We start from the raw sequence: 57,671 nt of genomic DNA on the forward strand, positions 1-57,671 counted from the left end.
TGAGGCCAATGATTGCCAGATCGTGCTGAATAACCTTCCGTTTCAAAGCCAACGGCATCCGTTCCGGCGATACCTGGGACAGGGACGGACGGTCCTCCAGACGTTTCCATCCCGCAGGCAGCGCTTGATTCACCTTACCGCAAGTGAAGCTATGGAGCATCACATCCTTGTCGCCCAGCTTGAATCCTACACGGACACGCTCAAATTTCAGCCCGCCGATCGGACATACGCCAATGCCGAATTCGGCTTGGCGCTCCATTAACAACTGACCCATGTATCCCGCTTCCAGTAGAGCATAATACAGGCTTTCTCCCTTGAAGACCGGCTCCAGATCGCCCAGCCGGCCGATCATAAACAAATTGAACGCCGAGGATTGGAAATGCTTGCGGTTGAACGGTGTGTGAATCTGCTTGACGAATCCTTCGGTCGCTGAAGACATTCTTATCAGCGAGTGCGCAGCGGCGTCGTAACGGTAAATGCCTTCCTCCAGATTCTCGATACCGCCTTCCTTGGCGTAGAGATATATGCTTACCGCGCGGATTCCGGCGGCATCTGCAGACAAATACCTGTCCGTTCCTTCCGCCGTCTGCGGTCTGAACAGCGTCAGCAGCTTTCCAAGCCGCTCCAGCGGCACCGGACCGATCTGATAGTTCCGTTGGCAAGCACGCATCTCATAACGTCCATTGGCCGATGGCATACGCTCCAAGGGTACTGTCGCTTCCCCCGCGATTTCCCGGAGATGCAGCCGTTTCGCCATAAATCTAAAGTGTTCCTTCGGGCTCATGATTTGCAGTTGATCCCACTGCGAAATCGACTCAATATCGAGGCATTCGGCGTACGCGCCTTCGTTGGCGGCATCTGTAAAATGCGTCGTAGAAGTTTCACCCGTTCCCCGCAAGTATTCAGCCAGCGTCTGCATCTGTCCGCTGTCTGCAGCAGGGTCCGGCACACCACCCAATATACAATGCAGGAAACGGTGGCCCTGATTGAGATGCATACCTTCACGTATTGCGCCGAAATCGAGGCCTGTCACCGGATAAACGCCCAGTCCGCAATCTTGCTGTCTGCTTACCAGCAGTTGGGCCATGTACCCCGCCTCCACCGTTGCGAGCACCTGACTGCCCATCTGGTAAATCGGCACAATGGCATCCATCTGCGCAATAAAAAACAATGCAAATCCGGCCGTATCGACCACGGTCCGATCGCGGGGCATAAATGCCGCCCGTTCCAGCTCAAAACGGCCATTAATCAGAGCCAGCACATGTCGCTCGGAATGAAAGTAGTAGAGACCGCCCTGCAGGCCTTCCACTGCTTGTTCTTTAACGAAAATATAGGTCTGAATGGCATTCAGACCTCCCGCAGACGGATAATGGTATTTATACTTGCCGCCGTCCGCTTCTTCACACGCTCCCAACCAGGATATCATTCTGCTGAAAGACCGGAACGGAATCTTGCTGCTGGCAAACCGCCGCGCCGTTTCCCCCTGGCTGTATGCCGATGGGTTAAAGGACGCGAGGGAGAGTTCCGTGATTGCACCGTTATCTGTAGTGTCCGTCGCATTTAGTGTTTGCGTTTCCTGAATCTCAACTTCGGCCGCATGTATCCGCGGCAGTTCCCCCTCCCCATGTCCGGGAGCAATCCGCTGCGCGACATAAGCCGATACCGCTGCAAGGTTAGGTTCATCCAAAAAGAGATCGACAGGAACCGCAACGCCATACCTCCCCTGGATGTTCTCCACGATTTGCACCATTGTCAACGAAGTTGCGCCTTGATCGAACAAGTCATCCCTGGGAAGGATTTCTTTCAAATACAGCGCATCGGCTAAATAAGCCGTCAATTCGCGCAGCACTTTACTCTCGGAAGTTTCGGCAGGCGCACGCCCCACCGATGGACCCAGACATAAGGACGGCGCAGCTATGCTGCCTGTAGCTCCGTCAATTTCCCCACGGTTAAGCGCCTGCGGCGATTTGTTTGGGAAGTTGCCGGTTCGGGAAATGTATCCCGCTATGGCCGCCACAGTGGGTTCATCAAGAAAGATTTCGATCGGTACAGCTATTCCATACTGCCGGTTTAGATTTTCTCCTACCTGAACCATCGTCAGCGAAGTAGCCCCATTGTCGAACAAATCATCGTCTGCCCTCAATTGATCCGTTTTCAGCAGCTGCTTCATCTCTTCCAGCAGTCCGGCCGTAATGTCTGCCAGCCAGGCTGCGCCATCAACAGCGGCTTCAGCATGCCGTGCAGAAGATTCGGCGGGAAAATCAGAAGTATCGACAGGCCAAGGCAACGCTTTGCGATCCAATTTCCCGTGGGCCGTTACTGGCAACGCCTTCATATATACGATACGGTTTGGCACCATATAACCAGGCAGCTTGCTTTTGGCAAATAACCGGATCTCTTTGACATCGGGCCATACCCCGCAGGGCTCAACATAAGCGATCAGTTTGGGATCACCGCTTTCTTCGTCCCTGACCATGGCGGCGGCATCCGCGACCGCATCATGCTGCCGCAGTACCGCTTCGATCTCGCCCAGCTCTACCCGGTTGCCGCGAAGTTTAACCTGAAAGTCGATCCGGCCCAAATATTCCACCATGCCGTCAGCCAGATAACGCACGCGGTCTCCGGTCTTATAAATTCTGGCCCCCTCTACTCCGCTGAAAGGATCGGGGATAAAGGAAGCTGCTGTCAATTCCCGCTGGTTCAAGTAGCCCTTGGCCAACCCGATCCCGCCGATATACAGTTCGCCTTCCGCCGCCGGCCTAAGGGCATGATCCAGAATATGCAGCTCAATATTGTCGATCGGGCGGCCGATCGGAACTTTGCGGTCCTCCCGCTCCTCACACTCCCAATACGTAACATCGATAGCCGCTTCAGTCGGGCCGTACAAATTATGCAATCGTGCACAGAGCTTTTGCTTGAAAGCAGCTACCAACTCAAAAGGAAGCGCTTCCCCGCTTGTGAATACATGCCGCAGTGTGCGGCAATGCAGCACGCTAGAATTTTGTAAGAAAAAGCGCAGCATGGATGGAACGAAATGGCATACCGTTAACTGTTCCTGCTGAATCAGCCGTACCAGATAATCGCTGTCTTTGTGACCATCCGGTTTGGCCAGCACAAGACAGGCTCCAGAAAGCAGCGGCCAGAAAAATTCCCACACCGATACATCAAACGTGAATGGAGTTTTTTGCAGCACCCGATCTCCGTCGTTTAGCCTGTACTGCCGCTGCATCCACAGCAGTCGGTTACAGACTGCCCGGTGCGGTAGCATACATCCCTTCGGCTTGCCGGTGGAACCGGATGTGTAAATGACATAAGCCAGATTGCCGGGAGCCGCCAAGCCGTCCGGATTATCCCCACGTTCATCTTCCATGCTCTTCCATTCACTGTCCAGGCAGACCACTGTGCCGTCAAACCCGCTCAGCTTATGCGCGTGTTTATCTTGGGTGAAGACAACGCTTACCCCGGCGTCCTCCAGCATAAATGCCAGCCGTTCTCCCGGAGATTCGCAATCTAGAGGAAGATAAGCCCCTCCCGCTTTCAAAATTCCGAGCAGCGCAACTACCATCTCCAGAGAACGCTCCATGAAGACGCCTACGATGCTGTCGGGACCAACGCCGATGCCCCGCAGATACCAAGCGGTACGGTTCGCCCGTTCATTTAGTTCGGCGAAGGAGAGTGTCTGCCCATTGAAAAGAAGCGCCGTGGCACAGGGAGTTCGTTGCACCTGCTCCTCGACCAGTTCATGCAAGCACCGCTTCTCCGACTGTTCATCTGCTTGCAGCATGTTCATCGTATCACATACCTTTCGTCGTTATGGCCTTGGCCGCGAACAACATAATCCATAGATTTTTCCTGGACCAGCTCGTTCCAGCCGAATTCATGCCATGAATATCCGTTTGAGGAGGCAAGCGCCTTTAGGGTGGACACATATCTGGAAAACATCTCCTTGATCATCTGCTCAGGATACACGCCTCTCAGCACATCCCACTGAAAGTAAAGCTTGCCGCCGCGCTCTTCGGCGATATGGTCCAGATAAACCTGCGGTGTTTTGGTGATGGTATTCAATTTCTTGAATTTCTCCGGCCAAACGAGTCCGCCTTGCGGCAGCAGATTGGTGAAGACAACCGGAAACAGCGGTCCTCTTTCCCCTCCTCTGCGCATGGCAGCCTTGCGCAACCCTTTCAGCCCGCTCACTGCCATATGCGATAAGTCCGCTTGAACAGTTTCTCCGCAGCGTCTAACATTATCTGCGAAGCTTCTGGAGTCGGTGCCGAAGGACACCCAGCTCATGGCGGTAAAATCACCGACCGTCTCATACATATGTGGATGGAGCGGGAGACGGTCCCAGCATGGTATGGCGATTGTAAAGGGCTCATGCTTCAACTGGGCTGCAAGGGTTCCGGCAAAGGCGGTCAGCAGTACCATTCCCGGTTCCATTCCGCGCTTGCCTGCGCGCTCTTTCAACGTATGCCAGGAGGAAAGGACGCCATGATACTGTACATAATCTAGTTGACCACCTGCTGTGCTTCCCGCTGTCGAGGACAGATTAGGTCCGGGGGGCAATGCAGCAAACTTGCTTTCCCAATATCTCATGCTTTGGGCATAGCTTTCGGTTTTTTTTATAAATTTGCAATGACATGACATAATCGCGAAACAGCCCAGCGGTCGGCGAAGGCTCTGTGCCGGATTGCTCGTACCCGTTAAGCCATTGGGCAAGGAGCAGTTGAATACTGTAGCCGTCCGCAATCAACATGTCGATGCTGAAGTGAATCCGGTAACGCCCCCCGGGCAGCACCGACACCCGGAGCTCAAAGTAAGGCCAAACATTCAGATCAAACACCCTGTCGAGCATTATCTGCTTCGTCAATTGAAGTGCTTTTTCCGCTTCCGCCTCGCTTTGATCCGACAGGTCGCTCCATTCGATCCGATATTCGGGCGGATGCTCCAGCAATTGCTGGACCCCATCCGGGCGGATCACGGTCGCAAGCATCGGATGAAGCCGCACCAAACAGTTCCAGGCCTCTTCCAGTTTGCCCCGGTCGAGTTGCTCCGCTTCAATCTCCTGAAAGAACTGGCAGCTGCTGTTGCCGCCGGCCATATATGCGCTGCGTCCGAATACGTAAGCCTGCTGCTGATCCGTTAGCGGAAACGGCTTGTAACGGTCCTGGGGATTGCTTTCGAATGTTAGGCCCTCCGGGATTTCGAATACCCGGCGGGGGCTGTCATCCGGTATTGCCGGCGTTCCTGTTACTGTGTTAGACGCTAGAGGCAAGTGCTCCCGCCGTTTCCCTTCCGCTGCATACTCCGTAAGGATGGATTCTTGCCATACATCCTCTGCAGAGGCAAGCTTGCCCAACAGAGCGCAATATTCTTCGAACATCGTCTGCATAGTGCCTTCCTGGAACATTCCCTCAGCCACATCCCAATTCAGCACCAGATCTCCAGCCCTTTCCAGAACCTGATGATCCAGGTACACTTGCGGCGTTTGAGTGACCATATAGCTGACCTGGTCAAAAAAACTGCTCTCGCCGGCTGCAGTCCCGCTGTTGATAAGCGATGTAAACACTACGGGCAAGGATGACGTTCCGGACATCCGGTTGCTAACCTTCAGCTCTCGGAGCGCGCGGACACCGCTGACGCAGCTATGGTCGAGAGCCGCCCACAATTGCGCCTGATGGCTGAGCAGACGGTCGATAAACGCCTCTCCTCCGTCCTCCTCAATGATGAACAGGCTTGAAGAAAGAAACGGACCCAGCACTTGATCAAGCTGTGGATGAATCGGAACACGGTTCATCAGCGTAAGGATCAGCGAAAAAGTGCTCTGTTTGCTCCAAGCGCGGAGAATCTCGGTAAATGCTCCAAGGAGCACGATGGTTGGAGACACTCCGCCGCTGTCCGCTTTGCGCTTGAGCCGCTCCCATTGCTCTCCGGGCAGAATGGAAGTAAGTCTGGCTCTCTGGTATCGATCCATTCTGCTTAATTCAAGATCGCTACGCGTGGGCAAAAGTGGACCATAAGGCATGCCGTGCAGCTTATTCTCCCAGAAATCCAAATCTTGGCGGTGGCGCGGCGAGCCTTCAAACGCTTTAATCGCTGCAATGTAATCGCGAAAGCTAATCTCCAGCCCCGGTAAAACGCCAGCGCCCCGTTCATAAAGATGCTTCCACTGCTGCAAGAGCATAATTAAGCCACTTGCGTCGATGATAAATTCATCAATACTGAAGTGAACGAGATAACGCTGGTCCGGGCACAGGCTGATCCGGATATCGAACAACGGCCACTGGCCGGTCTCATATACCTTGTGAGACATAGCGTTCCGCGTCTTCGCAAGAGCTTCTTCCCGGGCCGGTGCACTTTTTCTCCGTAAATCTGCGGCTTTTATAGTATAGGAGGGCACCACCTCAAGCACTTGCTGCCTTCCCTCCGGCAGAATTACACAACGTAGCATATCGTGATGGGCCACCAGTGCTTCCCATGCCTTTCCCATCCAGTAAATATCCAGATCCGCCGCTTCCCACTCCAAATAAATATGGCAACCAGCGGGATCGCCGCCGATTTTCAGCTTGCGTCCCGTCAGGAATGATTCCTGCATGTCGGTAAGCGGAAACGGTTCATACCTTTTCTCGGGATCTGGGACCAGCACAGGGAGAAGCGCCCTTTCATCGGCAGACTCGCTCCGTTCGGCACCTGCATGCGCGGTATCTATACCCGGTAAAAGCTTTTCGGCATCCACGCTGACAAGCCAGTGACGAACGCTCTCTTCGAGCTGCTCCACGGTCTGCCGTTCATTTAATAAAGCCAGCGGCACCTCCAAACGGTAGGCCTCTGCAATCCTGAAGCGCAGGGTGACCGCCTGTATCGAGCTGTAACCCGCTGATGACAGCGGCTTACGAACCGAAAGTTCTGCCGGCGGGATGCCTAGCACTTCACCGATGAGTCCCCGAATATCAGGCAATCCTTGTATTTCCGGAGCAGCTTGGCTTGATGAAGTGACAGGAACAAAAGCGTTTGTCCGCTCCGCACGCTCTGCGGCATCCGACCCAATCCAGAAGCGGCCCTGCTCAAACGGATAGGCTGGGAGCGATATTTTATAGACAGACCGTCCTCCATGCAGCCGATTCCATGGCAAACTGCCCCCTTTGGCCCAATAAAGCGCCAGCTTCTCATATTGGCGGTCTCCGAGCAGGGTGTTCAGAATAGTGTCTCCGATTCTTCCGGACAGCAGACTGCGCAATTCGGGGTCCCCTTCCGACAACTCGCCGGTATACAGTCGAACAGTATTGTCCTGCTCTTCCCCGCCTGCTCCGGCCAATAACTGATAGTTCCGCAGTCCTGCCAAAAGTTCATCTCTGCTTTGAACCACCAATGCGAGCCGGCTGTCCATTTCTTTCCGGCCCACCTGCAGAGTATACGCCAGGTCGGCAAGCACAAGCGGTTCCCGCGCTTCCACATACTCTAGGAGCTTGGCTGCGGAAGCCTGCAGCTGGTTGCGGGTCATCGCCGACAGCACGACCAGTTGCGGCTCTGACTCCGGGGAAGCGGCTGCCGGAACCGGAATGTACTCCTCCAATACGGTATGGGCGTTGACTCCGCTGAACCCGTAACTGCTGATGCTCGCCCGGCGCGGCCGGCGAATTCCGGCCTCATCGGACGTAGGCAGCCACTGCCGGTTCTCGGACGCGATCCGGAGTCGGCTGCCTTTCAGTGAGATATTCCCATTCAGCTCCGTAAATTGGGCGATGCCGGGTATCACCCCATGCTGCATCGCCATCAACACCTTGAACAATTCCGATATGCCCGAAGCCACCTCGCCGTGACCAATGTTAGGCTTCAAGCTGCTGATATAGCAGAACCGCTCGGCGTCCCCCTCCGGTGCCGGAGCGCCGAATTCGCCGGCCAGCTCCTGATAACCCGATTTCAATGCACTGATCTCAATTCCGTCCCCCAGCGGAGAACCAATGCCGTGGGCTTCGATATAGGACACCGTGGCCGGATCAATTCCGGCAGCCCGGTAGGCTTGAAGCATCGCAGACTTCATTCCGGTCGCACTTGGTGCGGTTAGCGACATACTGCGTCCTCCGTGCGCGACCCCGGTGCCCTTGACTACAGCATAAATATGATCATGGTCCGACAGTGCCAGGCTCAGCGGTTTGACCACCATGGCACCAACGGCTTCACTGCGCACATAGCCGTCAGCCCCTTCTTGAAACGACATGGATCTGCCTGCGGGGCTCAGGTATCCCATTGCTTCGAATCCGATGAAGCTGTCCGGAGCAATCAGTAAATTGACCGCTCCCACTACCGCCTGGTCACATTCACCCCGGCGAATACTTTCCACTGCACGATGAAGGGCGACAAATGTTGATGAACACGCCGTTTCTATAATTTCGCTGGGGCCCCGCAGATCGAAGGCGAATGAAATCCGGTTGGCAATCATCGACGGAACAACAGTCGTCATGGCGAGCGATTCATGATAAGGAATATTTTGATACTCGGTTGGCCCTGCAGCTACGAACACGCCGGTTGAACGCTGAGACAGCGCATCCGCCGACATTCCCGCATCCTCCAAGGCATGCCACACTTCCATCAGCAGCAGTCTTTGCTGTGGATCCATAAGCTCCGCTTCGCGGGGGGAGATGCCGAAGAAGAATGGGTCGAAGCGGTCAACCCCATCAATAAAGCCGCCCCAGCGCTTGCCCCCCGCCTGCTTAGCCGCACTATCGCCAATACGCCATTTCCGGCGGTCTTCCGGCACCTCGGTTACGCATATTTTGCTTTGCAGCAAATTGTTCCAAAACGCCTCCAGGTTGTCCGCCATTGGAAATTTGCCGCTGATGCCGACAATCGCTATTCCTTCCGCCTGAGCAGGCTTCCGTGCAACTATAGCGGGGTCTATACCGGAGTGATCGGGCAATCGGCAGGACTCAACTTGATTCGTAACCGGCACCTGTACTACATAGCTTTCAGGCGTTCCGGTTGCCCGCCCAGTGTCCTCCTTACCGGGCAACAATGCTGTAAATGCCGAAGGATAATCGCGGACTAGAAATTCGGCCAGTGCACGGATGGTTGTATATTCAAAAAAGATCGTCGGCGTCAAATCCAGTTTGTACGCCTTGTTCAACTTATTCGCCATTTCCGTAAATGTAATGGAATCAAATCCGTATTTGGTAAATTCGCTGTCCTCACGTATTTGCTCCGGACGGATCTTCAACTGCCGGGATACGGCTGAAGCCAGTTCCTTTTCCACAAGCTCATGGATCTGCGCGTCTGGCGAGGCAACCGCAGAACCGGTATCCATCACGCCAACAGGTATTGGCGCAAGCAGCCTCTCCTGAATCCGCGTAGCATCTCCCCCATGGCCATGATCTGGGGCTTACCCGAGCCGTAGCACCGGTAAAACGTACGGATCCCTGTCTCCGTCTGTATGGGAACCATCCCCCAGCGGAGCAGCAATTGATCCTCGGCCGCTTCATTTACCCGCATGCCGCCTTCCTTCCATAACGGCCAATTGACCGCCAAAGTCCGGCCGTTACGGCGGTCTTCGGCTGCAAGCGCATCGCGGTAAAGCGCATAGGCATCCATAAATGCATTTGCCACAGCATAATCGGCTTGTCCTATATTCCCCAAACTTCCGGCCACCGAAGAAGCTATATAAAAGAAGTCAAGCGGCAACCGGCTGCTGGCCTGATCAAGATGAACGAGACCGGCAACTTTCGGCGCCATCACCTCGCGCATTTGCTGCTCCGTCTTGTTGATGATCAGACCGTCATGGAGTACGCCAGCGCCGTGAAAAATGCCGTGAAGCCCGCCGAATTCTCCCACAATGTCTGCAATCAGTCCGTCGACGGCCATACAGTCAGCTACATCAACTGTCCGGTATACCGCCTGTGCGCCCAGCTTCCGCAGTTCCTCCAGCATGGCCTGCTTGCCGGCATCCATCGGTGATCTTCCGATCAATATCAGGCAGGGGCTGTTCACTTGATGCGCAATTTCTGCAGCGAATATCCGGCCCAATCCTCCGGCGCCGCCTGTAATCAAATAAATCCCGTGGTGACGCCAAGGCATACGTTCGGGAACCTCATGCGCCGTCTGCTCCCAGCCGGCCACATGCCTCACTCCGCTTTGGTAACAGATGTGGAAGTCGCCGGGATGACAGCTATCCGTATTCAGCTTATCGGCTATACTTGTGGCTGATTCACCGTGATCAACCTCAATCAGTTGGCAGAGGAGATTCGGGTGCTCCACCTGGACCGTACGAAGCAGACCAGCCAGTCCTGCAAACACTCTCCCTTCCCCACGGTTAACCGTAACGAGCTGCAACAGCAATTTTCCGTTCCGTTTCTCTGCCATAACGCCTTTCACCTGCTCCAGCAGGTCTATCGCATATCTCATGTACCGCTCCGCCACATTGCCAACATCTTCTCGCAAAACACAGCAATCGACATCGGAGAGCAGCGATGCAAGCGTCTCGTGTTCCACTCCGTTGGGCTCACAAAAGAAGGCCATCCGCCGGGCATAGGAAATAGTCTGATTTGCCGCCTCCGCCCGTCGTTCCCGCCAGACGGGATGCAGCAGCAGCGGCTGGCTGCCAGAAGAGTGTTCCTGTAACGACACCTCGCCTTCCAATACACGCGTAGAAAATCCTTTCATCCGCACACACAGCAACCCCGATTCATCAAACAGATCGATATCAAGCTTCTCCACCTTGTCACCGGCGTTGCTTCCCTCGCTGTATCGAATAGCTGCCCACATTGCGGCAGAGCATGGGGAATAAATTACCAGCTCTTGCAAGGCAAAGGGCAGGGCCAGCTTCATTGTGGCTGCGTTTAGGCGCAGGCCCACCGATGCTTGAAGCGCTGCGTCCATCATGCTTGGATGCAGGACATATGCATTCTCGGTACCGGCAAGCGCCTGCGGCAGAGCAAGCTTGGCCAGCACATGCCCGTCTCCTAGATAAATCGCCTCCACGCCCCGGTGGCCCGGGCCGTAATCAATACCCATCGCTGCATACAGCGCATAGCACTGTTCCGCGTCAAGCAGGTCGCGGTTGCATTCACCGCGCAGCACATGCAGGTTTACCGATGCAGGAGCAGGCGCAGTGGTAAATGCCACTTTTCCTTGTGCGTGCACAACCGGATCCGCCCCATGTTCTTCGGCCTGACTGTATACATGGAATAAAATCTCGCCGGTGTTCTCCATCGATAGCCCGATATTCACTTGAAGAGGCGCCCCCGCTGAAACAATCGCCCGCGGCCACACCGTTTGCCTGATTACAATATTCTTCTGGTCTGTTCCTGAATCCCCGGCGGACAATTCGGCGGCCGCACGCACCATTTCAAGACATGCTACACCAGGCATAACCCGCTTTCCTTTCACGACGTGATCCGCCAGGAAAAACTCATCGCCCGTGAATATCGAGCGGTACCGTTGTTCTTTGATGGTTGACACATTTTCCTGCAATAGAGGATGAAGCGCGCTTGAGGAAAGCTGCCGGGCCACTGTGGACTCCGCCTTCCCGTGAATCGGAAACCAATAACGTTCTTTGCTGAACGGGTACGGCGGCAGCGGAATGCGGCGGCAGCCTGCCGTTCGATAGAGACTTTCCCAATCCGGGTCATATCCCTGCACATACAAGCGGCCCAATTCTTTAAGATTGTTCATAAAAGAGTCCGGAGATCGATTGCACGAAACGAGCTCATCCAGGATCCGGGCGCCTCTGACGATGAGAGCAGATTCGTCGGTCACTCCGCCCTGATCTTGAGGCTCGGTCCCGCAGGATATCACCGTTTCCAGCGCTTTAAGAAGCTCTTCCCGGCTGCAGGCGGCCAGAGCACAGCGAAACGGATAATGGCTGCGGCCCGCGGACAGCGTGTAGGCAATATCCGCCAATACGGCGCCGCCCCCGTCATGCTCAAGCCAGTACTTCAACCCGGACAGCCTACGACTTAATGCCTCTTCGGTCTTCGCCGAGAGCGGAAACAGGTAACCCGGAGTGTACGCTTGGTCCGCCGGCCGGTGCCTTAACGGGGGCTCTTCCAGAATCATGTGGCAGTTGGTTCCACTGAATCCGAATGAGCTGACTCCTGCCCGTAGTGGTACGCCAGCGTCAGACCGCCAGTCCGTCAGCGTTGTATTTAGATAGAACGGGCTGTCCTCCAAACGGATATGTTCGTTGACCTGTTCCACATGAATAGTAGGAGGGATTTGCCGATGCTTCATGGCCATTATAATTTTGAAGATTCCACCCATGCCTGCCGCCATAATCGTATGCCCGACATTCGGTTTATGTGAACCTATCGCACAATACCGTTTACGGTCGGTAAACGTCCGAAAGGCTTCTGTCAATGCCTTAATCTCAATGGGATCCCCCAGCTTTGTGCCGGTTCCATGGGCTTCGATATAGCTGATCGTTTCCGGCGATATATCGGCATTGCTGTATGCCTCCTCAAGCAGCGCCTTTTGCGACAGCATGCTTGGCGCTGTAATCCCCTTCGTTCTGCCGTCCTGATTTATCGCCGATCCTCTAATGACACCGTATATAAAGTCCCCCTCGGCCAAGGCGTCTGCCAATGATTTAAGTACTACCGCGCCTACACCCTCACCGGCAACAATTCCATCGGCCGAATTGTCGAAGGTTTTGCATTTGCCGTCCGGCGAAAGCATATTCGTCTTGGAGGCCATAATATAAAATTCGGGAGAGCTTAATGCGAAGACGCCTCCCGCCAAAGCCATCTTCGACTCCCCTTTACGGATACTTTCACATGCCAGATGAATGGCAACCAGTGAAGAGGAACAGGCTGTATCAATGGACAGGCTTGGGCCTTTCAGGTTCAAAAAATAAGAAACCCGTGCCGCGAGAATTGCCATATCATTGCCGAGAAAAGTTTGCGAACGGATTTCTTCCGCTTCCAGTGTCCGGTCTTTGTAGTCCGACGCTCGCCCGCCGACGAACACGCCGATTTTTTGGCCAGAGAGCCGTTCCGCCGGGAATCCGCCATCTTCAAACGCCTTGAAGGCCTCCTGAAGAAACAGCCGTTGCTGCGGATCCATAAGCTCCGCTTCCAACGGCGAAATATTGAAGAACAACGGATCAAATGCCTCAATGTCGGCAAGCAAACCGCCCCATCTGCTAACCGATTTATTCCGCTTTGCAGGATCGCTGTCGTAGTAATCATCAGTTCTCCAGCCATCACGGCTAATTTCCCGGATGCAATCGTCCCCGGCCTGCAAATGCTGCCAAAATTCCGCCACGGATTCCGCGCCGGCGAACCGGCCCGATATACCGACAATGGCAATGTCATCCGGTTTGCCCGATGCAGCGGGAAAGGCTGGGGCAACTTCGACGCTTCCCTCTTCTTCGGAGGTGGAAGCGGCCTGTTGAATCTGCGACAGCTCCTCCTCTCCGGCAAGCTGCCTATGGATAAATGGAACCAAATCCTTAATTTCCTGGTAATCAAAAATAACCTCCACTCCTAGTTGAAGCCCAAACTCAGCATTCAGCCCCTCCACCAGTTCAACTGCCAGGAGCGAATTGATCCCCATCTCAACAAAGCTTGCATTGGGGTTAGCCTCCGACCGCTCTTCTCGCAACAACCTGGCAAGGACCATCCTCAACTGGTCTTCAACGGCGGCCAGGCCCGTCTTCTGCCTCTCCTGGCCCAAGTCCCGAACCTGATTACGCTGCCGGGCATCCCCTTCAGTCGGCTTATGTTCACTGATATGGGCCGCCAACTCAAAGACATTCTGGTAATCGAATATAACCTCAATCCCCAGGTTCAGCGCCAGTCGCTCATTGATGGTTTCCACCAGTTCGACCGCCAGAAGCGAATTGATTCCGAGTTCGACAAAGTTTGCCTCCGCATTCACAGACTCCGGTGCCTGTATTAAGCCGTCTAACACTGCCAGTAACTCCGCAGCGATTGCTTCCTGCTGCCATGCGCGATCACTCTTCAACATACAAGCCTCCTATCTTTTCTCTATTTCCGGCCGGCGGCCAAATACAGTTGGCGCAGAATGGAGTTCTGCTCGTGCCGAATCATATTCCTCCAGGCATAGGCGATTTGGGCAAGAGTTTTGCTGGGCAAGAATCCGTCCTTCACCAGCTTTGTCGGAATACCGATCCCTTCGGATTTCAGGAACATCTCATCCCCGAGCAGATCGCTGTGAGCGCAGATGACCTCGAAGTCGATTTCTGCAAAACCGCCTTGCCGCAGGACGGACGGAAGTTGCCGCCCCAACCGTGGGCTGCCCCCCTCCGCAATCCGCGATTCGCAATAAGCCTCATATAACAACCGCAGTTCAGGGATGGACGGGTAAGTCATGATGTGCATCTCAAAGTCATTATCCACGAAAACCGCCGTCCCGCCTGGCTTCAATATCCGCTTTACTTCGCGAACGGCGCTCACCGGATCGGGCAAATGCTCCAGCACGAGCCGGGTGACTGCAAAATCAAAGGTATCATCTGGCAATCCGGTTGCCATAATTGAACCATCCAAAATCTCGCATCGATCGCCGAACGACGAGAGCGTATGCTCCCGGGCATAATCGGCAAGCAGCGGATCAATCTCCACCGCGACTGCCCTTGTATGGGGAAATTGCCGCAGAATATTTTCCGTAACATAGCCGGGTCCAGCTCCCAGTTCAACTACCGAGTGACCGTCCCGCAAGCCAAATTCCACATAATGCTTTACTTCCTTTTCCCAAAATAATGCGACCTGCCCTTGCAGTCGCTGTATCTCATGTTGGACGCTGCTAGCAACGGTCGATATCTGATAAGATCCTTCTGCGCTCATGCTCATGCTCCCCTTCCGCAGCGTTTCAATGGCTCCAAAAATTCCAGCATACGCTCTGCGACGCTGTTCCATTGCGGGGACAGCATCATATCGTGGCACAGATGCCGGAACATCACCGCTTTCGTGCCGTAGGTTCTCGCCACATTTTTGGTGGTTCGTACCGAAAAAAACCAATCCTTTCGGCCCCCCAGCACAAGCAGCGGAATATCCATTCCGAACGCCTCTGGCACAATCGGTTTGGCCAACTCGTTGCGCGCCTTTTTCGATTCCGGTTGTATTTTCCCGATCCATGCTGCGAGCCGCCCGGGTTCCGTCCGTTTAGAAAAGAAAATTTGCGGCGGGACGGCCACATCCGCATCTTCGTTAAACAATGTCATGTCCTTGACCGCCTTGGAATGAAACAGCGCCACCCGCTTCAGATCTTTCAGCATCCCGCTGGGTGGAACTGTTGCCATTAATACGGCTGCAACGGCAGCGGCAGGCTGTTCATGCAGCACCTTCTGCACCACAGCGCCGCCCATCGAATGTCCGATCAGAACCGGCTTCTCTTTGAACCTTTGCAGCGCCCCCAACACGTCTTCCTTGTAGTCATCCAGCTTAAAACTGTGCAGACGATCCAGGCCCTCGCTCCCGGCATGTCCGCGCAAACTGATGGCATAGGACGGGTATCCTTTGGCACAAAAATAAGGCAAGAAATGCTCTTCCCAGCACCAGGCCCCATGATGAGCGCCATGGATAAACAACAGCGGCGGCCGTCCATAATCCGTCTCCGGCACATATTCCAGCCATTCTAATTGCATTGCCTAAACCTCCATTTGCCTGCTTGAATTGGTAAATCGCAAAAACTGTCGGTTTAACATCTCGGCTGTTTGCTCCATAAGCAGTTTACCCAATGCATCCACATGACGGTTCCGCCAATTTTCAAGTTTGGTTCCTTTTACCCACTGATTGAACGCACCCATCGCCGGGCCGCAGTGAATCTGATAATCAACTACTTGATCGGGATTGCCGCCCAGTGCCGCCTTGGTAGAGTTGGCAAAATACCATTTGAACACCAGCGCCATTTGCTGCTTCGGGTTGATCTCAGCCTTTGCGGCTTCCCCGGGCAGCCATTGCGTTCGGATTTCCTCAAGCACTTCCCCAAACGTCCGATTAAAGTAGACATCCTGAATCATCCGTTTATTTTTCTCGTCGATCTCATCTAACGAGGCATGCTTGCGATACAGCTCGTACAGCTTGTTGGCCCGTGCCGGAAAAAAAAGGCCTTTGCGAAGCACCTGCACTTTGACGCCCAGTTCGAACATATCTCCGGCAGGGGCATATTCGGTGTCCTGAACATTGGCTTGCTGAAGCAGATCCTTTACGGCATCGCTTGTACCGGCCTCTGTCGTGCATTGATTGATTGAACCGGTAACAACATAATCCGCTCCCATCAATAATGCAGCTGCGGCTGCCTCAGGTGTGCCAATGCCCCCGGCTGCCCCGACCCGGACCCGTTTGCCATAACCGTAACGCTGTAGCAGTTCATCGCGGAGCCGCAGAATCGTTGGCAACAGTGTATACGCCACGCCCTGGTCGGTGTGGCCCCCCGAATCGGCCTCCACCGTAATGTCATCTGCCATCGGTATGGACCGGAGGGCATCGGCCTCTGCCGGAGTAATGCGGTTCTCATGAAGCAACCGGAGAACGATCCGTTCGGGAGCCGGACTGAGAAAAGCCTCTGCCACCTCTGGCCGGGACACCTTGGCCATAATCCTGTTGCCAGCAGTAACGGAACCATCCTCATCCTGCACAAGCCCTTTGGCACGGTAGCGAACAAGCGGCGCATTGACCGCCATGTAAGCAGAGGCTTCAATGACCTTTACACCGCAGCGCAAATACAGATCTATAAGCTGTTCTTCCTTCTGGGGGTGCATCGGCTGATGCAGCATGTTCAGTCCATAGGCCTCCCCTTTATCCAACTCCCGCTGCATTGCCCGGATATCTGATTCAATTTGCTCTAGATCAAGGCCTCCGGCTCCGTAAAAACTGAGCAGGCCTGCTTTTGCCGCCTGGACGACCAACGTTCTCGAAGCAACTCCGCGATACATGGATCCGGTAACATAAGCATATTTCAGTCCATAATCCCGTTTGAACTCTTCGTCTCCCAGCGACTGCGCCGTAATTTGCGTTCCGGCGTCAGTTCTGTGCCTTCTAGCTTCGGGAGCAGCTTCCCTGCGGATCTCGGGCGCAGAAGCTAATTTGCTTTGAACGGAGGCCGCCATTTCGCCGGTCGACAGGATTGCACTGTTTTTCATCACAGTCGTAGTCTCTTCCACGGACACAATTGGGTTTGCGTCCCGGCTAATGTTCGCGGCGAGCTTGGACAATACATTTCCGGGCCCGATCTCTTCAAATCTCATATCTCCCCTTCCCATCAAATAACGGATACTGTCCGTCCAGTTAACATAACGGGTGATTTGCATCATTAAATTCCGTTTGATGTCCTTCTGGAGGTATGGCCTTGCATGCACATTGGAGATGACGGGAATGTTTAGCTCCGAAAACGTAAATAAATCAAGGTAGGCGGCAAATTCGCGTTCCGCTTCCGCCATATGCTTGGAATGAAACGCGCCGCTGACATTAAGCGGTATGTACAAGTGGGCACCGGCCGCTTCGAACACAGGCTGTGCAGCCTCAATATCCGCTTTCATTCCAGCAATCACAATTTGCTTGGGCGAATTATAGTTGGCGATGCTGAGATTAGGAAAATGCCGGTTCAGAACATCTTGAACCTGCTCTGCCGTAAAGCCGATTATGGCGGCCATACCGCCGCCGGTCGCCTTGCTCATCAGCTCCCCTCTTTTGTTCACAAGCTTTAGTCCGGTCTCGAAGTCAAAGGCGCCTGCTGCAAACAGCGCACTGTACTCGCCGAGACTGTGCCCGGCCACATAATCGGGCACTATGCCTGCTTCCTTCCGCTTCTTCATGTACGAAAGCGCATTAACGACATATAACGCCGGCTGGGTATACTGGGTATGTCCCAACTGCTGCCGCTCATCCTGCAAACACAATGCTTTAATGGAATATCCCAGTATCGCATCAGCTCGCTCCGTCCATTCCCGAAATTCATTGAACAGCTCACCGCCCATTCCTTTGTGCTGGGAGCCCTGTCCCGGAAACATATAGGTTATCATGTTTTGATCCACCTCTATCTTGGAAATCAAATTTTTTCCGCCGTACGTGCGTTTCACCCGTTCAAACTCATTCCAGTCGTTGCCGTATGGCGTCAAGATGTTGCAGCTCTCTGACAATGATTCCTTGCCGAGATTGCGCTTTACCAAATTGGCCAGCGTTCCCGCCGGCCCAAGATCCAAGTAAGCAAGCGCCTGCTCCGCTTCCAAAGTCCGGATCGCCTCCGGAAGCAGCATGGGCTCGCGGACCGCATCCCAAAGCCGGGTTGGCGGCCACACCCGTACCCTGCTTCCGGAAGTGCAGGAGATGAGCGGAATACGGGGAACCCTATAGGTATGCTTCAGTATCAGTCTGCAAAATAATGGTGCAGCTGAATCAATCCCCGAAGAGTGAAAGGCATGCGAAACCGGGAGACGCTCGCTGGCAATCTTCTTCTGCGACAGCATCCCGGCAATATGATCAAGCGCAACATTGGTTCCCGACACCACAAAGTGCCCGGCAAAGTTTACCGCAGCCAGTGTGCTGTTCCGGTGCAGCATGGGCTCCTGTCTGTACAGACTGGCGTTATCCAGTATAGCCATCATGCCTCCTGGCTCACAGCGCACCTCCAGCATCTCCGCCTGGGCGATGACAAGATTCAGTGCCTCATCAGGCGCAAGCACACCGGCCGCGGCAGCCGCCGCAAACTCTCCCAGGCTTGCTCCCAGCACATAATCCGGAACAACGCCTTCTTCGAGCAACGTCATGAACAGCGCATATTCCACCATAAATATGGCCGGATGCGTATACAAGGTCCGATTCTGCTTCTCTCCTTTACGGCCAGCATAAATCGCTTCAATTACTGAGCTTCCCAGTCTGGAGCAGGCCACTTGATCCAGTCTTACCATCCAGGAGCGGAAGACTTGATGGCGGGCCAGCAGTTCCTTTCCCATATGTGCATATTGAGAACCCTGGCCGGAAAACATAAACACTATTTTTCGCTTCATCGCATCCCCCTTGAATCAGTTCTTTTATGAAAACCGGAGTATATGCTGCTGATTTTTGCGCATCCGGAAATTTATAAAGACTTCTTTATCGTCGATCAGTAAATAAATATTGCTCTGCAAAAGATAACCCAGCGTATATCCAGGCGCTTTCCCGTAGGAATGCCCAGGATACACGCACACATGCGGAGGCACTATATGCTTGATCCGTTGAATACTGTTAAACATTTCATCCGCTGATCCTCCAGGTGTATTGCATATGCCGCAGCCTTCGGTAAACAGAGTGTCCCCCGAAAATAAGTGGTCTGCCAGCAAAAAGCATGCTCCGCCTGCCGTATGCCCCGGAGTGACCAAGCAAGTAATCAGTGTACAGCCAAGCCGGATTTCATCCATATCCTGAAATGGAACCAAGTTCTCTGTATCGAAGCTGTAATAATCGATCTCCGCCGCTGACATATATACTTTGGCATCGAAGTATTCCAGCAATGGCCGGACCAAATTGACATGATCGTCATGGGAATGTGTTAGCAGAATAGACGTCAGGTTTACGTTCAAGCGCCTTATCTGTCCCAGGATCAAATTTAAGTCCCAGGCCGGGTCTATAATTACCGCTTCATTACTGTATTTGTCCGTAATAATATAATTGTAATTGCGGAACCGCTCGGCCCCGACCTGCAATAAATGCACATCATATGACTGTTCCAAACTGGATCACCTACTTCATGTGTATCACAAAGTCTGACTATTTCCAGACATGTCAGCAGCAATAAGAAAAAGCTTATAAAACGGCGCCTTCCGCCGTCTATAAGCTTGATCTGCTACTTGCTTCCGCATGCGCTGATATTCAATTTCCGCTGGCTTTAGCTTCGGAAACGCTGGCCCGTGGTTTTGGTCTGCGGAAGATGAGTCCGATAAGCATCGACAACAGCACAAAGGGAAGGGCAATGGTATACAGCACGGAGAAGCTGGATCCCACTGTTTTTTTTGCGTAACTAGCAATGTCGCTTACATACGCCGTGATGCTATTCTGTGTATCGGACTGAGCAAATGCCTTTACCGTCGGTTCCGCTGCGGATTGATCCAATGCATCTTCTAGGTTCTCCTTCGACAATTTGCCGCCAAGCAGGATCGTTTGCTCCATTGTCTTGGAGATCTGCTCTTTTCCCTCAGGTGAAATATTAAGTTGGGCTGTATGTGCAGAGGCATATTGGACGACATCCAGCTTCTTGCTTTCAATAGTATGGTTCAATGCCGATACAAAAATGGCAACAGACAGCAGAATGCCGATTTGCCGGATCATCGAGAAGACACTTTGCGAAGACGTGAGCATCTCGCCGACAAAGGACGAGGCACTGGCCATCGTCGCTCCGGCAATCAGGAAACTGAAGCCAAGCCCAACCAATACGCATATGACAATCACTTGACCGGAGGAGCTTTGGATATTCAAATTCCGCATCATAAAGTAAGGGATGCTCAATAACAGAAAGCCGAATGAAATCGGTAGGGCATATCCGATCTTCTTAATAAGAAGGCCAGCGGCGTTGGAGAACACAAAAACCGTTGCCGAGATCGGCGTCACAAGCAGGGCTGCCTGAAACTCCGACTTGCCCTGATACAATGTCAGAAATTGCGGCATCAACACCATAATGGCGATAATAAAAAGGAACCCGACCAAAACGGTTATGATCGATCCGACAAATACCCGGTCTTTAAACAGCTTCAGTTGAATCATCGGCGATTTGTTCTTCCGTTCAAAGTGCAGGAACAGAACAAAAGCCAAGGCAAAGACCCCATAGCAGACGATGGCCCTCAGGCTCGCCCAGCCCCAGCCAAATCCTTTAATTAGCACCAGGTTTAATGAAAAAATCGCGATACCGCATAACAGAACGCCTATCCAGTCAATAGCCGCTTTCACCCTTGTCTCATGCTTCAGATCTAAGATGTAGAAAGAAGCTATCAATCCCACTAGACAAATGGGGACATTCACGTAAAATACCCAGTGCCAGCTCAAATTCTGCGTAATGATGCCCCCTATCGTCGGTCCGAGCGCTGTCGCCAGCCCTTGGGTAGCCCCGAGCAAGGTCAACGGCACAGCTCGTTTTTCCAACGGGACGGCACTGACGCCAATAACCATACTGCAAGGAATGAGGCAGGCCGCACCGATCCCCTGCACGAAACGGAAAACAATCAGATCTATTCCGCTGTCGGACAATCCGCACAAGGCGGAACCCAGACTAAATATCACAAGGCCGGCCATAAAAAACTTATGTTTACCGAAAAGGTCAGCAAACCGGGCCATCGGGATGGCGAGCACAGCGATTGCCATGGTATAGACGTTCAACATCCAGGAGCTCGTTTCAAGAGTGGTATGCAAGTCCTCTTGAATGGCGGGCAGCGTGATGTTCATAATTGTCGAATCCAGCATGCAAATAAAAATCCCTAAACACATGAGAACAACAACAGGCATTCCGTTTTGTTTTTTCATACATCCCTCTTCTTTCTTGGCCTCAGAGAATTTTTTCTTTCCAAAAAAAATGCTGAAACAGTAATCACTGTTTCAGCATGGTCGTCAGTGTTTTATTGTCAAGACGAATCGGTCACCGTAAAAATCTGCCGGCGGACACAGCTCCGCCAGGTCGTCTATATACAACATACACACTACACCGGTGTTGATATGGCCTCAAAGCTACCCCAACGCACCGCAGCAGCGATTGGCTTGACTTTGATTATTGTGGATTGCACAGGCAGAATGTGCTGTACGAACATAGAAGGTAATTTGTTTCACAAATCTATAGCAAACGAAACGCCATAGCTTTAAGAAATTGGATTAGTGTCAGGCGTTGACAGCATTTCAATTCCAATATCCAGCGGTTTGTCGAGTCCCATGAACCGCAGAACAATGCGCGCCCTTTTCTTGCGTCTATCAATCTTCTTAATCAGGCCTTCCCAGCCTTTCAGTGGACCATCGCATACGGTTACTTTGGCATTCTCCACATATAGGGTTGAGAATTCGATCACATCGTCATTGCCGATAAGCTGCAAAATCTGCTTCATTTCATTATCGTCAACTTTGGAGAATAAAAAAAACTCCGCAGGATCGCCGTTATCTCTGGTTCCATTGCAGATCCTTCCCTGATTCCTCGTATAATGATTGTGATATCGCTTCAAAAGCCGGTAGTACCTTGGAATTCCCTTTAGATCATAGTAAGTCTTCACGCTCATCTTTGTATTCACAAAAACATACCCAGGAAACATCGTTCTGCATACTTCCAAGGTCTTTCCTTGCTTACGCTCTTGAAGCCTCCGTTTCGGGACAACCGCTGAAATAACGGATTCGTCAAAACGCTTATGGATGAATCTTTGAACCAAGTTTTCCTTGCCCGTTTCGACTGACAACACATACCAATCCATACCTGTAGGAATCCTCCTTCAACGATGTCACAAACGCCATAAGAAGTGAATACTCCGGCACCGAAATTCGGTCCCACTTTTATTTCTATTAAAATATTTTTTACATTTACACTACTTGCTACATTTTATCACTAGTATTATTGCTATTCAACCAATAAATTACAACAAAATACGACATAAAAGCCCTAAATTCGTCTTTATTTACTATAATATTACATTAAGTGTGTATCAAGCGGTGTTCGTTCTCGTGTTGATGACGACAGATTGTACAACCCATGGTTTGTTTCAGGTTATTTTTCATATCTGAATCAGTTACTGTAACCGTCTTGATTTTATTGTTCCATTCCACTTTTAGATAGATTTGGTATAAGAGAAACTGCACGTGTAGAAACTAGTGTCACACTGTTTTATTTTAGGTTCTTGTAAATTAATAGATATTTCTGGTGCGAATGCCAAACTAGCATGATTTTCCCGAGTTATTCGCACCTCAGATTTTGTCGAAACCCGTTGAATGTATACAAAACGTGAAGTTTAATCAGAGAATTTAGTAAATTCTAGTTATCATACTTACTGTTGTGCGCTACAATGGAGATTAGAAGGCCATTGGATATGTAGTTTTTGCTGTCGCACTCTATATGAGTGTGAGGATTGAAATAACAAGAATACGACAAACTTGTTCTTGCTCATGGAGTCGCACTCTATATGAGTGTGAGGATTGAAATAAAATCGGAATGTGGCACCAAATAATCATCACAAGTCGCACTCTATGTAAGTGCATGGATTAAAATAATTGCTGTCATCAGGCCGTCGCTCCCTTTTTTGTTTTGTCGCAGCGTGAGCACATAGATTGGCGCATAGCTCACTGAGAGGAACACAGGAAATTCCTGGAGACCGAACTGTAGCCGTCTTGGTTTTATTGTCCCTTTCCATTTTTAGATTTGGCATCTGTACGTGTAGGAGCTAATGTCACACTGTTTTAGGATCTTGTAAAACTAATAGATATTTCTGGTGCGAATGTGAAGCTCACATAAAAACCTTGGGTCTTTCGCACCTCGAAATTTGTCGAGAAGTAACTAGATCAGTTACCTTCAGTAAAAGTCAATGGTTGATCCAAGCCTTTTTGGCATCAGTTTTTGCGATAATGTGAGGAATTGATATCATTAGGGTATGAATTACTGTATTTTCGCTGTCGACTCCATGTGAGTGCGTGGATTGAAATTTCATCCCGAGCTGCTTGCTCCTCATCTTCAGCGAGCGGTCGCACTCCATGTGAGTGCGTGGATTGAAATACATGCTTGCCGTTGTAGAGTGCCGGACGGTATTGTCGCACTCCATGTGAGTGCGTGGATTGAAATTTGGCCTCACCCTTCACTTGATACACGCCTGTACGCGTCGCACTCCATGTGAGTGCGTAGATTGAAATGGAAATTTGGCCTTTGTTTGATCGCTGGACTGCTCGTCGCACTCCATGTGAGTGCGTGGACCATGATGGAGCAGCCGTCACCTGGTCGTACGATTGGAGAGCGCCACTTTATCCGAATAAAAGATCCGATAAGTGGAGGAACGGATATTTTATTCGATTTGGAGGGTGGGCGACGATTTAGTACACTTCCGTGTGGGATTAGTTGATCTTGTAGCAAAAAGATGTTTTTTACTTCCATGGATGCCATAAAAACCTGCCGTTAGATAATATGAATGTTTTATTATGGTGCGAGTGTGAAGCTCACATAAAACCTCGGGTCCTTCGCACCTCGAAATTTGTCGAAAAGCAACTGAATCAGTTACCTTCATTAAAAATCAAGCGTTGATCCAGGCCTTTTTGGCATCAGTTTTTGCGACAATGTGAGAAATTGATATCATTAGGGTATGAATTACTACATTTTCGCTGTCGCACTCCATGTGGGTGCGTGGATTGAAATCTAGTACTTTGCAAGCTGCATAATCGCAGACCCTGTCGCACTCCATGTGGGTGCGTGGATTGAAATTATGAATAACCACCCTTCCAGCTTTTGAAATAGTATCGTCGCACTATGAGTGCGTGGATTGAAATACAATAAAGCCCATTATTGCAGCACCCAAAGGCTGTCGCACTCCATGGGAGTGCGTGGACCATGACCGTCACCTGGTCGTACGATTGGAGAGTGCCGCTTTATCCGAAATAAAGAGGTCCGATAAGTGAGGAACAGATATTCTATGCGATTTGGATGGTAAGCGACGGTTTAGTACACTTCCGTGTGGGATGAGCTGATCTTTCAGCAAAAAGATGATTTTCACTTTAATGGTTGCCATAAACACCCGCCGTTAGATAATGTGAATGTTCTATTGTGGTGCGAATGTGAAGCTCACATAAAAACCCCGGGTCCTTCGCACCTCGAAATTTGTCGAAAAGAAACTGAATCAGTTACCTTCAGTAAAAATCAAGCGTTGATTCAGGCCTTTTTGGCATCATTTTTTGCGACAGGTAAGAAATTGACATCATTAGGGGTATGAATTACTGCATTTTCGCTGTCGCACTCCATGTGGGTGCGTGGATTGAAATGAAACGTAAATGATATTGTTTGCAAAATTACCGGAAGGTCGCACTCCATGTGAGTACGTGGATTTAAATCGCTACTGTATAGTCGTCCTTTGGGATATACGCTACTTGTCGCACTCTATATGAGTGCGTGGATTGAAATAACTAGCTTAGAAATTTCTTTGTAGGACATTGCTTGCGTCGCACTCCATGTGAGTGCGTGGTTAGAAATTGGAGGCTGTAACCTACAAACTCCTGTCCAACGATATCGAACCAGTACTGGAAGAATTTTGAGGAGTATATGTCGACCATTTTGTCCTTACATTGATTAATAAAAAATTGATTCATAGTAAAGGATTTTACAAAAAAGAAAATGAGGCTGCCATGAATGACGATGACACGAGGAAAATCGTATTGAAGGTATGACTCAATGAAACAGGATAGGATTAATTATCCCTATAATAGAAAAGTAACTGAATAAGTTACCCTCAGTTAAAGTCAATGGCTGATCCAAGCCTTTTTGGCATCATTTTTTGCGACCATGTGAGGAATTGATATCATTAGGGGTATGAATTACTGCATTTTCGCTGTCGCGCTCCATGTGAGTGCGTGGATTGAAACATCTCTATACTATGATTATGCCATGTATTATAGTACCTGTCGCACTCTATGTGAGTACGTGGATTGAAATAACACAATTATGAGGGTAATTACACTTATGACAAACGTCGCACTCCATGTGAATGTGTGGTTTAAAATTCCTAATCTTGCTGCCCTTCGTTAAATTCTTGCGTCGCACTACATGTGGTGCGTGGATTGAAATAATTAATCTACCTTAATTATATAGGGGCGCATGACGTAAGCAAGAGATTTTAAAAATTTGTCGATATAATATCCTCCAGCAAAATCATCCTCACCACGAAACAGTTTTACTTCGCGTTTGGCGGTGTTAATTGACGTAACTACACCAGTCATAACCGTGTCGTCAAACGGGCTAAATACGGTCACGCTGATAGGCTGGCGCGAGTTGTAGGACTCTATTAGCGCCTACTCAATTAACTGTACCTCTTGGTCATCCAACTCCGCTCCAATCAACCTCTTGTTTGCAGGTGGGGTCCTCAAGATCATATCCAAGCTCCTTTGCATGCTCCATTACCTGCTGCAGATCTTGACCCTCAGAAAAGTCAAACCTCTTCTTATAGGTGATCTCCCATTGATCTTTATTTGGTTTGAGCCGGGCACGCAATATCCATTTTTCGCGGAAGAAATCCTGTTGTGGCGTATCCATGAAGCGGATATCCATCTGTTGCCCTTCCGATTGATCTAAATGCACAAGCTCTGTGCGCAACGTATGCTCATCCGTAAGCACCTGGTTGGCATCGAGCAGAAACTTAAGTTCATACTGCATGTCTACATTACTCAATGAAAAGCCTCCTCCTTACATATGCTGACAAAATCCTCATGGCGGTAAACTTGTTGCCTAAAATTCGTTTAACCGGGAGATCAGTGCCCTCAAATCCGGCAGATTGCCAATCCGTTGGCTGGCAGGTCTGCCCGGTGCGTCCTGCTGTGGACTGCCCGTTGTGCGCAGCAGTTCCCGCACAGTTGCATAGGACATCCGCCGCGGGTCAGATGTATGCTCTGCAAGCATGCCAGAGCTCCTGCAACAATCGGGGAAGCGCCGGATGTGCCGCTGAACTGGTCGGTATACGACGAATTCTCGCCGCTGCCCCGTGATAGAGCTTCAAGTTCTTAGTCAGTGGTAAATCCCGGGTTCCTCCTGCTGTTCATTAAAATATGGGTGAATCGGTTTGGCTGCATGATTTTCTCTGAACTTATGCTTGTACGCTTCAAAATCCCAAGTCTCCAGAAATTTTTCTGCTGCAGCATGGCCCGATGAAAGTAAGCTATGCTTATCCTCCTCCGTCAAATCGAACTTCGTCGTCGTTACTTTTCCGGTGGGAATAAAGACGGTTCGTTCTTCCGCATGCTCATCCACATGTCTTTGATCGTGGGCCTGCAGCATAGTTTTGAACATTCCTTTGAGTAAAGAAACCGGGCCGTTGATATCCACGGATTGGGCATACGTACGCTTTTCTGATAGCCGGAAGCCAATGGTTGGCCACCGTGGAATTCCATCCACATCAAATAGCCAGATTGGATAATTACTGAGCATTCCTCCATCCAGCATGTAATACGGTTTTTTCTGCAATGGTGTATGCCATATATAAGGCTTAAAAAAGAAAGGCAGTGTTGTGCTCATCCGTACAGCCGCAGCAATTGGAAATTCAGATGCCTTCAGCCCATAATGAGGCAAATCATTAGGGAAAACTACGATCTTTCCATTGCTTATGTTCGAGGCGATAATCGAGAGCTTTCCCTCAGGAAGATCTCCAAACGTTACAATGTTCTTTCGCTTCAGCCAATCCGTCATCACTTGCTCTAAGATGTGGTTGCTGTAAATGCCGGAGTTCAACATTAAAGGAAGGGCTTTATTTAAAAAAGGTAGGCTGTTCATTCCTGTCCGCCCGAGCAGCTTCATATAGTCTAGCGAGCTCATCAGCTTCCTAATTTCAGCACTGTTGTAACCGCAGGCCAATAAAGCTGCAACAATCGCTCCAGCGGATGTCCCCGCAAGTTTTTTCCAGGTATATCCTTTCGCCTCCATCACCTCAATAGCTCCAACAAAAGCAATTCCCTTGACGCCCCCACCTTCAAAGACTGCATCTGCCTCCACTTGCTCATCCTCCTATTACACATAAAATATCTATTTGTAATTATGTGTTTTGCACACTGAATTATGCACTTTAAGGAATTGTTGTTTTCTTCACAGTGAAGGCTGGTGAAATATGGATTCACAGGATTAGGCTAAATGTGCTGGCAGAGGGCCAGGATCCAAGATCAAACTATAGTACATGTTCTCAATTGAACAAGGTTTCGAAAGAGTGGGGTTTGATACCACCATCGTGAGAGTTCATCATTTGCATGAACCAAGTCTTGTGCTGTCTTTCAAGGAATGCAAATTATATCTTATGTCACAATATATACATATTAATATAGAATTGAATATTTTATATAAACTAAAAGAAATCCTAATTTTGTGAACATTTAAAATAAAAAAAGCCATAAAGTGGCTTAACATAGCTTGCCCCTACATAGGCAATACAACAATTCATAAAATTAGGTAATATCTTACAGGATTAATGTACGACAAAAGAAAAGTAATATCAAGTCCATGATATGAAGGTCAGAAACTGATAATTACTAGTCCATCTATATATAGTTTGTTTGAAGGTGAGTTAAACTTACCTTTACTGGATGATCAGAATGATTCTTCAAACAAAGTTTAACCTGCCCCCAGCCTTTAGGGACACTAAACGCTTCTCTTACTGTTGCGCTTCCGCCCGATCTTTGAGAAATAATATTGTTTCCGCTAGTTTTACTTGGTGAAGCTTAAGTTACACCTACTGTGGCAACTATAGCTAAAGAAATAATAGACAACAAAAATATTTTTTTCTTCATGGTTTTCCACTCCTATCTTGATATGGTCGACCCATTAGGGACTAGTGAATACAATCTGGTAGACCCTTTTCATATCTACTCTATATTCAACCGCCTAACTCTCTAGACAGAAACGTTAAGAATAATAAATGCGATTTTTGATGGTTAGAATACCACTTTTCCACTTTTTGAAACGCACAAATAGGTCACTCTGAGCCCAGGTGACCTATTTGTTAAACAGTTTTATACCAGTCGATCTTATATAATTATAGTCGTCTAAGCCAACAAATATACATACGTATCAATAGAAAATTATTTAGTCTACCTATGCTAAATAATGCTTTCCTAGTAATTTAACAACACTTACTGTCGGAATTATGAATTAGCAACAGTCAGCCTGTTTTACCCATTATTATTTCGCTTCCGCAGGTATTGTTGCAATAATGTCTTTCCCTTTATTAGGCAGAGCTTTTTCGCCTTCATAGATGATTTTGCCATTTTTATCGAATGTTCCAAATTTAACTTGCTCTGTTTTCCACAAGTCCTTAAAGAAATCTATTTTTCCTGTGAAGATTGGTCGATCTCCCCATTCCTTATTATTTACTTGGAGCACATTTGGAATCACACTCTTGTTGGGTTTACTCGTGCTTATTTGGCCCTCCCATTTGACCCAAGCAGCCCCATCTATAACCACAGCATATTGTGCTATTCCTCTATAGGCATAAATAAAGTTATTGCTCTGTTTGTTGGGGAAGTAATAAGTTCCTCCATCCCCTCCTTCTTCAGTGCTGGCGAGTTCCTCATGTATAGAAATCCTTGGTAATTGGATAGCTGCGTTTCTGGATTCTTCTAGTTTATTGCTAGCATAGTGTTGGAGTAGAGTCTGACTAGGCTTATAAATAACAACTGTTTTGGTATCAGAATTCCACAATACCTTTGCATTTAATGCTTCCCCTATAAAACGAAAAGGTACATATACAGCGCCTTCTTTAACAGTAGGATTTACCCCTACAGAAACCTTCTTATCGTTGACATACGCACTATTACTACCCACAGTTAATTTAAGTTTATTTTTCGTACCTGAATCGGTCACCATAACCGTCTTGCTTTTGTTGTCCCAGTCCACTTTTAGATTTGGTATAAGAGAAACTGTTCGTATTGGAACTAATGTTACATTGTCTATAACAATAGGATTCTGTCCATTGGTCATACTACCATTAATATTTAAAGAAAGTCCTTTCTGACTAGAATAAGTCCAATATGTGGTAGCAAAATCTACTTATGGAGGTCATAGGAATTGTCCAATCCAAATCTTACATTTCCTTAAATAGAGACAGACAGGTTGAAACTCGCCATTCTTACCTTAGACGACATTGAAGCCGTCTTTAAGCATTTTTCAGATGAGAATGTAACAAGATTTATGGATATAAGCCCATGCAGAGATAGAAACGAAGCTGAAGAAATCATAAGATTTCACATAGAAGATACGGGGTGTCGCTGGGGGATTTTTAGCAAGAGTGATGTTTATCGGAACTTGTGGCTTCCATTGCTGGTTTCAAGGTGAACAACCTAGAGCTGAAATTGGATTTGATTTAGCAAGAGGATATTGGGGAAACCGACACCCTCAGCGTGAGTTAAAGCCGCTTAAAGTGCTACTCATTGATTCTACCACGATTTCTGTAGGAAAAACTCGACTGTCCTGGTCCCACTATTGTCTTTTTCCCATTCCTCCGCAACTTTCCTCATAGAGAACGCACACTATGCACTTCCGCCACCTCGCTTGAGACTTTTACTCCTTAGTCGATGCGCTGTAAAGCGCACTAAGAACTGTCTGGAAAGTTTACCTTGACGGTTCTTAGTGTACAAAACCAGATCTTTAATCGTGAAGGTAATGGGTTAGAGGGGCTCAACCGTCATGGCATTGTTCTTTCTGAATTTAGTTTGAGGTCTTAAGAAGACTTCAAAAAACAGCCGTAATCTTTCTGGCTATCAGATTGTCGATTGGCTAAATTGGACGATTCCCGCAGACACTTCGCTGATGATATGCTGCATCTCTCTCCACGGTGGTTGAAATTCCGTACCCCATTCAATAGTAAATCCGTAAATTTTCTCTTTGCTCGGATTAGTCATATGTCGACTGTATGCATAATCATCGGAAGTTCCAGAAGTGGGATAAAGATCGAAAGCCTGCTGTACTGTATAATTTCGCCCACGAACAGATCTAATGCCTTCATGCATAGCATTGGCTAGTCCTTGGGTTACCGTACGATCATCTCTTGGTATAAACTCCTTATAAGCACTATCCCCCTCTATACCACGAACATTATCGAATGCAGGATTTCTAAAGTTCATATTAGGATTATTTGACTGGCTTTCATCATCGCCCCAACTCGTTAATATTTTTTCTCCATGACAGTGAATATCCACATACCACTTGATTTGAGGAAAGTTATCAAATACCCAAACTACATTTTTAGTCTCTTGCTCAGATGCAGGAGCCCTGCCATGATATGTTTGGCTCATGCTGCACGGATCAGTGGACGTGTTAACTGCTGCAAGAGGAGAGAAATGTTTAGGGAAATTCCACAAAAAATCAAAATTTCGATTAATGTCCACTCCTACACAACTGTTCACTTCTCCGCTGTTAGCTGGATTCCGATTGCGTCTCCACATCGCTTCCATCGTTTGGCTGTAAAAACGCCCATCTGGATTTACATCTGGGAAAATAATGAAATCGACCGATTCAACAAGTGATTTAATCTCGTCTTGGGTGAAATTTTTCCCTCCATAGACCAATCCAGTATTTTGATCATAGGCTTCCAATAAATCAGCTGCAACGAACACACAAATTTCGCAACTTCCCCACTCGCGCGCGTGTAGACCACCTGTCAAAAATATCGCATCTTTTCTGCTTTGAAAATTGCTTGAAATTCGCAAAGCATGAGAAGTGCGCATCTCTAAACTTTTATGGGGGAGTGTAATTAATTCAGTTAAGATTGGATATTTTCGGTTTAGTGCGATTATAGCCGACTCTACTTCGTTTATATTTAAGTAAGCCACTTTTTCACCTCCTGTTAGATTATAGCATCGCTGTTAGCGCTTAATTCCTAATCCTTGAGGGGCTATGTTACCGCCCTCATAACGATCTCCGATGCCAACTTCTTGTTGTCGTTGTTCAAGCATGGAACGGCTTATATTTTCAACGACTTCAAAAGGGAACCCTAATGTTCGAACATTATCGACGTAACTATCAGGTACATAAGCTTCTATCACAAATGTGCCATTAGATTGTTGGCTAGGTCCTCCACAGTTCATATCAATAGAGCTGTTGCGGATAAGTTTCTTCATTTCTTCACGGGTGTTTGTCGTAATCATAATTTTTTTAATCATGTTTTCTCCATCAATTATTAGTATTTATAATATTTGTACGTTCACACTCTAAGTGGTTCAGGTTCAGAGTCAAAAACATTGGAGCGTTGAGCTTGACTAACTGCGCTGAAAGCATTAAGCCGACCGTATCCATATTTGTTATGATGGCCTTCAGTATCGTAATTGACTCCGCCGATTTTATCACAAGTGGAGCGCATGATTGCGCGAACTTGCTGCCAATTCAAATTGGGATTAACGGAAAGCATTAAGGCGCTTATACCAGCTGCACAAGGTGCGGCAAAGCTTGTCCCCGTACTCGTGGTATAGCCCCCGCCTGAATCTGTACTAAAAACATTTACTCCAGTTCCTAAAAAATCAAGCTCAGGCCCAAAAGCGGAGCCGTCTTCTTTATCCTGACGATTGGATCTTCCAACTCCTATTATGTCTGGATGCGAGCATACCTCATCTTGTGCAACAGGAAAATTACCATTACTTACGGCCCAAAAAATAGGTATTCCAAGTCCATTTCGGCCTTTACTCACAGCAAATTTGATGGCTCTATCTAAAACGGATGACAACGTCCAGTCTGCTCCGTTAGGACCTAAACTACAAGATATGACGTCAGCACCTACTGCATTGACATTTTCCTTTGATGGATCAGCCGCATACACAACTGATCGAGCCAGAGTAACTTGTGTTCCAACTTGGTCGGGCAGCGCTGCAATTGGAATAAATTGTGCTTTATTCGCTATGCCGCATCCACCTGTTTCATTATCTGCTCTAGCTAGGGCGATTCCAGCACAAAACGTACCATGAGCATTATTTGGATAATGGGAGAAACTATCTACAAATGTGGTTGAGCCAATTCCTTGTTCTGTGAAGTATCCTGCTCCATCGACAATTGCTTCTTTAATATCCGGGTGATTTACTTCGAATCCATTATCGATGACAGCTATCCGGACACCAGAGCCTCTTGTAATGTCCCAGGCTTGCTCAGCATGAAGATCTGCGTTTGCAATGCCTCCGTTAAAACCGTTATTCTTCCACTGCCATTGTTTATTGTAGTCAGGATCTGTAGGTTTATAGCGAGATGAAATTTGTTCAATAAATTGCGGTTCAGCAAACAAAAACTCGGGTCGCTCTTGCAATTTATTAGCTACTTCAAGAAAATCAAATTCTGCAGGAACTTTTACTTCATATAAATGCTTGTCAAATCCTAATTTATTAACAATTTCAAGATTATTTGCGGATAGCAAATCTAAGGCATCTTGTTCGGATAATTCAAATTTAAGCTGTACAGTTAAAAGATTATTCCCGATGAGCGTGCGTCCACTTGCTTGCTGGAACACTCGACCGACAGAACGGTTTGCAGAACTTCTGTGAAAGGACATGCTACTCTCCGCTGCCGCATTTATAAAATACCATCCAGCATTTTGGAAAGCTTGCTGCTCTCCTGCATCTGCTGACTCTCTTGCATTAAAAAAAGATGTTGCTTGTTCTAATTGCTGCACTAAGGGTGTATCCTCTTTATCAACTTTAACAGCTATAACGTCAGATAATTCCTTAATTTGTACTTTTTTTCCACGAACATAATATTCCCGTTTCACTCTGACCGACTCCTTTTTAAATGCATTATTGATTCTCACTAGAGATAAGGGTTATTCTAATCCAAATCCACTGACATGCGCCGGATAGAGTCGAATCCCGCCGCCCGTTCCCGGATCAGCCCCAGGGAGTTGCTGGCCGTTCGCTTGTATCCAATTGGTCCACTTTTTCAGCAATTAATGCTAGATGAACAGGATTACGCTCCTCGCCGAACAGTCAGTTCTTAGCATATCCCTCATGTTGCTCATGATTGGTTTCTATGGGGTCGCCCAAGAATCCGGACCGTTTCTTCATTCCAAGTTTGAACTCAGAATCTCAAAGAACCCCAGATCATCTGTCGGGGCTTCAACTACTCATAGGGATGTTTAGGGGGTCCAGTAAAGCTGCCATCGGGCATTTCGCCACATTTGGCTGTCCTCTTGGCATACACTCCCGTACCAAATCAACTATTGTGAAACAGCAAGGCGGCTGCAACTGCAATAAGGTCACGGTTTTCGTATAGTACATCGTCACGAGTCATGCGATGAATTGCGTCAGGTTGTATCCCAAGGTCTTCAAGGGGCAGACCGGCTTTGTCTCCCACACGTGTTGTCTGGCGGATGGCAACTCGCATTTTAGTATCACCAGGGAGTTTTTTGAAGGGTGAGTCCGATCCTGGTAGTATTTCTCTTAAAAAATCATGGGTAAAAACATTTGCACCGCCTGCCCCAGTATTATCATCGACCCCTAGAATTTTGCCAATTTTATTGTCCTGAAAACCTGCTGCAAAGATATCTGTTGTACTGTAGCAGCGAGCATCAGTAACCAAAACAGCGTTGCCATTATAATGTCGTCCAATACTGTTGGTAAGATCAGGAGATTCGATTGGGAAGCCTTGAGAGTAAATTGAGCCGGTAATAGTAGACAATTCAATGGAATTTACCCATTCTTTAGCAAATCCGTTTCCAACATCTGAATTAGCAATGGCAAGGGTTATTTCGTTATTGATAAAGTGCATTCGTTCGGCTTCAATTCGGCTAGAACTGAAGAGTTGCAGTATTCGTTCGCCGTTCATAATGATACCGCCGCCATTACCACGTACGTCAATAATTAAACCTCGTTGCGGTAGTAGTTCCAATATCCGGATCACCTCGTTGACAAAGGTCTCGGGTTCAGGATAGCTAAAGGTCCTTATACGTAGATAGCTGATTTGGCCTTGAGGTGTGTCGACTGGCCGAAATTGAAAGGTATTGGGGTAACGACTGTTACGTCTAAAGAAATCTTCCTCCTCTTTATTGGATTCGTCCCTAAGATCAGCTGCATGTTTGCTCAATTCAATGGCATTCCGGGCGAATAGAACCTTTCTGGCGTTATTGGTAAGTTCCATGTTAAGATCTAGCCCGTTAGCAGTTGCAAATTTCTCGGTTGCAGCAAGGGTTAAACTTTCGTTGAACGAGCTAATCTTATTTACTTGCCAGGATAGCTGTATTTTGTAGTTTTGACTATTACTGCAGTAACCGACAATGACCCATTGCTCGGCTGGTGGCAACGACATAGCCATTGGCCGTACGGTCATGGCGTCTAATCCTCGTACGTGCCGAGCTGCTTTGTTACTGCCAGCTTCCCGGTCGGCATTTATGGCCACCGCCTGGTCTATCGGAACTCCATTCCAATCCGTGATTTCGACGCCTGGTACAAAAGTATCATGATGGAAGGTCAGCCTCGACACGATATAGTGACGTTTATTATTGGCATCATAGAACTCCTCCATCAGGAATGGCAAAAATGCAGTATGCTGATTGTATGGAGCAGGTAGGATGTAATTTGTGTGTAGATCACGCAATTCTTTGAAGATTTGAAGCATTTCGTTGTGAAACTCTCGTTCAGATAGGGTTTTCATTTGGCGCCGCAATATCTTCAGCCTTTGCACTGGATTTACTGCATACATAGCTTTCTTTAGAGGCAGATGAACATAGACTGAGTCAATCAAAATTAGTGCCTGGTCTACGATTGTCCGGCGTTCTGTCAACGTGAGTTCCTTCGTCGTTTCTAAGAAATTAGCAAGTGTAACGGAGCCTTTAAAAAGCGGCTCTGGATTCTCAATTGTAAATACCATTGATGTTCCCTCTTTCGTTGCGGTAATTTCTTGTGCGTAAGCTTTGACTTCTGCAAGAGTAGGTTTTGTACTTTAGTCAGGAATTATTCTGAGCGTTGTCCATTTAGCATGCTGTTACAATCAGTTAAGAGTGAGTGGCAAGTCCTCATCTCTGTGTAAAAGAGCCCCACCATTGTAATCAGCCCCCCCACAGAACACCCGGCATGCCGATTTCGGTACAGTGCGCTTTCCATCGTGTACTATTTCATGGATATCGGCAAATGTTGTAGATTTGGGTAATATTTATTTTTATCTGAAGCATAATAAATACGATAAATAATGTATTTACAGGAGGTTTCCATGATTTCTGGAAAATGGATTTATAGGAGTTTTCATAACAACACTGAAAAAATAAATAATGACCCTCTAAAGGCACTTGAATTGTTATTTGGTGAGGGAGAACTAACCTTTACTTCGAAAGAATTAAATAGGTGGTCTGCTACTTTAAGTTTTGGGGACGAATGGGTAATGGATTTAGCTGGATTTATTGAAGATAGGGGATTAGCAGATGGATTTATATTAAATGGAACCGGGATTGGACGGGACAATACTAATACCGCAGGGTGGGTATATCAATATCGCGGATTCGTATTATCTCCATGGCCTGCGGGAGTCAATGAATTTCCTTCAATAGTTGGTAGCGTAATTCGTACAATTGGTCATGATAATGGAGCGGCTGGTAAAGTTGCATCATTTATTGCAGTCAAGATAGCAGATTAAATTGATAATGTTCTAATCGACTTAGAGTGATTTGCATACATGTGAAAAATTCAGCTCATAATAAAGTATTAGTGCACTATAAATACTTTAGAGAGTAAAAAGAAAGGGTTTTGAATAATGACACTACCTCAACTGCCACAATCCGTTATACAGATGATGGCGTCTAAGGAACATCGTCTGTGGCATTACCTCTGGCATGGATTACGAAACACATGGGAAATTCTGACTCCAGAAGAACAGCAAAGCTTGCTGAACGTTTATCCTGAATGGGAGCCACCTCGCCCCGCGCTAGACACTAGTAGAAATCCAATCAGAGATAATAATTCTGGTGAAGATTTTCTATACCTGCATAGAACCATGATAATGATGGTCAATGGTATTCTAGCAAACGAAGGGAATCCCAACTACCCATGGATTCAGGGGTGGAAAAAAGTCCCTCGCCCTTGGGACAACGACTATCCAGTGCCGCCGGCCTATTCATTAGGCGGTGATACCAGCGCTGACGAGAGACTTCAGAGAATAAAATCTGACGATTTCTGGCAGTCTTTTGCAATTCAGGAGCAGCGATTTACGGATCTTGATTATTTACGTAGCGTAACCCTTGGGCAACTTGGCTCCGATATAGAATGGACCATTCATAACTGGATGCACATGAGGTGGTCAGCAGAATCTCCGATGGGGTACCGACCAGATGGAGAATTAGGTGAATCTGTAGACGAAATCTGGAATCAACCAGCTTACAACTGGCTGGGTGATACATACTCCGCGCATGTTAATCCAGTATTCTGGAAACTGCATGGGTGGGTTGATGATCGAATTGATGATTGGAAGCGAGTAAACCGAGCTGAGAACTACCAGTGGAAGGGACCTGGATTGGTAATCCGGTACCACATCAGCCTCATCATCACTTTGTAATGAGAGAAATAACTGGAGAGATCGATAAGATAGAACAGTTAGCTAGCATACTAGCAAGTACAGGAAAGTGGCGTGGCTTTTTCATCCAAACTTAGTAAGTGCCAAATAGACCCCCTACCTATCTAATCGGTAATGAGAACAATGTTCTTATCCCGTGACATGATACTACCCTACATCCGAATGTTATAACCGATAAAGCCCTACTTGTTGTATAAGAGGGGCTTTGCTTGGTCTATTTTATAGGCTTGTGCTGTAAAGTTGCTATTAGTGACAACCCATGCACCATTTGCTCTATCAATCACCTTATTCATGTCTGCGATTTTACACTCCGGGATCTGGCTCTGCCCCTCTCTCTTTTCAATCTGTTTGTCATCCGTATCCTGATATCCTCTTTCTAATCCATGTGATTCTCTCTTATTCACACGCTGGAAGACGCCCAATATCCCTTGGCCAGATCATCAAATCCCCAATACTCCCGTCCCTGGGAGAGATTGGCCTCTGTACCAAGCGCGTCTTCCCATACAATGATTCGATCGTCAATCCAGCCGTGTAACTTCCAGAAATGATTATTTACATGACTTGAGAAAGGCGATCCAAGCCTATCGTTAGATGGAACGAGAGTATTCTGGGCTTCCGGTGGCGGCAATGAACTCCAGTGCAGATGCATCCACCCGTGGATGCCGAATTCCAATTCTCGACCTAAATCGTCTAGCTTTACCGATCTGAACCATTCGGGTTGGTATATCGTTCCGTCACGCGTTGTTGGTAAATATCGATGGTCCCTTGTTCTTTTGAGTTCCCGAATATTTGTAGATTAGGATTTCCCACTACAGGCATTGGTCAGACCTGATCCTTATGATCCCAAGATATTTCCAGCCATGGGGTGATGAAAGGTTTTATGTTGATGTTATGATCGTGATCATTGTGTGGATGGTTATTCTGATCAACCTACGAATTCACCATCTGAATCATCTATCTATGCATCTACAAGAAGTCGATACCCCGGAATCATTCTCAAATCAGGGAGGTTCCCAACCTTTTTTAATCATTTGCTCACGTTGTGTACGTTCTAGACCATTCCACAAATTTTAGTGCCACAAAGCGTGGTACATTCTTACACGTTCCTGGTTGCCTTGATATGGTTTTCAATGTATGTCTTCGGGGGGACATTACAGCAACTTAGCTTTTTAAATTATACGAAATTTAATTTTTAGTAATTTTAGTAAAAAAAATAGCATGTATATATTGTGCTTTTTTTACTAAATATATCACTGTTCCTGTTTCAGTAATCTTAACCCCTAAGAAAGGAAGGATTTATTTGGACCAAAAACTTAAAGAACTTTTAGATGTTAAAAGAGCTAATGAAAGTGTATTACTAAGTAAACCGAATGTCATTGGTGTTGATGTAGGGTTTAAACATGTCGGAGGGGAACGAACTGACGAGATTGCTATACGTGTATTTGTCAAAAAGAAAGAAAATGTGAAATCTAATGATGAAGTTCCTAAGACTATAAATGGCATAAAGACAGATGTTATTGAAGAAGAAGAGGTAGTATTACAAGTATTAGAAGTCCCGGTAGATGCGCCAGTTCTCGAAGTTGAAAGAGGAAGGTTTGAACCTTTAATCGGTGGAACTAGCATCGGGCCATGCAGAACTTTTATTAATAATAATGGCCAACAAGTTACTTATGTCGGTACACTTGGAGCTATCGTTAAGAAAGATAATGATAAACTTTACGCTTTGAGCAATTTCCACGTTATGTGCGTTGACAGTGCCTTTGCCCCGGGAGATGATATGACACAACCAGGTAGACCTGATGGCGGTAATTGCTCCAATGATCTAATTGGAAAACTCGATAATGCTTGTCTCAGTAGTAAATTTAATTGTCAAAGCAAACAGATTGATGCAGCTATTTGCACAATTGAAAATAGACAAGTTTCATCCGAGATATTAAATATCGGTAGGGTAAAAGGTAAGGCTTTACCAGTGTTTGGGGCAGCCGTTCGCAAACAAGGTCGTACTACTGATTTGACTTTTGGTTCTGTAGATGGTCTTGATCGCACCGTTACAATTCCTTATGGATCTAGTATCGGTTTTGTGACATTAAAAAATCAAATTTCCATTATACCGGATAAAAATCTAAATCCTAGATTTTCTGATCAAGGAGATTCAGGCTCAGTCATTGTTGATGAACAGAATCAAGTTATAGGGTTATTGTTTGGTGGTGCTATAGATGGGTCAAGAACCTTTGCAAATCATTTTGGTGAGGTTGAAGAGGCTCTCGGAATTTCACTACTTACTGAGGTCCCTGTTCATACGTAATTAAAAACAAACTAATAAGCTGCTTCAATCTAAATTAATGCTTTTTTTGAAACAAGTTTACTTTTTTAAACACTTTTCCTCTGATAAATAGGTAATTACGGTAATGAAGTCACATTGAATAATGAAGGCCCTGCTGACTACACATCAGCAGGGCTATTAGTTTATAGTATCGTTATTTTGGCTTCAATACAGTTTTTTAGTTCGTTCACATAATTTTTCTTCCAAGCATTGTCGAGTCTCAAAGTGGATATTAAGGTAGTCCTCACAGCAATTCCAAATAACAATTTTTCCTAACCACCGACCTCTTGACACAGTTTCATGTAATGGTCTGCACACAGTGCCAGTTCATCGCCATCCGTCTGTAATCGGCTTTCAAATGTTCTACCGAGTGGTATTGCCATAATACCCACATTGGCCCATGAGTGATTCAACAACAAGGATACACCTTTTCTTTAATCTCCTGGGTGTCCAGGTACCCCAGATGATTTATTCTTCACAGTAAACCTTCCTTTAAAGATTTCTATATTATCCGGAATTTTTTCAGAACCTAGCTCTCTTTATTCGATGACCTACATAATAGTATTTATTAAACTACTATAAATGTTTATTTAAGTAGATAGGCAGCACTGATTTAGCATTATAGAAATGAAGATTCTCTCTCGAAAAATGGAAGTTACCTAAATGCAAAATCCTATGATGATTAGGACAAAGAATTATAATGTTTTTTGGTGAATTATCTAACGATTTTGAGAAAAGATCTATGTGATGTGCTTCGGATACTTGAATACTGAACTCAGGATAAGAACTATACCCGCAAATCTGGCATTTTCCTTTATATATCCTTTTTAAATCCTCTATAATCCACCTTTTGTATCTTCTAGTTTTAAGAAAGGCAGTGGACTCTTCTATTCTAGCTGAATCGTCCATCGTACCAAGAATCTGAATAAGTTCATCTTCATTCATATTAGAATTAATTAAGTTCTCCAAGTACGTATGGTCAATTGTTTTAATATACTTTCTTTCTATGTTTAGATCTTGCAACTGCAAGATTGAAGGCTGTTTCGCCGACTTTTACCAATTGATGATCCACCATCGTTAGATCTAGACCAATTCTAATAGGCTGATTCTCTTGACCAATGATCGCCAAATCCTCTAGCACCAATTCAGCAAGAATAAATTTCTGTTCCTCTGTCATATAAACTCTTTGCACCAGTTTTCCAAGATGCCAATCAGCGCTATGGAATATTTTTAATTAATATCATACCTTACCAAGTTTTTATTTTCATTAAATCCCACTATGTTATTCAATGTGAGATATTAACCCATTAAAAACGGAAGATTTAAATGACAACCTCAATATTAACCTCACAAAATATATTTGGTTAGCCCTTATTCATATAGGAAAAGAGCAATCAAAATGTGATCACTCTTTTCTTATTACTATTTCACTTTTTCCATATGTTAATACCACTAATAGTTGTATTTTCTAAGCTTGATTCAAAATCAACGTGCACATCTCCAAAATCATAGGAAAGTATTTTTACCTCGTCATAATTTGAACTCTCAGTTTTTTCACCCTTTCCTAGTATCTTTTCCACATCACTAAATGTTTTCATCGGAAAGGACTTGGAACTAAATTGAATATGGCTAAGTGCATCCGTGTTTCCTTCACCAAAATGAAATGAAACATAGTCCAGTTCTTCAAAGAACCAAAAGAGACCTCCCATTTCATAATAGGATTCGCTCTTCCTAGCATTTAGTATTTCCATTACTTGAGCCTTTGTCTGCCCGAAACTTATATTATTAAAGCCAGGTAATTTGCCATGTTGCAGTCAGCAGCAAAGTTTTTATTTATATCGAGAAACATTCCAGATTCAGATTGAATTTTGGAATAAGGAACCTTTACCTCAATAAAACCCGCTACATATGAACCTATTTCATATGGGTTAAAGATTACTCCTATTCCTTCATTATAAAAATAAAAGTTTGATTTATTGATCAGAGGAAAATTTCTTGTCTTCTCAGCGAAAACATTTTTATTCGCTTGGAGCGCAAATTCAATACCTTCAAATAAGTGAAAGGCTTGTTTATTAGTTTTGACGACATTGTTTAAAAACAGTTGTGTGCCTGTTTTAAATCAAAATTGTATGTGGTAGCTTCTTCATAGCCATGCACTCCTCCTTTGTAATAAGAATCTTTGTACACAACTGAAAGAAGTTCCTTAGCATTATATTTTGTTTCAACTGTAGACGTCCTATAATAGTGGCTCTGTTGTTTTTTTAAAGTTGCATTTTCCTGTGCCGCATTCACTGCATGGATTTTCAAGATTTTATTGATTTTATTTCTTACATTCTGATCTCCACCAGTAATTTGAACATATTTTTGATCTTTATAGGAATATACTTTTGTCTGTACTACATTTACCTGGACTGCATTTGTAATGCTGATAGGCGTGATCGGTGTAATCAAGAACGTCAAACTTAACAAGGTAATAAAAATTCTACTCAGTGATAACAATCCCTTCTGTAAGTTAATAATTAGTACTAGTATGATCAATCAATTCTACGGTTCCCGATTCATATAGCGCTTGGTAGAAGTCGTCGATGATAATTCTTTTTTGTTTGTGATTCCTTCCTATGGGTCTTATTGAACTAAAAGTAAAATGAACTATATTCTTTGCCCGTGTAAGAGCGACAAAAAAAGCGGAAGTATCTTCACTCCTCTGGTTCGCATAATTAAAAAAGGCAGTATCCTCTAATCCAAGAAAGATAACCGTTTTGAATTCTAATCCCTTACTCTTGTGAATAGTCATAATTGAAACAGTATCGGTCCCAAGAAGATTATCGATTGCTACATTCATTGAGCCTGATGAGGCATCATATTCATCCCATAAAAATCCAACAAGTTTGTTTTTTAATACCTGAATGTAATTGGACCTCAAATACTGCGGGTAATATGCTTTTATAGCATCAATTGAGTAAAAATCCGAAACTTTATCAACAAGTACCATTAAATCATTCATATCTGCGAGAGCTTTTATATCGGATTTGATTAGGTTTAAAAATTGGCCAAACTCTTGTTGAGTTTTATAGTTATCCTCGGAATCGTCGTCTACCATCCTAAGATCAAACAAGACTTTTTTACAATAGCTCCAGGCAGCAGCATCACGTCGCACAGCCAAAATCAGAGTATTAATACATAACATTATAAAATCTTCTTTAAGAAAATCCTGGTAGATAACCTCATTACGGGCTTGTATTCCAAGTTTGTTTAAAGCGGTAATAATTTCACCGGAATAATCATCAACCGATCGCTTTAAAAGGATACATATATCATTAGGTTCATGACTTCCATCAGAGATATAACCTTGAACGATTTCCGATATGATCTGTGCTTCCTGAACATGGTTATCAAATAAATGAATGAAAGCCTCCCCGTCAGTAGATTGCCATTTGGAATTAGTTTGTATAAGAGAAATAGGCTCGTCCAGTCTAGAAAAAAACATCTTTTGAATCTCTACAAGTCTAGGGGCAGAGCGATGATTCATTACTAAACGATAAATTCGGGAATGGAAGTCAGACGTAAAAGTTGGGAATATCTCCTGCATTGCCCCGGCCCATACCATGATCCTCTGCTTCTTATCGCCTACCGCCGTGAGAACGCAATCAGATTTAAAAAAGCATGTTTTAACCAAATGATACTGAATACTTGTTGTATCTTGAAATTCATCCAAAAAGACGTGGCTATAAGTCATCTGGAGAGACTTTTTTAGTGTAGGATTAACCTCTAATAAATACGCTGCTAATCTTGTAAGCATTGTAAACGATAACCTAGCAGATTCCATGTACTGCCCCTTCAATAATATATTCCAAGCAGCCTGTGTAGGGAAATCAACTTCAGGAGGAATTGGCAACGGATGCTTTGCAATCTCCCTTTCCAAAAAACTATTAATATTGCTGCGGTCCATTCCTCCAGGCTCAAACCCGGCAAGGTCATACGCTCTTCTAATATCATTTTGATTACGATCTGTCACTGCAATTTCATAAAAAGCGTTTGGGCGAAAGGCTTCAGGGATGGCCATATAAAACTGATCTACAAGGCTTTTAGCAAATGCATCATATGTCATCGATTTAAAACGCCTCGAGAGTTCTGCCCCACACCGCTTCTCCACTCTTTCTGCAAGATTTTTGGCTGCATCCCTTTTAAAGCTTATGGCTAGAATTTTTTTAGAGCCCCTGCATGAATTCGTCTCAAGTAGGAAACTTGCTCTTTGGGCAAGTAATTCTGTTTTCCCAGCTCCAGGCCCAGCTATAACTAAAGCATTTTGTTCACTTTTTACTGCATCTAATGCAACTGGCTCCAGTATCAAATTATCTGAAGGCATCCAAGTGTCTTTGTTGATGTATTTCATATTAATCTTCTCTCTTGGCCATATTAAGTATTTGTTTGACTTTGGAGAGCATCCGTTTTAATGGTTCTGGTAAATTCGTTTTTAAATCGTTATCTGTGATATGAAGTAAAGCTAGTCGATGAGTAACAGGCTTTCCGCGTTGTAAGAAGAAATAATCGTACCAAACCATTAACTTCTTTTGATGATAAGAATAAGTGTCTCCACTACCTCCTCTTTTTTTCAATGTGTGATTCATTGACAATGTTAACCGTTCTTCATAACTTATCAGAGCAGGATCTTCATCCTCAATGTCTATGACTTTCCCGGCCCCATCTATGTAAGGACCTTCATTCCCTCTCAGAATGTTCTTATAAGCATCCGAGAATGCCTCCAGCATCATAAAATCTAGGTCTAGAGGGCTTGAAAAATAAATGTTGTGGCCTTCCAAAAAATTTATCCAAGATTGTTGAGTTTCGACATTCTTTTCATCCCAATTGCTCATCTCATTTAAATTAGCGACAGCTCCATTTTTCATTTTCAGCAACTTATCTCTGTTCATACCAATTTCAATTAGTTGCTCCAAAGCATACTTTACTCTCCCCCATCCTCCCCCATAACGTTCTTTATCTAAATCTAATAATGTAACAAAAGGGATATCCAATTCTTTTAAAAGTTTCCAAAAATGATTTACATGTCTTCCTCCAAGTGGTACTACAGAAATGGATAAACTATCGAGATGCTCCTCATCTTCTAGTTCAATGATTTTAGGGATAATTATTTCTTCACTATCTCCCTCACCTAAAATGACTAATTTAGAGAAATACATCTCGGGATAAGCCCTCACTGCTTCTTTAACATACTTGTAGGCTTCTTCATTTTCAGGAGATCCATTTTTTAAAGGTAGGATAATTTTTTTCACCTTTGTAATTAATTCTTTTAACGAAATGCTGAAATATCTAATGGATTCAGGTGACACTCTTTTTACAATAGAAGCGGTATGAGATGTAAGTATTACCTGAGAGTTCTTCTTAGATGCGATCCTCTTCAGATTTAAAATAATACTACCGAGTAAATGAGGTGATACGTGATTCTCAGGTTCTTCGATAGCCAGAATCGAGATAGCTGGAATCTGAAGATTAAAAACTGGACCACCATCTTCTTCGATTCCCTCTAAAGCTTGCTGCTCAATCTCCAAAAAAGTGTCTACAAGCGACAAGTAAAATAAAGACCGGAGACCGTCTCCTAGTGAATCCATTGAATACGCCTTTTGTGTTACAGAAGGCATGAAATCAACCTCAAATTTTTTAATCAACTGATCCAGATCTGTACTATTGAATCTTATATTCGCCTCTGAGTATCTAGCATCTTTATAGTACAACCTCCAATGGTCCTTCAAGGAACTCCTAACCTTTTCCAAACCTGCTTCTTCAAATAATGAATCCTCAGCTTCTTTTAGCTGATTTTTTATATTTTCTTTGGTTTCACTTGACCAATTGATTCCTTTTAACACCCTCCACAACAAAGTCCCTGTAGCATTCCTTAAAAGTGTAGAGGGATTTCGAATCGCTGGAACATAGATGATTTTGATTTGAGAAAGATCGCTCTGTGAAATTTTTGTAGTAACGTCATTGGTAGACACATAAAATATTCTACTTTCTATTAATCCGTCTGGAGTGTTACCTTGCTCCCAAGATGCTTCTAATCTTATCCTTAAGTAAGGTGCTTCTCCTGTTTTGTCCACTACAAAATGTTCAAAAAAGGTCGGTACTGCATATTGAATTTCATCACTCTCGTCCTCAACCTCTGGAAAGGAAAAATTCGCTTCAATATACAACTCCCTCTTTACGGAGTCTTCCAACACTTCATTATGAGGGACGTGAAAATCGGTTTTCTCCAGAATTTTTTCCGCATTAGTCTCACCAAACAACTTAGTCAATGCCTGTAATGCCGCACTTTTCCCACTACTATTAGATCCAATAAATGTAGTAATATCTTCAAAGTCAATAGACGTCTCCTCAGAACCATAACAACGAAAGTTACTAATAATTAATTTACTAAGTCTCATAATGTGGCGCACCTCTACTTTCTACCTATTAAGATTATAAACAACTCTATTATTCTTGTTTCAAATCGTTCAGAGTCTATAGAACTACTCACTGTATATTTCCGCACAATAAATAAGCCTTTAGTAATACTTTATTATGTAATTCTACATTCAAAGGAAATCTATGTAAACAAAATCTATTGAAACAAAAGCTGGTCTAAGGACTCATCTTAACTCAAACTCTTCTAAAAAAGCATAAAAAAGAAGAAACAGGTTTTCCTCGTTTCTTCTTTTTTTAGCGTACGCCCAGCATGGGCGTTATCTTTAGGGTGAAAGTCCCGAACGGGGGCTGGCGAGCGCCTACCGTTAGCCAAGGGCAAGGGTGTCCATCGTGAGGTGGAATCTGAAGGAAGCCGGAGGCAAAAGCACGGGCCAAGGTACACGAACTGGATTCGAGGCTGTGCCAGTCGGATGAGTCACCTCTACATGACGAAATCCAAAGCCGCCAAGGACTGGCGCGGTAAACTCCAGTGGTCGCGGGCGGAAAGATGACGCTCTTATCTGGGGAGATGCAAGAAAAAAAACTTGTAACCGTAGTCGAGAGGCTACGCTGAACTGGCAGGAGTCAGCAGAAGCCATAGTACATAAACTGTTGCAACAGCTTATGGAAGGGCTGAACCGAAAGGAGAGAGGAAACCGATGCGTTCGTATGAAGAGCAGCGACAGCAGAATATCTCGCAAGAGAGCTTGCGGCAAAGAGAAGCGGTGAAGCCGCCAGGGTATGCCGGAGCGCCGAGTTCTTCGTCGGCACAAGTCGCCCCTTCCTCTCGCGAAGCAGAGAACAACTTGCTGGAGCGAATGCTCGAAGGAGATAACCTCAGGCTCGCTTACAAACGGGTGATGCAAAACGGAGGAGCTCCTGGTGTGGACAATGTAACGGTAGCGAATCTACAAGCTTATTTGAATACGCACTGGGAATCGGTGAAAGCCGAACTCCTGGCGGGTACCTATAGACCTGCGCCAGTCAAACGGGTGGAAATCCCCAAACCCGGAGGCGGTGTGCGGCTGCTAGGCATTCCGACCGTCATGGACCGTTTTCTCCAGCAAGCTCTTTTACAAGTCATGAACCCGATTTTTGACGCGTACTTCTCGTGGTATAGCTACGGTTTCCGACCAGGGAAGAGCGCGCATGATGCGGTTAGACAAGCCCAAAGATATATCCAAAGTGGCCTGAGGTGGGTCGTAGACCTTGATCTGGAGAAATTCTTTGACCAGGTGAATCACGACATGCTGATGGCAAGAGTGGCGCGGAAAGTGACGGACAAGCGTGTGCTGATACTCATTCGTGCTTACTTAAACGCCGGAGTCATGGTGGATGGAAAGCTGGAGCGTAGCCGGGAAGGAACGCCGCAAGGCGGTCCGCTCAGTCCGCTTTTGGCAAACATTCTACTGGACGATTTGGACAAAGAATTGACCGGACGAGGCCTGCGATTCGTACGCTATGCGGACGACTGTAATATCTTTGTGGGGAGTAAGCGAGCAGGCGAACGGGTCATGGAATCGGTGAGCCGATTTGTAGAAGGAAAGCTAAAACTGAAAGTGAACCGGGAGAAAAGTGCGGTGGCCAGGCCGTGGCACCGGAAGTTCTTAGGATTCAGTTTCCTGAGCCAGAAACAGGCGACCATTCGATTAGCACCAAAGACAATCTCACGATTCAAGGAAAGAATTCGTGAACTGACGAATCGAACCTGGTCCATTTCCATGGAAGAACGGATTAGCCGTATAAACCGCTACCTGATGGGGTGGCTTGGCTATTTCCGTCTAGCGTCGGCAAAGACGCACTTCCAAATACTGGACCAATGGATTCGGAGAAGATTCCGAATGTGCCTGTGGAAGCAATGGAAACGAGTACGCACACGAATCCGCGAACTTCGGGTACTTGGGGTACCAGAGTGGGCTTGTTTTAGGATGGCTAACTCGCGGCGAGGCGCATGGGAAATGTCCCGGAACACGAATAATGCCCTTCCCACTTCCTACTGGGAAGCGAAAGGGCTGAAAAGTTTGCTTTCACGTTATCTGGAACTTTGTTAACCTTTTGGCACCGCCGTATGCGGACCCGCATGTACGGTGGTGTGAGAGGACGGGGGCTTGCCGCCCCCTCCTACTCGATTAGTGCATATTTCGTTGCTTGTTAAGTAGATCGATACTTCAAGTGATGTACAGTTGTTGGCGTAGGTGACGTAACGTTATTTCCTTAGCTATTCAATGATAATCCATATAAGTAATTTTAAAAAAAAATCAATTTGGTCAAAACTTTGATAAGCTACCTTAATCCCGTTTAGAGATCTGCTCAGAGTCGTAGACATCCATTAAAATGACGCGCGCTCGATCCCATTACCTCCATCTTTCCTTACCATCAGGATGAGATAATCTCCTCTCGCCGAGAAATACTTTGCTGAACTACCCAAGTATTCGTAATATCTCAATCCTTTTCTACGTTAGCAACAGAACATCTACAAAAAAAACAACTAGCTATAACCAGTTGTTGTACGTTTTTAAGTCACAAAATATTCTATTAGATTTATCACTCAGTTTAGTGGCTCGTTTACTTGTCACTTTGATAAAAATCGATAATTTGTTTCGAACTTTAGCGGGACAATTAGGAGTAATATGAGAGAATTACTATCTGATCAATTCATTTGAGCAAAGGAGAAGAACTAGACCATTCAAATGATTTTTTTGCTCTCTGATATGCGTTGTGGTTCTACTTTATTTAGATACTTCTCTGCCAAGTGGTCACGGGCGTAGCAAACTCATAATTTCCAAAATAAGTGAACAACTCTTTATTACGCCAAGGGTTAACTCTGTAGCAATACAATTGATGGTTTCAACTGAATTGCTATTCAAAGATCTCTTTATAAATATTAATCATCTTACGAATATTTTGGGTTTCTTGTGTCATGAGTTTCGAAATAAAGATGTGTATTAGCTCATTTTTATCTGTATTTTTTTCAATAGGATTGTCACCAAAATAAAAAAACTCAGAAGGGCTCATATCTAATGCTCTAATCAGCTTTTCAAGTGTTTCAATAGAAATATTCCGCTCCCCTCTCTCTACTCCTCCTATATATGTACTTTGTAACTGAGCACGCTCGCCAAGTTGCTCTTGGGTTAAGCCGCTCAATTTTCTTATTTGCCGAATACGAACCCCAATAAGTTCAGCTAAATCAGTCACTGATACCACCACCTACAATAAGCCTAAATAGATGAGTGAAATCAAAACAGATCATTATACTATAAATACCATTGTAAAAAGAACTTATAAGTTCTATATTTATTTTATTCATCAAACATAATGGAGTGACAATATTATGGACCAAAGAATACCGCAACAAGTTGTTATTGAAAACGTGATCCAGAGCAAGATGCGTGGAAAGGTTATCTATCAAAGTAACGTGCCAGCCACAATAGCGTTAAACCTTACTTTTGTTAAACCTTATGACGATAAGTCAGGAAAAGGATACCAACGCCCAGTAGATCCTAAACGTTGTCATGATTTTGCTTTGTATTTATCCAAAGGCGATGATGCTTTATTCACACCTGTGTTGTTAAATGCTTGTTCTAACTGGGAGTTTAGCGCTTATGACAAACTACGGCCTAATTATGGCCGTCAATTATGTAAAGGGAAGGCTTCTCTTATGGATGGACAGCATCGGCTTGGTGGCATTCAGAGGTATATCCAAGAAACAAACGCAGATATTATGGTTCCTTTCTTAGCGTTTCATTCTCTAGACGAAGATGAGGAGATTCAGTTGTTTGATACCATTAACACTAAAGCCAAAGGGATCGGCCCTTCCCTCAGTAAATACTTAAGGCGTGACTCTGATGAGCTGAGCTGGGTTGCCACCGAATTACTTGTACGCAAAGAAAGTCCGTTTTATAATATTGGCAGTATTATTGGGAAACGAGTTAAAGGTCGTCACATTACCTTGCAGAATCTATATCGTACTCTTCATTTTTTATTTAAAAAGGATGATGTAGCACTAATTTCAAAAGAGGAAAAACTCAATATTGCCCTGCATTATTACAATACATTAAAAGACACGTTCTCTTATGAATGGTTAGATTATGGCGGTCATCGTATAACTCATATAGTTTGTCTAGATGCATTATCTATAGCTGCGGGAATTGTACTAGACAAGTTTCTTTTAATTGAAAAAAAGAAAATTGATTACACGTCACTAGCTCAAGCTGTACAAAAACTAAAGGATATAGATTGGTCTTCAACTGGACACCTTCGATATCTTAAGGGATTGTCTGGATCTAAGTCTTTAGCAACTGAACTTGCAGACATCATGGCTAAATAATTAAAAAGAGCCTGCAGAATTAATGAATCTGCAGTGCTCTTTTGGTTTAATTGATTTTTCTGAGTGATTTCAAAAATATTGACTCGTGACAGACTTTACCATTAATTGAGTATCTACCAAACTTCATTTCGATCCGATCATTAGAAACAACAATTACCTCGCTCATTCTTAATGTCCAATTAGTACACAATGAGCCATTCAAAAAACGTACATTATTTCAACTGAACATTATTAAAAAAAATAATAGTTCTCTGAATTCCTAATGTTGATATTCTAAAATGATTGGTTCTAATTTCTATCTTATCAAGTATACAAAATTTTGTGATCCTTACTTCTCAGTAAATATAGATACATTAGTACCTTTTTATTCTCATTTACAAAATACCATATTTTTGTTTTTAGATAAGTCACTCATAACCAATATCGGAAAAGTGATTTATTATTTCTAATCTATTCGATTTCTCTTGTAGGCTTTCTGTTTTATTCGTCTTTTCTTAACAGAATTATATGGACACAGAAGATGCAATTCCTTTTCTTCTTTTTTTTCTGTCCACCAGTGAAATTCATAACTCTCATTATCTGCCCAGGGTAATTTAGCGATGTAAAATGGAACATCGTTCTGATCGAATGGAATAGTTCCCACTTCAACACGTCTAGTTGCAAAATCCTCTGATTTCTCCAACCAATTCAAAAAATAATGATAGGCAAAGTGAACAATAATTCGATTAAGTCCCCATTTTAGAGATGCCCGACTTTCTAGTGTTATATCTTCGGTTTCTCTTCTAAAGTAGCGATATAGCTCTGAAAGTTGATACGAAAAATAAGGAGGTAAACGTAAATAGGGTCCTTTACTTCGGTCAGGAGTTCTACAATTATCTACTCCTCCAAGAAAAAAAAAATTCTGCAAAGAATGTCGCCAGTTTAAGTATGCATAAGCATAAGGACAAAAAGGTTCATTATTTTTTTCTTCTAAGCTTCTAAAAAAATGTTTAATACAAGTTTTATGATCCGATAATTCTTTCCTAATATGCTTTGCTAACCCGCTAATTGTTATTTCAAATGACTGATTCAGTTCTTTGATGAATTCAAGATACTTCATTTTCCATATATAATCACTATTAATTTTTGGAAAGTACTTTTTAGTATAAATTTGATCTTCGCGCTTCTCTTTTATTCCTCTTATATTTTTAATATATGAGGAGCTAGATACTACGTAATGATTATGTTTATCAAATTCATCAGTTAAAGATTTACATTCATCTTCCTTCTTAATTAAATCGTACACTTTTTCAAGTGCGTTAGGCATTGAAGCCCAATCAAAATTAGGATCAATAAAAAGGCTCGCCAATCGTTCAACTTGAGAATCATTTATATTTATCCATTTTTTCACTACTTCCGATCGTAACTCTTCTATAGAAGTAGGCTTCCAGTCAATTAAGGAATAGTCATTATATGATAGGAAGTTGTATCCACATCTGCAGATAAAGGGGGCTCTAAATTCATTGCGCAGCAACAGATAGGGAATCTTAGAGCTACAAGATGGACACTCGTATTTTAAAGGTGTTAGATGAAATGGGCAGTCGCTTAAAAGGACAAATTGATGAAATATACTATGATAACCCTTTTTAAAGCAATGTTCACAATAAGCAAGTTCTCTCCGAAAAAAAATTGGGCTTTCGAATTTCTTTGGACCGTCAAAGTACCAATCCGGCATTACTCCTACAATGCTCTTCACATACCTTTCATTTGTTGAGATGAGGTCATATTGTAAGCCCTCTAAAAGTTTACTAGGATCAAAAGCATTTAGATTAATTAGATCTCTAATTAGATTACTTGAAGGATTCTTCAAAGCCTTAACCCTCTCATTTCCAAAGAGCTGAAGAATGTCCTTCATATCTGCCTCATTAGCGTGTTTGAACTTTTCAAATAACCCCCATGGAGATTCAAAGGGAGAAATCCAATCTGATCTCCAACAAATCTTAGCATACATAGTTTTATCAACCTTTTTTTCTTCTAATTGAAAAATAGTTGCCATTTTTACCTCACCGATTAAGATAAGACATCCATATATATTTCGTTTTCGATATAACCTGATTTTTGGATAGCTTCTTGCCAGTGTACCTTGGTTAGATAATCTACAGATCTTCCATCCATACCAAATTTTTTTAAAACATACTCAACAGACAAGGTAAAGTATTGCATCGGAATCTCAAACTCACCATGTAAACCATTTTCAGTTCTTAATTCATTGAAAATATCATAAATATCTTTCGTATAATTTTTAAGTCTAAAATTATCTTCAAAGGAGTCAGGAAAATAATATCTTGTGTACGACCAACCACTTCCAATAGGATATTCTGATTCTACGTCGTAACCATCTAAACAGGTTTCTATATCATCCATTTTTTTAATTCCCGAAAATTTATATTCATGCACCATAAATCGTCCAACAATCTGAGCTTTTTTTGCACTTAAAAAAGCCGTTCGTTGATAAATCAGCTCCTCTTGTCCAACCAGAATTACAGTTAAACTAATTCCATCCGCTTCCAACTTATTATAAATATCCATAAGAATCTCATATTGTAATTCCACAAGACTTTGAGCGTCGTCAATAAAGAAAATAATTCGATGTGTTCCAGATGTCTCAGCCTTCTCCTTTAAAAACTTAATTAGTCGCTCTCTTTTCATGATAGTTTTACCTGAATAAGGAATTGCATGGCCTACGCCTATTAATAGTTCTTCTAAGTATTTATTCTCGTTCATTGTCTTGTTTCCTAAGTCACATAATATATGATAGATAGGTAAATTGTCACCGAAGTCATACGGAAGTGCTTGAGATAGATAGCGAATAGCTCTCGATTTTCCTAATCTAGGCCGCCCATATGCCAGCCCACCAGGTGAACGATTTTCTATCCACTGCTTAATTTCTTCATACATCCTTGCGACTTCCTTAGTACCAATAAGATATGTTGTTCTCTCAACTGGGTGGCTTCCCAAAGGAACTAGAGGACGTTCAATAGTATTCATATATCCATCTCCAAATTAGTAGTTGAAAGTCCTTAATGGCTTTGTTATCGTTTCATTTTGTTTACTTATGTTTTTTTCTAATGACGAAAGTTGAGTTGAAGATTGACTATCTTCACTTACAATTTGCTCCGTTACGTCCTCACTTTCTTGAATATCAATCCTCCGTAGCTCTTCTTCTTTAGTTTTTCGTAAAACCTCTGCATGACGATTTCGATAACGTTTGCTCTTTGAACTTTTCTTCTTTATAAATTCGTGATATACAGCAACGGGATTTTGATAAGGAGTAAAAGATATATCTCCATTATCGCGCAATTTGTTTATCGCCTTACGCTCCACTAATGAATGGGGGCTTATCCCCCACTTTCCAGATGCAGTGAGGTAACCAAACTCACTGCCATCAGGCAGAAATGCTCGAATAACTCGTAAATCTTCAGTATTGATGAGCAATGTTAATTCTTTTCCTATTAAAAACGGACTATTAGAAAGAACACTACTTCGATAATCTACACCCTCGTAATGAACAAAAGGACGCCTACCATTCTTCGCATTACCTCGTATTGTTCTATCCAATTGTAAAGAAAAGAAGATGATATCCTTCCTTTTAAAGACTTCTAATGTTCGGGGGAGCATATTTCTTAATTCTATTCTTTGTTTCATCAGTTCAAGAGGCGAAAAATTGTTTATACCTCCATGGCGTGTTCCATTGTAATCTGAGATAAGGACATCAGTGAGTTCTTCCAGGTGATCTAAAGAGATCTCATACCGCTTAGCTGCGCCTTCTGGGTCTCTTCGAATTGGATCATTTGGATGACTTCCAGTTGTACTTATCAAATTATGGAACCCTCGGTTTTCAAGCGTACGAAAAAATCTTTCGATGATTCCTCTAAACTCTGGTACTCCAGCAGGACCGGGATTTATCCTACAATCTATCACATGATACAAGCGATCGCGAACCAATTCAGATAGATTAGCCTTCGCATTGTCACAACTAAATTCATCCCATAAAGCCCATTCTGCTTGTGGTATCACCTCAGAAGGGAACCCACCTGATCCGAGATAGTTTAAGCCATCAATAAGTAATGACCTTTTTGAATACGGCATTACTGCATTCTTAATACATTTAAGGACATCATATTGCGTATACTCTTTATTCAAGCTTAGATGATAGCCAATTATAACTCGAGTGGCTACATCAATAATGACCAGTAACCATACCCGCTCTATTGTATCTGTTACCCAATCCCCTTCAGGAGTTTTGTATGATATTGTAAAAAATGCATCAACTCGATGCCCATCAAATTGAACCCTTTGGTATGGCCGAACTAGCAAGGGAGTTGTTAACTGAGTATTTTTTGAGCTCATTTTTCTTGCATTTCGCGATGCTTCTGGACCATAGAGGCTTGCTGCTGAACCAAAATTTTTAGATTCTATTATTTTAAAGTAACGATATAAAGATCTCTTTCCTTGGTCCGATGTGTTAAACGGATAATCTCTTTCACCTAATCCTTCTTTTTTGCAAAGTTCTAAAAAGTAATAATGAATATCGTTACCTCTCACAAACTGCGGTTCTTTTCGGGACCCTATTTTTCGAAGATAGGCTTTTGTAAGCTTTTCTTTTATTAATGGGTACTCATCCATTAGTTTGGAGAATGCCCCCGTTAATTTTGGAATATGATTATTTCCATCTTTTGCAATGGCAGATGTATGTGACTTTCTTTGATAATTAGAAACTCTCTTTTGTGGTATCAGAGCCCGAAACCCCCAAATAATATCTGTACCATCATCCCACATTAAGCATCTTTTTATAAGACGACGCACTTCCTTTTCATTTATGCCCGTTGCTTCAAATATTTCTTGGTTGGTTAACTTTTGTTGCATGTATAAACTGACTGCAAGTTCACGTATTTTATACAATTCAAGACTAGCTTGATCTAAAGATAACTTATTTACTATAGGCCAATTTGATAAATCAAGATATTTCTCGTGCATTTGGAACATTTCTAATAAGCGTTTTCTGCTCAACGTAAAAACACCTTCGTTTCAGGACCAAGTGGTTTTTGATCAATATTACTTGAAACCAATTCTTGGATAATTAGCATATATAGAGCTTTTTGAAAGTCATATATGTTTGTTTCGTTTAGTAATTGCACTTCGAGATCCATTATGTTAATCAATCCTTTTTTAACATGGTTAATTATTCTATCTTTTAATTTTAGATTTAATGAAGCAATATCATAGTTATAAGGAAGTAGGCGTTTCTTATTTTCCAGGAGTATTGAGTTTGAATAAATATCGCTTTCCATTGTAACTATATGGCTATGATTATTAGACTGTGTCCAAAGTTTCACAGCATTTATTTTTTCAAACATGCCGATATTAAAATTTTCATTATGAGAGTCCAATTGATGGGAGTAGGCAATATTTATAAACTCCTCTTCACTTTTCCTTTTCACCCACATATCGATCAAAGCCGTGTCAGGTCTTCCAAAGTATGAATGATTAATTTCTAAGGGCTTTTCGCAATAGTTTATTACTTGCGGATCCATTTCAATTAATACCCAATGGTCATACTCAAGTTGTCCATATAGCCTAACTTCCCGGTTTAACTTCTTACTAAAAACAAACCATCTATTTACCCCGAGTTTTTTTGAAATAATAGGTTTATACATATGCCCGCCTCATTGTGAAAAATAGTATTAAGAACCTAATTCGTCAAAGTACTTTGCACTCCTCTTTCGAAAAAGAACTATTTTTGTCAAACCAAACTACATAATGTCGATTCAAGCAAAATTATATCTAGCCGTACCACTAAGTAATTCTAAATTTACTGCCGCTCTAAATGTTACAAACTCCTCAAAAGGGAGAAACTTTGTGTCATTTACCTCGAAAGGGAGAAACTTTGTGTCGCAAATTTGTGACACAAAGTTTCTCCTAAAATAAAAAAAAACCTTATAAAATAAGGATTCAGTAAGGGCTACACTTTGTGTCACTGTACAATAACCTTTAATTTATTTTCCAATTCTAAGTGGTTCTTTCTTAGATCTTTGTCTGTAACAACTTCATGTATAATCCCGTTATTATCGCACCAAATTTTCTGTGCCTTTATTTGTTTCAATGTTCGGGAGTTACGCGGATTTTCGGGATTTAACTCGAATTCATATTTAACCTCACAACATTTTACAGTTCCATCTTTCAACTGAATCCACATGTCAAAAATACTTGTATGTAGCTCACCATTAAAAGCATAGCTAATCTTAGGATATTGTTCACAATAAGCTTTGATTGCTTGTTTCTATTTTTTAAATTCGACGTTCCTACTCGACTTCTTAAAGCTGTTTAAAATATTCCCTCTTTATATACACCATAAAATAGATACACTAAAACAACGTTAGACCTATTAACCACTTTCTCAATACGGAAGTGCTTTAATGCTTTATAAAACTTAAAGGCAACTAAATACTGATGTTGCCATGCTGCACTTGACGTGTAGATTTTCCCCACATATAATTAAAGTCAATAAAACATATGAACAGTTGCTCATATGTTAATAAAATAGAAAGCTGGGATATGTATGGCAGGACATGATCATGGACATCGACACAACAATAAAAAAGTTTTGCTGATCTCCTTCATCATCATCACTACTTACATGCTGGTTGAAGCTTTTGGTGGATTTATTACCAATAGTTTAGCTTTGTTCTCGGATGCAGGTCATATGTTATCGGATTCTCTTGCGTTGGCGATCGCTTTGTTCGCGTTTAAGTTTGGAGAGAAAGCTGTCAATAAGGAAAAAACCTTTGGTTACAGGAGATTTGAAATATTGGCTGCAATGCTAAACGGTGTTACTCTGATTGCGATTGCCTTATACATTTTTTACGAAGCGATTGAAAGGTTTATAAATCCTCCAGAAGTAGCTACAGTAGGGATGCTAGTTATTAGTATTGTTGGCCTGTTCATTAATATACTCGTTGCCTGGATTATGATGCGAGGTAGCGATACAGAGCACAACCTGAATATGAGAGGTGCTTATCTGCACGTCCTCAGCGATATGCTGGGATCTGTTGGAGCGATTATTGCCGCTCTTCTGATGATGTTCTTGGGATGGGGTTGGGCAGACCCACTTTCTAGTGTAATTGTCGCAGTACTTGTCCTTCGCAGTGGTTACTTTGTTAGTAAGTCTTCCCTGCATGTGCTTATGGAAGGAACACCCCGTAACATTGATGTAGAGGAAGTCGTACAAGCCATTTCGCAGTTCGAAGGTGTGAAAGCCGTACATGATGTGCATATTTGGTCAATTACTAGCAACTTAAACGCTCTGACTGCGCATATTGTAGTTGATGGAAATAAAACAGTGTATGAAACCGAGGCCCTACTGCATAGTATCGAGCATATGCTGGAGCA

The 57,671-nt window shown here is 44.6% G+C and carries 42 protein-coding genes and 1 CRISPR repeat array (2 of these 43 running past the window's edge); of the genes, 7 read left to right on the plus strand and 35 right to left on the minus strand.

Annotated elements, in window-relative coordinates; all coding sequences use genetic code 11:
* From BN1546_RS24655 to loaP, 10 genes are all read right to left on the minus strand, one after another.
* Positions 1-3,790: the 5' end (the start) of an amino acid adenylation domain-containing protein gene (locus BN1546_RS24655; RefSeq protein WP_090739059.1), read on the minus strand. Its footprint begins 9,239 nt before the window's first position; 3,790 of the gene's 13,029 nt are visible here — the first part of the coding sequence; its start codon is at positions 3,788-3,790; its stop codon lies beyond the left edge, outside the window.
* The gene (locus BN1546_RS24660; RefSeq protein WP_176702354.1) at positions 3,787-4,593 is read right to left on the minus strand and encodes a condensation domain-containing protein; all 807 of its coding nucleotides are present in this window, start codon (positions 4,591-4,593) and stop codon (positions 3,787-3,789) included. The genes BN1546_RS24655 and BN1546_RS24660 overlap by 4 nt, the downstream gene beginning before the upstream one ends.
* Positions 4,547-9,298: a beta-ketoacyl synthase N-terminal-like domain-containing protein gene (locus BN1546_RS24665; RefSeq protein ID WP_090739061.1), complete on the minus strand. Its 4,752-nt coding sequence runs from the start codon at positions 9,296-9,298 to the stop codon at positions 4,547-4,549. Before BN1546_RS24665 ends, BN1546_RS24660 begins: the two co-directional genes overlap by 47 nt.
* Positions 9,298-13,956 (minus strand): SDR family NAD(P)-dependent oxidoreductase, encoded by a 4,659-nt coding sequence (locus BN1546_RS24670; protein ID WP_090739062.1) that lies wholly within the window; start codon positions 13,954-13,956, stop codon positions 9,298-9,300. Before BN1546_RS24670 ends, BN1546_RS24665 begins: the two co-directional genes overlap by 1 nt.
* Before the next feature lie 20 nt (positions 13,957-13,976).
* The gene (locus BN1546_RS24675) at positions 13,977-14,864 is read right to left on the minus strand and encodes a methyltransferase domain-containing protein (protein WP_255305539.1); all 888 of its coding nucleotides are present in this window, start codon (positions 14,862-14,864) and stop codon (positions 13,977-13,979) included.
* Positions 14,795-15,592 carry an alpha/beta hydrolase gene (locus tag BN1546_RS24680; RefSeq protein WP_090739064.1) on the minus strand — a complete coding sequence of 266 codons (798 nt, stop codon included), beginning with the start codon at positions 15,590-15,592 and terminating at the stop codon, positions 14,795-14,797. Before BN1546_RS24680 ends, BN1546_RS24675 begins: the two co-directional genes overlap by 70 nt.
* Before the next feature lie 3 nt (positions 15,593-15,595).
* Positions 15,596-18,952, minus strand: coding sequence for an ACP S-malonyltransferase (gene fabD / locus BN1546_RS24685; RefSeq protein ID WP_090739065.1), 3,357 nt, complete (start codon positions 18,950-18,952; stop codon positions 15,596-15,598).
* Positions 18,953-18,976: 24 nt separating this feature from the next.
* A complete protein-coding gene (locus tag BN1546_RS24690; protein WP_090739066.1) occupies positions 18,977-19,654 on the minus strand; it encodes an MBL fold metallo-hydrolase in 678 nt (225 codons plus the stop codon).
* Positions 19,655-19,793: 139 nt separating this feature from the next.
* Entirely contained in the window at positions 19,794-21,434 is a 1,641-nt protein-coding gene (locus tag BN1546_RS24695; protein WP_090739067.1) for an MFS transporter, read from the minus strand.
* A 329-nt stretch (positions 21,435-21,763) separates the two neighbouring features.
* Complete coding sequence (gene loaP / locus BN1546_RS24700; protein ID WP_090739068.1) at positions 21,764-22,360, minus strand: antiterminator LoaP; 597 nt, start codon at positions 22,358-22,360, stop codon at positions 21,764-21,766.
* A gap of 1,187 nt (positions 22,361-23,547) precedes the next feature.
* Positions 23,548-23,850: a CRISPR direct-repeat array (repeat unit 32 nt; unit sequence GTCGCACTCCATGTGAGTGCGTGGATTGAAAT).
* Between the two features lie 1,364 nt (positions 23,851-25,214).
* Between loaP and BN1546_RS28115 the strand changes: the two genes are divergently transcribed.
* A complete protein-coding gene (locus BN1546_RS28115) occupies positions 25,215-25,301 on the plus strand; it encodes a hypothetical protein (protein ID WP_255305596.1) in 87 nt (28 codons plus the stop codon).
* A 399-nt stretch (positions 25,302-25,700) separates the two neighbouring features.
* On the opposite strand, the gene BN1546_RS28120 is transcribed toward BN1546_RS28115, so the two are convergent.
* The 9 genes from BN1546_RS28120 to BN1546_RS24760 all read right to left on the minus strand — a co-directional run bounded on the left by BN1546_RS28120 (position 25,701) and on the right by BN1546_RS24760 (position 35,445).
* Positions 25,701-25,883, minus strand: coding sequence for a hypothetical protein (locus BN1546_RS28120; protein ID WP_255305540.1), 183 nt, complete (start codon positions 25,881-25,883; stop codon positions 25,701-25,703).
* A 64-nt stretch (positions 25,884-25,947) separates the two neighbouring features.
* Positions 25,948-26,298, minus strand: a complete 351-nt coding sequence (locus tag BN1546_RS24715; RefSeq protein ID WP_090739069.1) for a hypothetical protein — start codon at positions 26,296-26,298, stop codon at positions 25,948-25,950.
* A gap of 57 nt (positions 26,299-26,355) precedes the next feature.
* Positions 26,356-26,526, minus strand: a complete 171-nt coding sequence (locus tag BN1546_RS24720) for a hypothetical protein (protein ID WP_255305542.1) — start codon at positions 26,524-26,526, stop codon at positions 26,356-26,358.
* A gap of 105 nt (positions 26,527-26,631) precedes the next feature.
* The gene (locus tag BN1546_RS24725; protein WP_090739070.1) at positions 26,632-27,612 is read right to left on the minus strand and encodes a patatin-like phospholipase family protein; all 981 of its coding nucleotides are present in this window, start codon (positions 27,610-27,612) and stop codon (positions 26,632-26,634) included.
* Between the two features lie 1,176 nt (positions 27,613-28,788).
* The gene (locus BN1546_RS24735; protein WP_090739071.1) at positions 28,789-29,586 is read right to left on the minus strand and encodes a copper amine oxidase N-terminal domain-containing protein; all 798 of its coding nucleotides are present in this window, start codon (positions 29,584-29,586) and stop codon (positions 28,789-28,791) included.
* 779 nt (positions 29,587-30,365) lie between these two features.
* On the minus strand, positions 30,366-31,436 hold the full coding sequence (locus tag BN1546_RS24745; protein WP_090739072.1) for a M14 family metallopeptidase: 1,071 nt from the start codon (positions 31,434-31,436) through the stop codon (positions 30,366-30,368).
* 33 nt (positions 31,437-31,469) lie between these two features.
* Positions 31,470-31,766: a hypothetical protein gene (locus tag BN1546_RS24750; protein ID WP_090739073.1), complete on the minus strand. Its 297-nt coding sequence runs from the start codon at positions 31,764-31,766 to the stop codon at positions 31,470-31,472.
* 41 nt (positions 31,767-31,807) lie between these two features.
* On the minus strand, positions 31,808-33,352 hold the full coding sequence (locus BN1546_RS24755; protein WP_090739074.1) for a S8 family serine peptidase: 1,545 nt from the start codon (positions 33,350-33,352) through the stop codon (positions 31,808-31,810).
* A 440-nt stretch (positions 33,353-33,792) separates the two neighbouring features.
* Positions 33,793-35,445: a S41 family peptidase gene (locus tag BN1546_RS24760; protein WP_090739075.1), complete on the minus strand. Its 1,653-nt coding sequence runs from the start codon at positions 35,443-35,445 to the stop codon at positions 33,793-33,795.
* A gap of 339 nt (positions 35,446-35,784) precedes the next feature.
* Between BN1546_RS24760 and BN1546_RS24765 the strand changes: the two genes are divergently transcribed.
* Both BN1546_RS24765 and BN1546_RS24770 read left to right on the plus strand, forming a co-directional pair.
* The gene (locus BN1546_RS24765) at positions 35,785-36,204 is read left to right on the plus strand and encodes a hypothetical protein (protein WP_090739076.1); all 420 of its coding nucleotides are present in this window, start codon (positions 35,785-35,787) and stop codon (positions 36,202-36,204) included.
* Positions 36,205-36,321: 117 nt separating this feature from the next.
* Positions 36,322-37,119 carry a Tat pathway signal protein gene (locus tag BN1546_RS24770; protein ID WP_255305543.1) on the plus strand — a complete coding sequence of 266 codons (798 nt, stop codon included), beginning with the start codon at positions 36,322-36,324 and terminating at the stop codon, positions 37,117-37,119.
* Between the two features lie 200 nt (positions 37,120-37,319).
* Here the strand turns inward: BN1546_RS24770 and BN1546_RS24775 are convergent, their stop codons facing one another.
* Both BN1546_RS24775 and BN1546_RS27145 read right to left on the minus strand, forming a co-directional pair.
* Positions 37,320-37,541 carry a hypothetical protein gene (locus BN1546_RS24775; RefSeq protein ID WP_141651594.1) on the minus strand — a complete coding sequence of 74 codons (222 nt, stop codon included), beginning with the start codon at positions 37,539-37,541 and terminating at the stop codon, positions 37,320-37,322.
* Positions 37,538-37,810 carry a hypothetical protein gene (locus tag BN1546_RS27145; protein ID WP_176702355.1) on the minus strand — a complete coding sequence of 91 codons (273 nt, stop codon included), beginning with the start codon at positions 37,808-37,810 and terminating at the stop codon, positions 37,538-37,540. The genes BN1546_RS24775 and BN1546_RS27145 overlap by 4 nt, the downstream gene beginning before the upstream one ends.
* 627 nt (positions 37,811-38,437) lie before the next feature.
* Here BN1546_RS27145 and BN1546_RS24780 point away from each other — a divergent pair.
* The gene (locus BN1546_RS24780) at positions 38,438-39,442 is read left to right on the plus strand and encodes a chymotrypsin family serine protease (protein ID WP_090739078.1); all 1,005 of its coding nucleotides are present in this window, start codon (positions 38,438-38,440) and stop codon (positions 39,440-39,442) included.
* Between the two features lie 290 nt (positions 39,443-39,732).
* Here BN1546_RS24780 and BN1546_RS27500 read toward each other — a convergent pair whose 3' ends face one another.
* The 8 genes from BN1546_RS27500 to BN1546_RS24815 all read right to left on the minus strand — a co-directional run bounded on the left by BN1546_RS27500 (position 39,733) and on the right by BN1546_RS24815 (position 45,897).
* Entirely contained in the window at positions 39,733-39,873 is a 141-nt protein-coding gene (locus tag BN1546_RS27500; protein ID WP_176702356.1) for a hypothetical protein, read from the minus strand.
* A gap of 163 nt (positions 39,874-40,036) precedes the next feature.
* Positions 40,037-40,405, minus strand: coding sequence for an HNH endonuclease (locus BN1546_RS28570; protein ID WP_090739079.1), 369 nt, complete (start codon positions 40,403-40,405; stop codon positions 40,037-40,039).
* A 43-nt stretch (positions 40,406-40,448) separates the two neighbouring features.
* Complete coding sequence (locus BN1546_RS24790; protein WP_141651596.1) at positions 40,449-40,637, minus strand: hypothetical protein; 189 nt, start codon at positions 40,635-40,637, stop codon at positions 40,449-40,451.
* A gap of 250 nt (positions 40,638-40,887) precedes the next feature.
* On the minus strand, positions 40,888-41,211 hold the full coding sequence (locus BN1546_RS24795; RefSeq protein WP_090739081.1) for a hypothetical protein: 324 nt from the start codon (positions 41,209-41,211) through the stop codon (positions 40,888-40,890).
* A 26-nt stretch (positions 41,212-41,237) separates the two neighbouring features.
* Complete coding sequence (locus BN1546_RS28575; RefSeq protein WP_090739193.1) at positions 41,238-41,561, minus strand: RsiV family protein; 324 nt, start codon at positions 41,559-41,561, stop codon at positions 41,238-41,240.
* On the minus strand, positions 41,552-41,911 hold the full coding sequence (locus tag BN1546_RS24805) for a polysaccharide deacetylase family protein (protein WP_176702357.1): 360 nt from the start codon (positions 41,909-41,911) through the stop codon (positions 41,552-41,554). The genes BN1546_RS28575 and BN1546_RS24805 overlap by 10 nt, the downstream gene beginning before the upstream one ends.
* 61 nt (positions 41,912-41,972) lie before the next feature.
* The gene (locus BN1546_RS24810; RefSeq protein WP_090739083.1) at positions 41,973-43,853 is read right to left on the minus strand and encodes a UvrD-helicase domain-containing protein; all 1,881 of its coding nucleotides are present in this window, start codon (positions 43,851-43,853) and stop codon (positions 41,973-41,975) included.
* A 1-nt stretch (position 43,854) separates the two neighbouring features.
* Positions 43,855-45,897: an ATP-dependent nuclease gene (locus BN1546_RS24815; protein WP_090739084.1), complete on the minus strand. Its 2,043-nt coding sequence runs from the start codon at positions 45,895-45,897 to the stop codon at positions 43,855-43,857.
* Positions 45,898-46,575: 678 nt separating this feature from the next.
* Here BN1546_RS24815 and ltrA point away from each other — a divergent pair.
* Positions 46,576-47,967: a group II intron reverse transcriptase/maturase gene (ltrA, locus tag BN1546_RS24820; protein ID WP_090739085.1), complete on the plus strand. Its 1,392-nt coding sequence runs from the start codon at positions 46,576-46,578 to the stop codon at positions 47,965-47,967.
* Positions 47,968-48,775: 808 nt separating this feature from the next.
* Here ltrA and BN1546_RS24825 read toward each other — a convergent pair.
* A complete protein-coding gene (locus BN1546_RS24825; RefSeq protein WP_176702358.1) occupies positions 48,776-49,111 on the minus strand; it encodes a helix-turn-helix domain-containing protein in 336 nt (111 codons plus the stop codon).
* A 136-nt stretch (positions 49,112-49,247) separates the two neighbouring features.
* On the opposite strand from BN1546_RS24825, the gene BN1546_RS24830 reads away from it, so the two are divergent.
* Complete coding sequence (locus tag BN1546_RS24830) at positions 49,248-50,243, plus strand: DGQHR domain-containing protein (protein WP_090739087.1); 996 nt, start codon at positions 49,248-49,250, stop codon at positions 50,241-50,243.
* A 445-nt stretch (positions 50,244-50,688) separates the two neighbouring features.
* Here BN1546_RS24830 and BN1546_RS24835 read toward each other — a convergent pair whose 3' ends face one another.
* From BN1546_RS24835 to BN1546_RS28580, 5 genes are all read right to left on the minus strand, one after another.
* Complete coding sequence (locus BN1546_RS24835; RefSeq protein ID WP_090739088.1) at positions 50,689-52,278, minus strand: hypothetical protein; 1,590 nt, start codon at positions 52,276-52,278, stop codon at positions 50,689-50,691.
* Between the two features lie 14 nt (positions 52,279-52,292).
* Positions 52,293-53,270 carry an ATP-binding protein gene (locus tag BN1546_RS24840; protein WP_090739089.1) on the minus strand — a complete coding sequence of 326 codons (978 nt, stop codon included), beginning with the start codon at positions 53,268-53,270 and terminating at the stop codon, positions 52,293-52,295.
* A 15-nt stretch (positions 53,271-53,285) separates the two neighbouring features.
* Complete coding sequence (locus BN1546_RS24845) at positions 53,286-55,292, minus strand: DDE-type integrase/transposase/recombinase (RefSeq protein ID WP_090739090.1); 2,007 nt, start codon at positions 55,290-55,292, stop codon at positions 53,286-53,288.
* Positions 55,289-55,939, minus strand: a complete 651-nt coding sequence (locus tag BN1546_RS24850; protein ID WP_090739091.1) for a PDDEXK family nuclease — start codon at positions 55,937-55,939, stop codon at positions 55,289-55,291. The genes BN1546_RS24845 and BN1546_RS24850 overlap by 4 nt, the downstream gene beginning before the upstream one ends.
* 317 nt (positions 55,940-56,256) lie before the next feature.
* Complete coding sequence (locus tag BN1546_RS28580) at positions 56,257-56,553, minus strand: TnsA endonuclease N-terminal domain-containing protein (protein ID WP_090739092.1); 297 nt, start codon at positions 56,551-56,553, stop codon at positions 56,257-56,259.
* 288 nt (positions 56,554-56,841) lie between these two features.
* On the opposite strand from BN1546_RS28580, the gene BN1546_RS24860 reads away from it, so the two are divergent.
* Positions 56,842-57,671, plus strand: partial view of a cation diffusion facilitator family transporter gene (locus BN1546_RS24860; RefSeq protein ID WP_090739093.1) — the 5' portion only. 118 nt of this gene lie beyond the right edge of the window; the window shows 830 of its 948 coding nt (coding positions 1-830); its start codon is at positions 56,842-56,844; its stop codon lies beyond the right edge, outside the window.

Source organism: Paenibacillus sp. Mc5Re-14, from assembly GCF_001049835.1.
GTDB classification, from domain to species: Bacteria; Bacillota; Bacilli; order Paenibacillales; family Paenibacillaceae; genus Paenibacillus; species Paenibacillus polymyxa_C.

What these genes read in the sequence shown, in the direction of transcription:
- BN1546_RS24660 (WP_176702354.1), bottom strand. Translation starts at nt 4,593, where the DNA reads ATGAGATATTGGGAAAGCAAGTTTGCTGCATTGCCCCCCGGACCTAAT.
- BN1546_RS24665 (WP_090739061.1), bottom strand. Translation starts at nt 9,298, where the DNA reads ATGGATACCGGTTCTGCGGTTGCCTCGCCAGACGCGCAGATCCATGAG.
- BN1546_RS24670 (WP_090739062.1), bottom strand. Translation starts at nt 13,956, where the DNA reads ATGTTGAAGAGTGATCGCGCATGGCAGCAGGAAGCAATCGCTGCGGAG.
- BN1546_RS24675 (WP_255305539.1), bottom strand. Translation starts at nt 14,864, where the DNA reads ATGGAACAGCGTCGCAGAGCGTATGCTGGAATTTTTGGAGCCATTGAA.
- BN1546_RS24680 (WP_090739064.1), bottom strand. Translation starts at nt 15,592, where the DNA reads ATGCAATTAGAATGGCTGGAATATGTGCCGGAGACGGATTATGGACGG.
- fabD (WP_090739065.1), bottom strand. Translation starts at nt 18,952, where the DNA reads ATGAAGCGAAAAATAGTGTTTATGTTTTCCGGCCAGGGTTCTCAATAT.
- BN1546_RS24695 (WP_090739067.1), bottom strand. Translation starts at nt 21,434, where the DNA reads ATGAAAAAACAAAACGGAATGCCTGTTGTTGTTCTCATGTGTTTAGGG.
- loaP (WP_090739068.1), bottom strand. Translation starts at nt 22,360, where the DNA reads ATGGATTGGTATGTGTTGTCAGTCGAAACGGGCAAGGAAAACTTGGTT.
- BN1546_RS24720 (WP_255305542.1), bottom strand. Translation starts at nt 26,526, where the DNA reads ATGCTTGCAGAGCATACATCTGACCCGCGGCGGATGTCCTATGCAACT.
- BN1546_RS24735 (WP_090739071.1), bottom strand. Translation starts at nt 29,586, where the DNA reads ATGACCAATGGACAGAATCCTATTGTTATAGACAATGTAACATTAGTT.
- BN1546_RS24750 (WP_090739073.1), bottom strand. Translation starts at nt 31,766, where the DNA reads ATGATTAAAAAAATTATGATTACGACAAACACCCGTGAAGAAATGAAG.
- BN1546_RS24760 (WP_090739075.1), bottom strand. Translation starts at nt 35,445, where the DNA reads ATGGTATTTACAATTGAGAATCCAGAGCCGCTTTTTAAAGGCTCCGTT.
- BN1546_RS24765 (WP_090739076.1), top strand. Translation starts at nt 35,785, where the DNA reads ATGATTTCTGGAAAATGGATTTATAGGAGTTTTCATAACAACACTGAA.
- BN1546_RS24770 (WP_255305543.1), top strand. Translation starts at nt 36,322, where the DNA reads ATGACACTACCTCAACTGCCACAATCCGTTATACAGATGATGGCGTCT.
- BN1546_RS28570 (WP_090739079.1), bottom strand. Translation starts at nt 40,405, where the DNA reads ATGAATGAAGATGAACTTATTCAGATTCTTGGTACGATGGACGATTCA.
- BN1546_RS24790 (WP_141651596.1), bottom strand. Translation starts at nt 40,637, where the DNA reads ATGACAGAGGAACAGAAATTTATTCTTGCTGAATTGGTGCTAGAGGAT.
- BN1546_RS24795 (WP_090739081.1), bottom strand. Translation starts at nt 41,211, where the DNA reads ATGGAAATACTAAATGCTAGGAAGAGCGAATCCTATTATGAAATGGGA.
- BN1546_RS24810 (WP_090739083.1), bottom strand. Translation starts at nt 43,853, where the DNA reads ATGAAATACATCAACAAAGACACTTGGATGCCTTCAGATAATTTGATA.
- BN1546_RS24815 (WP_090739084.1), bottom strand. Translation starts at nt 45,897, where the DNA reads ATGAGACTTAGTAAATTAATTATTAGTAACTTTCGTTGTTATGGTTCT.
- ltrA (WP_090739085.1), top strand. Translation starts at nt 46,576, where the DNA reads ATGCGTTCGTATGAAGAGCAGCGACAGCAGAATATCTCGCAAGAGAGC.
- BN1546_RS24830 (WP_090739087.1), top strand. Translation starts at nt 49,248, where the DNA reads ATGGACCAAAGAATACCGCAACAAGTTGTTATTGAAAACGTGATCCAG.
- BN1546_RS24835 (WP_090739088.1), bottom strand. Translation starts at nt 52,278, where the DNA reads ATGGCAACTATTTTTCAATTAGAAGAAAAAAAGGTTGATAAAACTATG.
- BN1546_RS24840 (WP_090739089.1), bottom strand. Translation starts at nt 53,270, where the DNA reads ATGAATACTATTGAACGTCCTCTAGTTCCTTTGGGAAGCCACCCAGTT.
- BN1546_RS24850 (WP_090739091.1), bottom strand. Translation starts at nt 55,939, where the DNA reads ATGTATAAACCTATTATTTCAAAAAAACTCGGGGTAAATAGATGGTTT.